We start from the raw sequence: 57,226 nt of genomic DNA, 5'->3' as shown, positions 1-57,226 counted from the left end.
CAAGGATTATTACCAACGTATGGACGGTCTGTCCGAAGATGCGCTTGTCATGCAGCGCACGCTTTGATCGCAGCTACCACAGGAACAGCCTTCCCCAACGCCGCTTCCGCAGAATTCCGTTGACCCTGCCAAGGCTTGCGTCCTTTATTCCCTCCATCGCCTGAGACCTGTCCGCAAGCCGCGGGCCCATGGGCCTCGTTCGCGTGGGCATTCCACGCCAGGCCGGCAGAGCCGCGGGACGCGGGCGTCTTGAACCTTCTGGCTTGGGAGAGCTCGCATGACTGTCTTCAAATCCTTCCTTGGCGCCACCGCCACACTCGCGCTGACCGCCGGCGCCGCGCTGGCCGAACCTGCCATGATCTACGATCTGGGCGGCAAATTCGACAAGAGCTTCAACGAAGCCGCCTTCGGCGGCGCCCAGCGCTGGTCGGAAGAGACCGGCGAAGAGTTCTACGAGATCGAGCTTCAGTCCGAAGCCCAGCGCGAACAGGCGCTCCGCCGCTTCGCCGAACGCGGCGCCAACCCGATCGTCATGGCCGGCTTCGCCTTCGCCGACGCACTGGGGGAAGTCGCGCCCGATTACCCGGACACCAAGTTCGTCATCATCGACATGGTCGTGGAAGAACCCAACGTACGTTCGGTGGTCTTCAACGAACACGAAGGCTCCTACCTCGTCGGCATGCTGGCGGCCGAGGCGTCCGAATCCGGCACCGTCGGTTTCATCGGTGGCATGGACATCCCGCTCATCCGCAAGTTCGCCTGTGGCTACGCGCAGGGCGTCAAGGCCGTGAGCCCGGATGCCGAGATCATCGCCAACATGACCGGCACCACCCCCGCCGCATGGAATGACCCGGTGAAGGGCTCCGAGCTGACCAAGGCGCAGATCAGCCAGGGCGCCGACGTGATCTATGCCGCGGCCGGCGGCACCGGCGTGGGCGTTCTGCAAACCGCCGCCGACGAAGGCATCCTGTCTATCGGCGTCGATTCCAACCAGAACTACATGCACCCTGGCAAGGTCCTCACCTCGATGACCAAGCGCGTCGACAACGCGGTCTACGATGCGTTCAGCGAGGGCGCCGATCTGGAACCGGGCTTCGTGGTGATGGGACTGTCGAACGATGGCGTGGGCTACGCGGTCGACGAACACAACGAGGCACTGATCACCGACGACATGACGGCTGCGGTCGAAAAGGCATCCGACGACATCGCCTCGGGTGCGATCACCGTGCACGACTACACGTCGGATGACAGCTGCCCGGATCTGCAGTTCTGATGCAGGACCGTAACGGTCCGGAAAGTGCGACGCGGCCGGGCGACAGCCCGGCCCCTGCCGTTCAGCCGCCCAAGGCGGCTGAACGGGGCATGTCGTCGGCGCAGCCGGCAATTGAACTGAAGGGTATTTCGAAGGCCTTCGGCCCGGTGCAGGCGAACAAGGATATCTCGATCTCCGTCGCCCCCGGCACGATCCACGGCATCATCGGCGAAAACGGCGCCGGGAAATCGACGCTCATGTCGATCCTCTACGGCTTCTACCGCGCCGACAGGGGGGAGATCTTCATCAACGGCCAAAAGGCCGATATCACCGACAGCCAGGCCGCCATCGCCGCCGGCATCGGCATGGTGTTCCAGCATTTCAAGCTGGTCGAAAACTTCACCGTTCTCGAAAACGTCATCCTCGGCGCTGAAGACGGCCGCCTCCTGCGCCCCTCGCTTGCCAAGGCGCGGCGCGAGCTGAAGGCGCTGGCCTCGGAATACGGGCTCGACGTCGATCCGGACGCCGTGATCCACGACATCGGCGTGGGCTTCCAACAGCGGGTCGAGATCCTGAAGGCGCTCTACCGGCAGGCCGATATCCTGATCCTCGACGAACCCACCGGCGTTCTGACCCCGGCCGAGGCCGACCAGCTGTTCCGCATCCTCCATCGTCTGAAGGACGAAGGCAAAACCATTATCCTGATCACCCACAAGCTGCGCGAGATCATGGAGGCGACCGACACCGTCTCCGTCATGCGCCGGGGCGAGATGGTGGCCACCCGCAAGACATCCGACACCGGCCCCGAAGAACTGGCCGAGCTCATGGTCGGCCGCAAGGTCCTCCTCCGCGTCGACAAGACCCCGGCCAAACCGGGCGCCGACGTGTTGCAGATCGAAGACCTGAAAGTTACCGACGAGTCCGGCGTCCTGCGTCTGAAGGGCATCGACCTGACGCTGAAGGCCGGTGAAATCCTTGGCCTCGCCGGAGTTGCCGGCAATGGACAGTCCGAGCTTCTCGAAGTGCTCGGCGGCATGTTGCCCGCCGTGGGCACCGTCACCGGCAGGGTCCGCATGAAGGGCGAGGTCCTGCCCCTGTCGGGCGCCGCGGGTGACGGCAAGGCCCGCCGCGCGGCCCATATCGGCCATGTGCCCGAAGATCGCCAGCGCGCGGGCCTCGTGATGGATTTCTTCGCCTGGGAGAACATCGCCTTCGGCTACCACGCCGACGCCGGATACCAGCGCTCGGGCCTTTTCATGGACAACCAGGGCCTCCGCCGCGAGGCTGCCGACAAGATGGACCGCTACGACGTCCGCCCCCCCGATCCGTGGCTGAAGGCCAAGAGCTTTTCCGGCGGGAACCAGCAGAAGATCGTCCTCGCGCGCGAGATCGAGCGGAAACCCTCGCTCCTCCTCGTGGGCCAACCGACGCGGGGCGTCGATATCGGCGCGATCGAGTTCATCCACCGCGAAATCGTGGCGCTGCGCGATGCCGGGGCCGCGATCCTTCTGGTGTCGGTCGAGCTGGACGAGATCCTGTCGCTCTCCGACCGTATCGCCGTCATGTTCGACGGCAAGATCATGGGCGAACGGCTGCCAGGCGAGACCGACGAAAAAGAGCTGGGCCTGCTGATGGCCGGCATGAACAACGCCGCCAGCGGGGAGGCCGCATAAAAATGGAAAAGATGCCGGCCTGGGCCGACGTGGTCCTGATTCCGCTGATCAGCCTGATCCTTGCGGCCGCGATTTCGGCCCTTGTCATCCTCTTCATCGGCGAAAGCCCCGCCGAGGCGCTGAATCTCATGGTCACCGGCGCGCTGGGATCGACCTATGGCTGGGGCTACACGCTTTACTACGCCACCAACTTCATCTTCACCGGGCTTGCCGTGACGGTCGCCTTCCACGCCAGGCTGTTCAACATCGGCGGCGAAGGCCAGGCGATGATCGGTGGCCTGGGCGTGGCCGTCGCGTGCCTTTACGTTCCGTGGCCACACTGGTCGCTGGCGCTTGTCGCGGCCTGCATCAGCGGCGCGGTATTCGGGGCCGCCTGGGCCGCGATCCCGGCCTGGCTGCAGGCCAAGCGCGGCAGCCATATCGTGATCACCACGATCATGTTCAACTTCATCGCCGCCGCTGTGCTGAACTACCTTCTGGTCAACGTGATGCGGCCCACGGGCTCGATGGACCCGGCGACCGAGCGCTTTGCCGAAACCATCCACCTGCCCACGCTGCACGAACTTCTGGCCCCCTTCAGCATCGCCTTTTCCAAGGCCCCGCCGGCCAATGTCAGCTTCCTTGTCGCGATCCTCGCCTGCGTCGCCGTCTGGGCGCTGATCTGGCGCACAAGGCTGGGATACGAGATCCGGGCCTTCGGCCATACCGAAACCGGAGCCGTCTATGCCGGGATCTCGCCGGTGAAGATCATCGTCGTCACCATGCTGATCTCGGGCGGCCTCGCGGGCCTCATGGGCATCAACAACGTGATGGGCGAGGCCGAGCGGCTGGTCCTGAACGCCACAGAAGGCGCGGGTTTCATCGGCATCGCCGTGGCGCTGATGGGCCGCGGTCATCCGGCGGGGGTGTTCCTGTCGGCGATCCTCTTCGGGTTCCTCTACCAGGGCGGGGCCGAGCTTGCGCTGTGGACGTCGATCCCGCGCGAGCTGATCGTGGTGATCCAGGCGCTGGTGATCCTCTTTACCGGTGCGCTCGACAACATGGTCCGCATGCCGCTGCAACAGGTCTTCGCCGCGTTGCGCCGGAAGGAAAGCACATGAATTTCACTCTCCCATCCCGCCCGCGCAGCCCGATGCCGGGCGGCTCCGTTTGTCCAGCGGCAAGGTTCCGAGGCTGACCGATGGATCTGGCAAGCATCCTGCAAATCCTTGAATCCACCATCCGGCTGTCAACACCCCTGCTGCTGGCCTGTCTCGCCGGACTGTTTTCCGAGCGCGCGGGGATCTTCGACATCGGGCTTGAGGGCAAGATGCTTGCCGCGGCCTTCTTCTCGGCTGCCGTGGCGTCGATGACCGGGTCCGTCTGGCTGGGGCTTCTGGCCGGGATCGCCGCGTCGCTGGTCCTGTCGGGGCTGCACGGGCTGGCCTCGATCACGTTCCGGGGGGATCAGCTGATCTCGGGCGTCGCGATCAACTTCCTTGCGGCGGGGATGACAGTGCTGATCGCGCAGGACTGGTTCCGGCAGGGCGGGCGCACACCGTCCCTGCCGTCCGACGCGCGCTTCAACCCGATCACCCTGCCCTTTGCCGACAGGGTGGCCGACGTGCCGGTGCTGGGCCCGGTCTATTCGGACCTCATGTCAGGCAATTCCATCCTAGTCTACGTGGCCTTCCTTGCGGTGCCCGCCACGTGGTGGGTGCTCTACCGCACACGTTTCGGCCTGCGCCTGCGCGCCGTGGGCGAAAACCCGGCCGCCGTCGACACCGCCGGCGTGTCCGTCGTGGCCCTTCGCTACGCGGCCGTGGGAATCTGCGGCGTGCTCTGCGGAATCGCGGGGGCCTATCTTGCCACGTCGCTTCAGGCGGGTTTCGTGAAGGACATGACCGCCGGCCGCGGCTACATCGCGCTGGCGGCGCTGATCTTCGCAAAGTGGCGGCCGTGGTACGCGCTCTGGTCCTGTCTCCTGTTCGGCGTGCTGCAGGCGGTGGCGCTGCGCTACCAGAACATCGACCTTGGCAGCTTGGTCATACCGGTCCAGTTCATGGACGCCCTGCCCTATATCCTGACGGTCGTGATCCTCGCCGGGTTCGTCGGCAAGGCGATCCCGCCCCGCGCCGGCGGTCAGCCCTACGTCAAGGAACGCTGACCGCGCCCCCGGACACTGCGCCTTCGCGCCAGCAGCCGATGCCTGTCCGCCTCCGGCGGGAGTATTTGAAGAAGAGAAGAAGATCAGGACGCGCCTTGTCTTCTTTGGTCCCTAAATACCTCGGGGGTCCGGGGGCAGAGCCCCCGGCCGACCGCTGCAAACGCGCCGTCAGGATGTGTCAGACAGCGGGGGCGCGCAGTTCGACGCGGCCGTCTTCGTGCCCGATCACGACCTGCGTACAGATGCCGATGAACAAGCCATTCTCGACCACGCCCGGCACCTGGTTCAGGTCCAGCGCCAGTTGCCGCGGATCGCCGATCCGGCCCAGGTGCAGGTCGAGGATGTAATTGCCCTCGTCCGACCTGAAGGGCTGATCGCCCGCCATGCGCATCGTGATCTCGCGGCCCTGGACGTCCGAGGTTTCCAGCGCCTTGGAGACCAGGGTCTGCGTGCCCTGCCAGCCAAAGGGAATGACCTCGATCGGCAGGGGGAATGCGCCCAGAGCCTCGACGTCCTTCGCGGCGTCGGCGATCACCACCATGCGGTCCGACAAGGTCGCCACGATCTTTTCCTGCAGGTGCGCACCGCCGCCACCCTTGATCAGGTTCAGGTGCGGGTCGAATTCGTCGGCGCCGTCGATGGTGAGGTCGAGCGTGCCGACCTCGTCGAGCGTCACGACGGGAATGCCCAGCTCGCGCGCCAGATCGGCGGTGCGGGTGGAGGTCGGCACGCCGCGGATATTCAGCCCTTCGTCCCGGACCCGTTCGCCCAGCCGGCGGACCATCCACGCGGCGGTGCTGCCGGTGCCAAGGCCGACCCGCATGCCGTCTTCGACCATGTCTGCCGCACTCCGGGCGGCGGCGCGTTTGGCTTTGTCGATGGGCGACATTTCTTCGGACATGGGACGGGCTCCTCCGGCGTTCGCCACGTTATAGACCGTCCCGCCTGCGGGCGCGAGCGCCGGGCCGCGCGGCGGCCACGATGTCGCGCAGCCTTGCATGAAGGGTCGTCTTCAGGCGCAAGGGCGGGCAGGCTCTCTGCTAGGCTCGCCCAGTATACCCGTCCCCGACCCGCCTGCCCGATCTGCCCGAAGGAGGGCTTTGCAACCGATGTTCGTATCCGTGCTCGACATGTTCAAGGTGGGCATCGGCCCGTCCTCCTCCCACACGATGGGGCCAATGGTGGCGGCCGCGCGGTTTCTGGACCTGATGCGTGCGTCTCCGTTTGACTTCGCGGGTGTGCGTGCATCCTTGCATGGATCACTGGCCTTCACCGGCGTCGGGCACGCCACCGACCGGGCGACGATCCTCGGCCTCGCCGGGTTCACGCCGGATGGCTATGACGCCGAAGCCGCCGACTCGGCGCTGGAGGAGATCCGGGCCACCGGCACGATCCATCCCGACGGGTTGGGCCCGCTGACCTTCCGGCCGGCCATCGACCTTGTCTTCGACTACGACCGCAAGTTGCCGGGCCACACCAACGGCATGCTGCTGGCGGCCACAGATGAACAGGGCGATGTCACGCTGAGCCAGGTCTACTACTCCATCGGCGGCGGCTTCGTCATGACCGAGGAAGAACTTGCCGCCGGCAAGGCCACCGAAGAAGAAGGCCCGGCCATCCCCTTCCCGTTCCAGAGCGCCGCCGAGATGCTGGAAATGGCAGCGCAATCGGGCAAGTCCATCGCCGCGATGAAGCGCGAGAACGAGGCGGCGCGCGTCGGGCGCGGAGTGATGACACAGGGCACCGAGCGCGTCTGGCAAGTAATGTCGGACTGCATCGACCGGGGCCTGGATGCAGGTGGCCAACTGCCCGGCGGCCTGAACGTCCGACGACGGGCGCAAGCCATCCATCAGGCGCTGCTGGCCGAACGCGGCCAAAACCTTGCCCCGCCGCACACGATCAACGACTGGATCGCCGTCTATGCCATGGCGGTGAACGAGGAAAACGCCGCTGGCGGGCAGGTCGTCACCGCGCCCACCAATGGGGCCGCAGGCGTGATGCCTGCGGTGATCCGGTATTACCTGGATCATGTCCCCGGCGCCTCCTCGGCCCGGGTAGAGGAGTTCCTGCTGACCGCTGCCGCCATCGGCGGGCTGATCAAGTACAACGCCTCGATCTCGGGGGCCGAAGCCGGGTGCCAGGCCGAGGTCGGCAGCGCGGCCGCCATGGCCGCCGCAGGCCTGTGTGCCGTGCTGGGCGGCAGCCCCGCGCAGATCGAAAACGCGGCCGAGATCGCGCTGGAACATCACCTTGGCATGACCTGCGATCCGGTTCGCGGGCTGGTGCAGGTACCGTGCATCGAACGCAACGGGCTGGGTGCGATCAAGGCCGTGGCGGCCGCCGGACTGGCCCTGCGCGGGGACGGTACGCATCTTGTGCCGCTGGACGCCTGCATCGAAACCATGCGCCAGACCGGCGCCGACATGAGCGAGAAGTACAAGGAGACGGCCCTGGGCGGATTGGCAGTGAACATTCCGAATTGCTGAATGTACGATGTCGTCGTTTTCCTTTAGATGCACGCTATACTCATCATTTGATATCTCGCGCAACCTGCGCTTGCACAAATTCTTAAGCTGTCCTAGCTTGCCGTGCATGGCAACTGACCGCCCCATTCTTGGCCTGTCGCTGATGCTGGCCTTCTGTCTGATCGCTCCGTTCGGCGAGACCTTCGCCAAGCTTCTGGGCGACGCGGTTCCGATTGGTCAGGTCGTTTTTCTGCGCTATGGCATGCAGGCCGCGATGCTGATCCCGCTGGTCTGGGCAACGGGCCGGATCTGGAGGATGCGCGGTCGGATCCTTCGGCTGACGATCATCCGCACGTTGTTCCAGATGGCCGGCATCGCCACCATGTTTGCCGCGCTGCGGTACCTGCCGCTGGCCGACTGCATCGCCATCGCCTTCGTGATGCCGTTTGTCCTTCTTCTGCTGGGAAAACTGCTTCTAAACGAAACCATCGGACCCCAACGTCTGAGCGCCTGCATCGTGGGATTCGGCGGCACGTTGCTGGTGATCCAGCCCAGCTTCGTCAACATCGGTTGGCCGGCGCTCCTGCCGCTTGGGGTTGCATTCACCTTCTCGTTCTTCGTGCTGACCACCCGCCAGATCGCGGCCCATACCGACCCGATCAGCCTGCAGGCGGTCAGCGGCGTGATGGCCGTGGTGCTTGTCCTGCCTGCTCTGGGCCTGGGCGCGGTTACGGATTTCGCGCCGCTGCAGATCGTGACACCCACGGCCATCGACTGGACGTTCCTAATCGGCCTTGCCACCGTCGGCACCGGGGCGCATTTGCTGATGACCTATTCGTTGAAGTTCGCGCCGTCCGCCATGCTGGCCGCACTTCAGTATATCGAAATCCCCGTCGCCGCGCTGATCGGCTGGTTCATCTTCGGCGATTTCCCCAATTTCCAGGCCTGCGTCGGAATCGTGGTCACGATTGGCGCGGGACTTTACGTCATGGTGTACGAGCATTCCAACGCCCGCGCGACCGAAGCCGCCCGCGTCAGCGAGACCCAACCGCCGGAGAACGCACAAGCGCTGTGATCGCAGCGTCGAAGGCGGACCGCGGCAGCATGACCAGCATGCCCGGCCCCGCCATGTCGATCCGCAACGGCCCCAACGCGCGGTTCGACGTGCCCACCCGATCGCCCGGCGCGAAATGCAGCCCATCGATGGGCCATTCCAATCCCGTGGAGCGGCCAGCGACGGGGCGCATCGGGAACAGCGACACCGGATCGCCAGGGCTCAGCGCGATCTCGAAAACCGGCGGCAGGTGGAAGACGACCTCGCTCGGGCCCAGCATCAGGCAGGGCCGGTCCGAATGGCGCACAAGCACGTTAAGCGCCGCCAGTTGGTGGTCCAGTCTTGCGCCCAGAAACCCCACCGCCAGGATCAACGGAGCCGAGATCGACCGCAACGCCTTGTCGAAATCTGTGCTGTCCTGTTCGGCGATCCGGAACTGCCGGTCGGCGGGGATCCGGGCCAGCGCCCCGGGGGGCAGCGAATCGAAGTCGCCGATCACGGCCTGTGGCACATGCCCCGCGGCCAGCGCCGGAATCGCCCCGCCATCGGCGGCGACCAGCACCGGTGCACGTTCCAGCGCCAGTAACAGGTCCGCTTCCGTCACCAATCCGCCGCCAATGAGGGTGACTGGCGACGATACATCGACAATCGGCGCTGCGGGATCAGAAGTCTTGGAATTGTCCACGTCAGATCCCATTCCGGTCACAAAATGATAGGCTATTTGGCACAGATTCGGTCTGCATCGGGGGCGCCGGCCCGTCAAGCCGCGTTTCGGAATGCGTGATGGGGATGGTAACAGCATGGCAGACACGACCAAGGTGCTCACGGTGTCCTATGGTGCGTTTTCCTGCAAGCTGGAAGGGTTCGAAGAACCGCTTGAGGCGATGAAAACGATTGCCGGGCATTTCCGGGCGCTCGCCGCGGAAGACCGAAGCTTCGGCGCGCAACCGATACCGTCCGGAGCGGGCCAGGACCCCGCGACGAACGAACTTGCCGACCGGATGGAACCTGCGCCGGATGCCAAGGTCCGGACGGAAGAAACACCGCCTGCCACCGCCACGGACGCGCCCCCGCCGGACAGCGCGACGCAGGCGGCCTCAATCGCCGCCAAATTGCAGCGCATCCGTGCGGCTGTTGCGCCGGTCCCCCTGGCCGAAGATGCGCAGGCTGATCCGATCGCCGGCGCGGGCACCACGGTCAGTGGCGCCCTGCCGACAGAAGCCGAAAACGAGGAACAGCCGCTCCAAGAGCAAACCGCTGCGGAAGGGCTATCCGCGGACGAAGTGCCGGGCCTCGCGGTCATCCCGTCCCCCTTACTTCTCAAGAAACCTGCCGTTGTCGGGGAGAGAGAGGCCGATGTCGCGCGCCTCATGGCAACCGCGTCGCGGAAACTCGATGATGCGGAGGCCCGATCGAACCACGACACCTACCGCCACCTTCGCGCCGCGGCCGCAGCGGCCGCGGGGGATCGCACGCGGGCCGATCCTGCGCGGGACGGCGACTACCGCAGCGATCTTTCCGATTCCGTCCGTCTTCATACTGCGGCCGGGTCTGGCGCCCGGCCGAAGCCATTGAAACTTGTTGCCGCGCAGCGGGTCGATGAAACCCGCGATCCCCGGCCCGATCTCCCTGTATCCGTCCCCCCGGACCCGCATGACATGCCGCCGCCGGACGCGGGGCCATCGCTCGCGGGTCAGGATTTAAGCGACATCGACACGCTCATCGCCATGTCCGCGGTGACCCTGTCGCAGACCGACGGGGCCGATGGTTTCACCCGGCGCAGGCTTTTTCGAACGGTGCGAGAGGTTCAGGGCAAGGATTTCGTCCGCGACACCGCGCTCCGGGCCCTTCATCGGCTGATCGACAACGGCAGCATCGCCAGGCTGGCGGACGGCCGTCTGATCGCCGGTGACCGGCTGGCCGACCCGGCCCACGCGGCCGGCTGAGATGCCTCAGGCGTCGGGGTCGGGTTTGCCGATTCCCTTGAAGACAAAGCGCAGCGGGAACGTCCACAGCACCCCAAGCACGGCGTAGACGATGAATTCGACCCAGATCGGCGGTCGGTCCAGCAGCGTCACCACCGTCACGACGGCGAAGATGTAGGCCGGCAGCGCCAGCACCAGAATGACAAGAGACCACCGCCGCCGTGCGCGGTAGGACAGCCCCTTGCGTTCCTTCTTTTCGGGTTCCTGTGTCATCAGTCTTGGAACGGATCTGTCACGAGGATCGTATCCTCCCGCTCGGGCGAGGTCGACAGCATCGCCACCGGGCAGCCGATCAGCTCCTCCACGCGGCGGACATACTTGATCGCGTTGGCGGGCAGGTCCGCCCAGCTGCGCGCACCTTCGGTCGATTCGCTCCAGCCCGGGAGTTCCTCGTACACCGGCGTGCAGCGCGCCTGTTCGTCGGCGGCAGTGGGCAGATAGTCCAGCGGCTTGCCGTCCAGTTCGTAGCCCACGCACACTTTCAGCACGTCGAACCCGTCCAGCACGTCGAGCTTCGTCAGCGCGATGCCGTTCACGCCCGAGGTCTGGCAGGTCTGCCGCACGAGGCAGGCATCGAACCAGCCGCAGCGACGCTTGCGGCCCGTGGTTGTGCCGAATTCATGGCCCCTTGTGCCCAGCCGTTCGCCATCGTCGTCCATCAACTCGGTCGGGAACGGGCCTTCGCCGACGCGGGTCGTGTAGGCCTTGACGATCCCCAGCACGAAATCGATCGCATCGGGGCCGACGCCCGTCCCCGTGGCCGCCTGCCCGGCGATCACGTTGGACGAGGTAACATAAGGATACGTGCCGAAATCGATATCCAAGAGCGCACCCTGCGCACCTTCGAACAGGATCCGCTTGCCCGCGCGGCGGTGTTCGTTCAGCACCTTCCACACCGGGGCTGCGTATTGCAGGATCTCGTCCGCGATCGCCTTCAGGTCGGCGATCAGGGCGTCGGCGTCGATCGCCTCCAGCCCCAGCCCGGCCCGCAGAGCGTTGTGGTGGACGAGGGCCCGGCCGACCCGCAGTTCCAGCGTCGCGTCATCGCCCAGATCCGCCACGCGGATCACCCGGCGACCGACCTTGTCCTCGTAGCAAGGCCCGATCCCGCGCCCCGTGGTCCCGATCTTGGCCACGGAATTCTGCGCCTCGCGCGCGCGGTCCAGTTCGCCGTGAAAGGGCAGGATCAGCGGCGTGTTCTCGGCGATCATCAGCGTCTCGGGCGTGATGGTCACGCCCTGCGCGCGGATCGCGGCGATTTCCTTGATCAGGTGCCACGGGTCCAGCACCACGCCATTGCCGATCACCGACAGCTTGCCCTTCCGCACGACGCCCGATGGCAGGGCGTGCAGCTTGTAGACTTCCCCGTCGATCACCAGCGTATGGCCGGCATTGTGCCCGCCCTGGAAGCGCGCGATCACGTCGGCGCGCTCCGAAAGCCAGTCGACGATCTTGCCTTTTCCCTCGTCGCCCCATTGGGCGCCGACAACCACGACGTTGGCCATATGATGTCTCCCCGGCGTCTGTCCGGCGCCCCGTATACGCAAAGGGGCGCCGACCTGAAAGCTGCAATTCGACGCGCTCGGCGGCCCGAGCGCAAACATCGTGTGCGCCGCAGGCGCGCCTTTGGATCAGGCGCGCACGCCGCCCTTCAGAACAACGGGCTCTCCGTGCGGTGTCGTCAGGTACGCCGCCTCCCAATCCGCCCGCACACGCTCCACCTCGTCGGGTGCGGCCTGCCCCAGTTCGGCAAGGAAGCTTTCCAGAACCTCGAGCCAGACCAGGAAGTAATCCTCGCCCCCGTCAAGCTCGCGCTCCAGCCCTCGGGCCTTCAATCCCGCGCCGAACCGCTCTGCCCAATCAGGCCAGGCGAACAGCCCGGATTCGTTCAGATGTACAGTCAGCGCAAAGACCTGCGCGTGCCAGGGCGCTTCGAAAACGGGTTCCGGTGCGTTATCGGTCATGCCGGTTCCAGGTAGCTTTGCCACAGATCCACGATGACCTCGTCCCGCGGATGCTCCGGCGCGGCCCAGATTTCGCCCGCCGCGAAGGCGACGGCATAAAGCGGCTCGGGCGCCTCGCCCAGACCGTGGGCATTGGTGTCGGGCAGGACGAAGGTGCCATGCATCCGCACCACGCGGCCTGTTGCGCCCGCCGCATAGCCCGGCAGACGGGTGTGCCCGCCATCGACGAACCGGTTCGCCGCCGGTCGCAAGGTCCGCACCATATCGCCGGGCCCGAAGCGCGCCGCCACATTGCTGTCCCGATCCGCCGGTGCCCCCTTGGCCAGAGCAGCCGGCACCGCGTCCGCTGCAAGCGGCGAAAAAGCCGGCGCATCCTCTGCTGTGCCCGTTTCCAGTTCGGCGCGGGACAACACCCCGGTCTCGACGGCGATGTCGGCCAGCCCCGCCAGCCATTTCTCGTAATAGGTGAACCGCGCGTAATCCGCGGGCCTGACCGATTCCCGTGCGTGGCGGGACATGTCGATGTTCCACTTGCCGCAGGCCCCGGCCGCCACGGTCAACGCCATGGCGCGTGCCTGCCACGCTTCCGGGTAATGCTCCGCATCCTCCGCCTCGGGCACCACCGGCCCGTCGCCGAAACGCCCGCCCATGTCGTGCACCCGGCTCATGCGGCGTCCGGAGACAGAGCCAGCCCCGTCCCGATCATGCTGTCCCGTGTGACGAGGGCCGACAGCCGGTCCACGTCCCAACCTTCCGTCCCCAAGGGGCGTTCAGGGATCACCAGATACCGGATTTCGGCCGTCGAATCCCAGACGCGCACGGCCTTGTCCCCGGGCAGGGTCACGCCGAAATCGGCCAGCACCTTCCGGGGCTCCCGCACCGCGCGGGCGCGGTAGGCGTCGCTCTTGTACCATGCCGGCGGGATGCCCAGCAGAGGCCACGGGTAGCAACTGCACAAGGTACATACGACCATGTTGTGGGTATCGGCCGTGTTCTCGACCGCCACGACATGTTCGCCCTGCCGCCCGAAGAACCCAAGCTCCGACACCACCGCCGTCGCGTCTTGCATCAACCGCGCACGGAACCCGTCATCGGCCCAGGCGCGGGCGACAACGGCCGCGCCGTTACGGGGGCCGATCTTCGTCTCGTAGGTATCGATGATCGCATCCATCGCGGCGGGGTCGACAACGCCCTTGGCTGTCAGGATGGTTTCCAGCGCCTTGACCCGCAGCGCCGGATCCGGTGGCAGGAGCGCATGCGGGTGGTCGTCATGTCCGGTATCATGTGGCATGGCCGGACAATGCGCCCGCGAGTCCGACCTGTCCAGCCCCGGCTGCGTCCCGCCCGCACCCAGATCTTGCCTTGCGCCCACGGGCGATCTTCCCTACATACCGCGCGATCAAACTCATGCCCGTCCGGGCAGGGATTTCTATTGTCTTCCCGCCGGACCCAGACTGCCGGATCCCCACTATGGAAAACGTCGTCCTTGTCATTCACCTGCTTCTGGCCCTCGGGCTGGTGGGCGTGGTGCTGCTGCAACGCTCCGAAGGGGGCGGGCTCGGCATGGGGTCGAGCGGTGGTGGCGCAGGCGGCGGCGTGATGTCGGGCCGGGCCGCGGCCACGGCCCTTGGCAAGATCACGTGGGGGCTTGCGATAGCTTTCATCTGCACGTCGATCTGGCTGACGATCCTTGCGGCACAGAATTCCGCCGACAGCTCGGTCCTTGACCGGATCGGCCCCGAATTGCCGACCGAGACGACGGGCGACGCCCCGGCCGTGCCCGGCCTTCCCGCCGCGGGGTCCGACCTGCTGCCGCCCAGTGCCGGTGATTCCGGCCCGACGGTTCCGCGCGCCGACTGATCCGGCGCGCCTTTTCTGCATGCGTTTCAGACGGCTGCGCGTACTTGCGCGCTCCGTTCCCGGTATTGTCCCCGTTTGGCACAAGGTCTTGCCGGTCTCCGAAAAAGCACAACATCATCTAGCGGTTTGCTTGCAATAGCCTACCGAATCCGCTACTAGTGAAGTCCCGTGACCAGGTGAAATTTTCGCCGGGATTTCGATCCATTTGCACGCCTTCGGGCGCTCATCACGGGAGGTCTCCGACCGACATGGCGCGTTATATCTTCATCACCGGCGGTGTGGTGTCTTCGCTTGGCAAGGGTCTTGCCTCGGCCGCTCTGGGCGCCCTTCTGCAGGCCCGCGGCTTTTCCGTCCGGCTTCGCAAACTCGACCCTTATCTGAACGTCGATCCCGGCACGATGAGCCCGTTCGAGCATGGCGAGGTCTTCGTGACCGACGATGGCGCGGAAACCGATCTGGACCTTGGCCACTACGAACGTTTCACCGGCGTGGCCGCGCGCAAGACCGACAGCGTGTCCTCCGGCCGGATCTATTCCAACGTGCTGGAGAAGGAACGCCGCGGCGACTACCTGGGCAAGACGATCCAGGTGATCCCCCACGTCACGAACGAGATCAAGGACTTCATCCATATCGGTGAGGACGAGGTCGATTTCATGCTGTGCGAGATCGGCGGCACGGTGGGCGACATCGAGGGCCTGCCCTTTTTCGAAGCCATCCGCCAGTTCAGCCAGGACATGCCGCGCGGCCAGTGCATCTTCATGCACCTGACGCTTCTGCCGTTCATCCGCGCCTCGGGCGAATTGAAGACGAAACCCACCCAGCACTCGGTCAAGGAGCTCCGCTCCATCGGCATCGCGCCTGATGTTCTCGTGTGCCGGTCCGAAGGGCCGATCCCGCAGAAAGAGCGCGAGAAGCTGGCGCTGTTCTGCAACGTGCGCCCCGACAGCGTGATCACGGCCCGCGATCTGGATTCGATCTACGAGGCGCCGCTGGCCTATCACCGCGAAGGGCTGGACCAGGCCGTGCTGGATGCGTTCGGGATCACCCCTGCCCCTGCCCCGCGGCTGGATATCTGGCGTGACGTGGCTTTCCGGATCAATAACCCGGAAGGCGAAATCAACGTTGCGGTCGTGGGCAAGTACACGCAGCTGGAAGACGCCTACAAATCCATTGCCGAGGCGCTGACCCATGGCGGCATCGCCAACCGGGTGAAGGTAAAGACGCAATGGGTGGATGCCGAGCTGTTCGAACGCGAAGACCCGGCGGCGCACCTTTCGGGCTTCCACGCGATCCTGGTCCCCGGTGGCTTCGGCGAACGTGGGACCGAAGGCAAGATCCGCGCGGCCCAGTTCGCGCGGGAGCATGACGTGCCCTACATGGGCATCTGCCTGGGCATGCAGATGGCGGTGATCGAGGCCGCGCGGAACCTCGCTGGGCTGGAGAATGCCGGCTCGGAGGAATTCGACCACGAGGCGGGCGAGAAACGGTTCGAACCGGTCGTCTATCACCTGAAGGAATGGATCCAGGGCAACCACAAGGTCGAACGCAAGGTCGATGACGACAAGGGCGGCACGATGCGCCTTGGGGCCTACGATGCCATCCTGGCCGAAGGCAGCCGCGTGGCGCAGATTTACGGATCGACCAAGATCGAGGAACGCCACCGCCATCGTTACGAGGTCGACAATCGCTACCGCGAGGCGCTGGAAGGCGTAGGGCTGAAGTTCTCGGGCATGAGCCCGGATGGCCGTCTGCCCGAGATCGTGGAATGGTCCGATCACCCGTGGTTCGTGGGCGTGCAGTTCCATCCCGAGCTGAAGTCGAAACCCTTCGCGCCGCATCCGCTGTTTGCCGATTTCGTGCGCGCGGCGAAGGAAACGTCGCGGCTGGTCTGAGGCCGGTCTTACGGGCGGTGCGTGCAGAGCACGCACCCTACGGCAGCCGGAACGGATAAGCCTGGAGCGACGGCAGGTTCGCGCCGGACCCGAGGCGGGTGGGTCGCGCGCGAACGGGATCCCGAGTGATCCAGAAAAGCTGGCATCAACCGTCCTTCCTCCAAGCACGCTTCACCGTCCGGTTGAAATCCGCTATCCATCCCCATGGCCCTGACATACGACACCCTCGCCGATCTGCTGAACCACGGCTACGACACCGTCATCGACGTGCGCAGCCCGGCGGAGTTTGCCGAGGATCACGTGCCCGGCGCCATCAACCTCCCCGCGCTGGATAATGATGAACGCGCGCGGGTCGGGACGATCTACAAGCAGGACAGCCCCTTCAAGGCCCGCAAGCTGGGCGCCGCGCTGGTCTTCCGCAATGTCGCCCGCCATATCGAAGATACGCTCAGCCATCATGATGGCGGCTGGCGGCCGCTGGTCTACTGCTGGCGAGGCGGGCAGCGGTCGGGCACCTTCGCGTGGACGCTGAAGGAGATCGGCTGGCGGTCGGACACCGTCGCGGGCGGCTATCGCAGCTTCCGGCGGCTGGTCCATGCCATGCTGTACGAGACCGAACTGCCCCACCGACTGGTGGCGCTCGATGGCTATACCGGCACCGCCAAGACGGATCTGTTGCACCGGCTGCGCACCCGCGGGGTGCAGGTGCTTGATCTGGAAGGCCTCGCCAATCACCGCGGATCTGTGCTGGGCGGGATGGGGGACCAACCGACCCAGAAATGGTTCGAGACGGGGCTGTCATCCACCCTCTCCGGGTTCGACCCGGCCCGGCCGGTCGTCGTCGAAGCGGAATCGAGCAAGATCGGATCGCGCATCGTCCCGCCCGCCATCTGGGAGGCGATGAAAATCGCCCCACGGATCGAAGTGGAAGCCCCGGTCGATGAACGGGTGACCTACCTGACCCGCGTCTACGACGACATACTGTCGGACACCGACCGTCTGCACGAGGTTCTCCCGCCCCTGATCGCCCATCGCGGGCGCGAGGTTGTCGAAGGCTGGTTGCAACTGATCGATGCGGGCGACAAGCAAGGCTTCACGCGCGCCATCGTGGATCAGCATTACGATCCGTCCTACCAGAAGTCGCGCCGCGCCATCGACGCGCATGTCGCGGCCCGGGTGCAGGCCAGAACGCTTGACGATGCCGGACTGGACAAAGCTGCAGCCGATATCGAGAAGGTGATGGAACAGATCGACCTGTCAGGTCAAACGACAGACACGCCCGGCGGCCCGTCCACCAAACGCCCGATCCGCGCAGCGGAATAGCCTGCCGCTCTCAACTTTTCGACCAACCCATCCGCCGCGCCCGCGTCCATCGCGGCCAGAAGCCCGCCAGAGGTCTGCGGATCGAAGAGCAGCGCCGCCGGCCCCGTGTCCGGCAGATCCGGCACCAGCGCGCGGTTTTCCGGGTAGATGGACGACCGTATGCCTTGGGCGGACAACTCCGCCGCGCCGTCCATCATCGGCACGCTGTCCAGCGTGATCTCTCCCGCGACGCCGCTTGCCTCGCAGATGTTCAACAGGTGGCCGGCCAGCCCGAAACCGGTCACGTCCGTCATCGCATGCGCGCCGGACAGCACCGCAGCCGCGGCCCCCTGCCCCTGGCACATCCAGTCCCACGCGGCGAGCACATGGGCGCCGTCCGCCGCGCCCTCCATCTCGGCCGCCATCAGGGTACCGGAGCCGATTGGCTTGGTCAGGATCAGTGCATCCCCGGCCCGCCCCCCGGCCAGCGTAATCGGCGCAGCATCGCACAGGCCCGTCACCGTGAAACCCACGGTCAGTTCATCGCCGACAGAGGTATGGCCGCCCACGATATCGGCCCCCGCCTCGCCCATCACGGCTCGCGCCGCTGCCATGATCTCGGCCAGTGTGCGGGCTTGCAGGGCGTCCGACAGGCGCGGCAGCACGATGGTGGCCAGCGCCGCCTGCGGGGACGCGCCCATGGCCCAGATGTCGCCCAGCGCGTGATGGGCGGCGATGCGGGCCATCAGGACGGGGTCCTCGGTCAGGGCGCGCAGATGGTCCGCGCTGATGACCTGACGCGCGCCACCCGTCCGCAACAGCGCCGCGTCATCGCCCGGCAGGGGTTCGATGTCCGTTCGTTGCAGCGTACCCGCGGGCCCAAGTGCCGACTGAAGCGCGCGCCGGCCCACCTTGGCGCCGCAGCCGCCGCAAAGCGGGCGTTCGCCCAGTGCGTCGTCCACGCCATCGGCGCGCAGCCGGGGGAGCGCGGGTGCGGGCATCTTCGGCAGGTCGCGGAACTTGTCCATGAACCGCTGGTCGATCCCGTCCTTCCAGCGCCAGATCAGTTTCCCGTGCAGAACATGGCCGAACTTCTCTCCCAGCGCTGCCTTTCGGCCCAGAGAGATCAGTTTCAGGTAATCGCCCTGCGGCTTATAGGGTTTCAACTCCTTTCCCGTCAGCATCGCGCGGATGTTGTGGACTAGCACCGGGGCCTGCCGCACGGCATAGACGCCAGCCTTGGGCCGGGGCGACCATGACAGGTGAGCGCAATCGCCCGTGGCGAAGATGGTCGGGTCAGAGGACTGAAGCGTCGGGCCGACCGAGACGAAACCGTCGTGCAGATCCAGCCCGGTTTCCTTCAGCCAGTCATAGGGTCGTGCCCCGGCAGCGCCGGTGATGAAATCGGCCTCGATGCTCTGTCCATCGGTCAAGTGGATCGCGCCATGTTCGACGCGGTCGATGGGGCTGTCGGCGCGCACCGCGACTCCTGCGTCCTGTAGTTCCCTCATGAGAACGTCGCGTGCCCTTGTGCCCAAGCCATCCAGCGGGCGGGCGGCGTCTATCAGCGTCAGGTCGCCTTCCCGTCCGCGCTGGCGGAGGGCGTGGGACATGGCCAGCGCCAGCTCCGCCCCCGCCACGCCGCCACCGATGATGGCGACGCGGGCCGGGCCGGTGCCGTTCAGGAACGCCGCCCAGCGTTCGGCGAAGGGGCCCAGCGGCTTGGCAGGCATGGCGTGACCGGCGAAACCCGGCAGGTCGGGCATGGCGGAGGTAATGCCGATGTCGATGGAACAGATGTCGTACGCCACCGGTGGCCGTCCGGGAACGAGAACTGTCCGCGCTGCAAGATCCAACCCTTCGGCCGCGCCCACCACCACGCGCGCTCCGGCGAAACGGGCCAGCCGGACAAGGTCGATATCCAGCGCGGACCTATCGTAATGGCCTGCAACGTGACCCGGCAGCATGCCAGAATAGGGCGCGGTGGGGCCGGGGTTGATCACCGTCACCCGCGCGCCGGGGAGCGGGTTCATCCCCCACATGCGCAGGAACAGCGCGTGGGTGTGCCCGCCTCCGATCAGGACGATGTCGCGGGTCTGGGGAAGGGACGCCTGTTTCATCCCGCCGTTCTAACCGGCCCGCCCGTCACGGCAACGCAGGAATCGCCGCGCGGCCCGATCACGCTTCGGCTAGCGGTTCGACCAGATGCGCGCCGTGAGCCCGGTTCGAATTCACTTCCGGATCGACACGGTAGGCATCGAGGATGCCCGTTGCCCCCGGCTGCATCAGCTTGGCCGCGCCATGCCCGGCCTCTCCCAGCCACAATGGCCAGTCGGCGGGCTCCAGGATCAACGGCATCCGCTTGTGGATATGGCCGATGTCATCGTTCGCCCCGGTGGTGACGATGGCGCAGGTGGGGGCCGGATCATCGCGGCCCCAGTCCTGCCAGATCCCGGCAAAGACCATCGGCGCGCCATCCTTGCGGTGAATGTACCACGGCAAGCGCTTGCCCTCCTCCGTCTTGGTCCATTCGTAGAAACCGGTCCCAACGATCAGGCAGCGCCGTTCCCGGCAGGCACTGCGGAAGGCGGGCTTTTCGGCCAGTGTTTCGGCGCGCGCGTTGATCAGCAGCGGACCGTCGGTGGGCGTCTTGTACCAGTGCGGGATGAAGCCCCAGCGCATGGGCAGAAGCTGGCGGTCAGTGTCGCCACTGCGCACGACATGTACGTCGTTGGTCGGGCAGACGTTGTAGTTGGGTACGTCGGGCAGCGCATTGGCGGGACGCGCCTCGAAAAGCTGCGCCATCGCATCGCTGGGCAAGGTGACTGCAAACCGTCCGCACATGGGCGGCAACCTAGCGCGGCGCATGCGCAAGGGCCAGAGCCCGGCGCGAACACCCCGCGCCGATGGACGCAGGGTGCAGGATTTTGAAGGGGCCGTTACTTCTTGACGATCCGTCCGTCGGTGTAGGGCGTATAAGGCGCGTTGGTGGCCAGAAACTCCGCCGTCACATCGGCCAGGTCGGGGCCGTAATCGTAGGCGTTCTCGGCATCGACGAACATCTTGTAGCCATCGCCGCCGCCCCGGACATAGTTGTTCGAGACCACGCCATAGAGCTTGTCCATCTCGATGGGCGCACCGCCGACCGTCACGTCGCTGATGCGGCTGCCGACCTCGGCCGTGGGATCGAAGGCAAAGCTCATCCCCGCCACCTGCGGGAAGCGGCCCGCGCCGTCTTCATACTGGCTGACACCGTTTTCCAGCGCGGCCACGACGGTTTCCCCGGTCACCTGGAAGGTCGACAACGTGTTCTGGAAGGGCAGTACCGTCAGCACCTCGCCCATCGTTACCGGCCCCGCGTCGATCGAGGCGCGCAGCCCGCCGCCGTTTGTAATCGCGATCTCGATGCCCTGGTCCTTCACCCGGTCCAGCATCGCATCAGTCACGAGGTTGCCCATCGCGCATTCCTCGGCCCGGCACGAGCCGCGCTCACCGTCGATGGGTTCGGCCGTTTCGGCCACGACTTTCGACCGGATCTCCTCAAGCGGCTTCGCAGCCTCGGCGATGCGGTCGACGGTCGGCGTGTCCTCGGTCACGGCGGCGTCCATCAGCAGCGGCTGGCCTGCGGCCTCGCTGATCTTGCCGTCATCGTCGAAGGTCACGTTCAGCTCGCCCAGGTACTTGCCATAGGCATAGGCCTGCACGATGGCGGTATCGCCCACCATCGTCGGGTACGGGCCCTTGGCGCCCTCCATGTCGCCCAGCAGCGAGTTGTCGTGCCCGCCGACGATCACGTCCACCCCGATGGTTCCCGCGGCGACGGCCTTGTCGACGTTATAGCCGGAATGGGAGAGCACGACGATCTTGTTCACGCCTTCAGCGGTCAGCTTGTCGACCTCGCCCTGCACGGCGGCGACGGGATCGGAGAAGGTGATGTTCGGGCCGGGGCTGGCCAGTTCATCGGTGTCCTGCGGTGTCAGACCGATCAGGCCGATCTTCTCGCCATTCTTCTCGATCACCGTCGATTTCATCAACTTGCCCGCCAGCGCCGGCTCGGCGCTGACATCGGCGTTCGACATCAGGACAGGGAAATCCACCGCCTCCATGAAACCGGCCAGCACTTCGGGGCCGTCATCGAATTCGTGGTTGCCCACGGTCATCCCGTCATAGCCCAGCGTGTTCATCATCTCGGCGGCAAGCTTGCCCTTGTAGTAGGTGTAGAACAGCGTGCCCTGGAACTGGTCGCCCCCGTCGACAAGGATGGAATTGCCGGCCCGTTCGCGCGCGTCGTTGATTGCCGAGACCAGCCGGGCCGATCCGCCGAAGCATTCGCCCGCGGTGTTGTCCTCGGCCGAACAGCCGCTGTCGTACTTGCTGATCGGTTCGAACCGGGAATGGAAATCGTTGGTATGCAGAATCGTCAGTTCGTAGTCGGCGGCGGCGGCCCCGGCGGTCAGGGCAAGTGCCGCGGTGGACAGGAAAAATCGGGCAAACATGGAAGCGCTCCCTAATGGATGATCGCGCAATGCTGTGCCGGACCCGGCGCTTTGTCAAAGCTTCTCGCACGGACACGCCGCCGCTTTCGGCTTGCGCCGCGTGGCGGGACGCGGCATCGAAGCATCATGCTGATCTACAAGATTTTCCGTGCCGACGAATGGGCGGCCTTCGATGCCTCCGGCGAGACGCTGGGCGCACCGATCGATCTGGCCGACGGGTTCGTGCATTTCTCGACCGCCGAACAGTCGGCCGAGACCGCCGCGAAGCATTTCGCGGGCGAAGACGGGCTGATGCTGCTGGCCTGCGATACCGACCGTTTCGGCGATGCTCTGAAATGGGAAGTCTCGCGCGGCGGGGCCGAGTTCCCGCATCTCTACGCGCCCTTGCGGCGCGAAGATGTCCTTTGGGCAAAGCCCCTGCCGCTGGACACCAACGGGCACCGCTTCCCCGACGGGGTGGAATAGGCACGTGGCCGGGCTGTTCGAAAAACTGGGCATGGCCGCGCTTCAGCGGATGGACCCGGAACAGGCCCATGGCATGGCCCTGGCCGCGCTGCGGATGGGCATGGCGCCGTTGCCCGGCGTGGTGACGACCGACAGGTTGCGCACGCAAGTGGCCGGGCTCGACCTGCCCAATCCGGTCGGTCTTGCCGCCGGGTTCGACAAGCACGCAACCGCGCTGGTGCCGCTGTCGCGCGCGGGCTTCGGCTTTGTCGAGGTGGGCGCCGTCACGCCCCGGCCGCAACCGGGCAACCCCCGACCGCGCCTCTTCCGCCTGACCGACGACGAGGCCGTGATCAACCGCTTCGGCTTCAACAGCGAAGGCATGGCCGCGGTCGCCCCGCGCCTGAAGGCGCGGAAGCGGTCCGCCGGGATCGTCGGCCTGAACCTTGGCGCGAACAAGGACAGCGCAGACCGGTCGGGCGATTTCGCGCAGGTGCTGACAGCCTGCGGGCCATATGTCGATTTCGTTACCGTCAACGTGTCGTCCCCCAACACCGAAAAGCTGCGCGATCTGCAGGGCAAGGACGCGCTCGACGCGCTGATGGCGCGGGTCATGTTTGCCCGCGAGGAACTGGGCCGGCCCCTGCCAGTCTTCCTGAAGATCGCCCCGGACCTGAACGACGAGGACATCGCCGACATTGCAGAGGTCGCCACGACCCGCGGTGTCGATGCGATTGTCGCGACCAACACGACGCTTTCCCGCGAGGGTTTGAAATGCCCTCAGGCGCAAGAGGCGGGCGGCCTGTCGGGCGCGCCGCTGTTCGAACTGTCGACGCAGGTCCTGGCCCGGCTTCATCTGGCGACCAAGGGGCAGATCCCCCTGATCGGCGTCGGCGGCATCGGCTCGGCCGCGGATGCCTATGCCAAGATCTGCGCCGGGGCGAGCGCCGTGCAGCTGTACTCCGCGCTGGTCTACAAGGGCCTGTCGCTGGTGACCGACATCGTTCGCGGGCTGGATACCTATCTGGAGCGCGACGGCTTCAAATCCGTGGCCGAGGCAACGGGTGTCGACCGGGACAAGTGGCTGTAGGCTCAGGCCGCCTTTCGGGCCGCCAAAGGCTCGTCCGCCTCCGCCTCCAATGCCGGGTACCGGGCGCCAAGGGTGGCGCCACGCGCAACGAGCGAAATCAGCAACGCGATCCACGGTCCATGCGCACCGAAGATCGGCACAAGGATCGCCGCCGCCACGGCGTAGATCGCGACGCTGATGATCATCATGTTGCGCAGATCCTTCGTGCGGGTCGCGCCGATGAAGATCCCGTCGAGCATCCACGCCGCCGTGCCCAGAACCGGCGCCATCATCATGTAGATCAGGAAGGTCCGCGCGCTTTCCCGCACCGGCTCCGACGTGGTCAGCAGGTCGATCAGGTGCCCCCCGCCCAGCGCAAAGGCCAGCGTCAGGGCCAGCCCGATCATCAACCCCCAGAAGCTGGTGATCAGGGCCGCACGGCGCAGCGTGGCCCGTTGCCGTGCGCCCAGGGCCTGGCCCACCAGCGCCTCGGCCGAGAAGGCGAAGCCGTCCATCGCGTAGGCGGTGATCATCAGGAATTGCAGCAGCACCTGGTTGGCGGCCAGCACGACATCGCCCATCCCCGCGGTGATGAACAGGAACGACACGAAGACTGCCTCCAGCAGCAGCGACCGGATCAGGATATCGGCGTTGATCAGCATCATGTGCTTCAGCCGCTGGGCATGGAACACGACGGGCCAGTTGTGCCAGTCGGGCATCCGGAACGCATCGCGGCAGAACCACAGGGCCAGCGCCACGCCCGTCCATTCCGACAGGAAGGTGGCAAATGCCACGCCTTCCACGCCCCAGCCCAGCCCCAGCACGAACCAGACGTCGAGCACCATGTTCAGCCCGTTCATCCAGACCTGGATCACAAGGATCGCCCGCGTCCGCTCCTGCGCGATCAGCCAACCGCTGATGCCGTACAGGGCAATGGCGGCAGGCGAGGACCAGATGCGGATGCTCATGTAGGACAGTGCAAGGCCTTCGACCTCGTCCGACGAGGGCGAGACCTGAAGTGCGGCCCAGAAGATCGGCACCTGCAGCGCGATCATCACCACGCCGGCGGCGGCCCCGATCAGGACGACCCGGGTCAGAAGCGCCGCGACCTCGGCCCGGTCATCGGCGCCCAGCGCCTGCCCCGTCAGCCCGACGGTGCCCATGCGCAGGAAGCCGAAGATCCAGTAGATCGTGGTCAGGATGATGGATCCGATGCCCACCGCCCCGATAGGTGCGGCCAGCCCCATCTGACCGATGACCCCGGTATCGACAAGGCCAAGGATCGGCACCGTCGCGTTCGACAACACAATCGGCAGCGCGATCTTCATCACGCGGGCATGGGTGATGTCGCCGGGCCCCCTGACCTTGGCGACCTCGTCCGGCGCGCCTGCCGGGGGCTGCGCGGACGGCACGTCCCGCGGCGCGGCGCCGTCGCTTCCGGGGTCAGTCATCCGTGCCGGACCCGCCCTGGCTTTTCGACGCTTCTTCCAGCTTGGCGAACAGGTTCGGCCGGTCGGCATCCGGCACGGACACGCTGGCCTGCGGCGGCATCAGGAAATGCCCCGTCGCCTGCGCGAACAGCCGCGCGCGATTGTCCTGCCACGCTTCGACATGCACCGACGCATAGCGTCGCCCCTGCCGGTTGATCCGCGCCCGCGCATAGGCATCGCGCGGCAGGCCGGACCGCAGGTAATCCACCGTGATGTCGATGGTCTTGGGCATCCGCGGCATGTCATCCGCGTTCAGGTTTTCCGGGTCGATGGCCCCGCTTTCGATATCGGCCCACAGATGCGACCAGCAGAGCGATATCGCCGCCGTCACCTCCAGAAACGCGGCCGTCGCACCTCCATGGAGTGCCGGCAGCCACGGGTTGCCGATCAGCCCGTCGCGGAAATGCAGAACGCCCGTCAACTCATCACCCCGGCGGTCGAAACTGATGCCAAGAAACTTGGTGTAAGGCACACTCTCCACAAGCGCCGCCAGCGCCGCGTCACGCCGTTGCTTGACCACCTGCACGGGTTCGGGGCGTTTCGCGCTCATGTCTTGGCCTCGATCGTGAAGGTGCCGGCCGCGGTGGCCACGGGGGTTTCGGTGTCGTCGTCATGGGCCGTTGCCCGCACGAAGGCCACCGACCGCGTGGCGTGATAGCAAGTCGCGCGGACCGTGATCTCCTGCCCCGGGGTGGCCGCGCGCAGATGGTCGATGCGCAGCCCGATCGTGGCCGTCCCGCCATGTCCGGCCGGATGGTTCAGCACCGCGGCGCCGCAGCAACTGTCCATCAGCGCCGAAAGCGCGCCGCCATGGATCACACCGGTTTTCGGATCGCCCACGAAGCGCGTGTCATAGGGCAGGCCCATCTCGGCCCAGCCCTCTCCGACGTCGATGAACCGCATGTTCATGTCGCTGCAATGGGCGATGGCGCCGATGTAGGTTTTGAAGAACTGTTCTTTGTCCACGGCGAAATCCTCCGCAATGCGGCCGGTTTGCGGTCTTTATGCGCGTCCGGCCCGCTGCCGGCAAGGCCGCCCGCCCGGCCGCGACGCCGCGTGAACCGGACCGATGTCAGGACCCTTGCTAATGTTGCAAGCCGCTTGTTGCACACCGGCGCATGAGGGCATAGGTTCCCGGCGAGACGGGAGGGATACGCATGTCGGACACGCGCCTGACGTTCAAGGAAATGTGCGCAGAGTTCGATGTGACCCCGCGCACGTTGCGCTATTACGAGTACATTGAGCTTCTGAGCCCGGACCGGGAGGGTCGGTCGCGCTACTACGGCGCGCGCGAACGGGTCCGGATGAAGCTCATCCTGCGGGGTCGCAAGTTCGGCTTCCAGCTTGAAGAGATCCGGCAATGGCTGGAGCTCTATGAAAAACAGGACAACCACGTCCAGGCGCAGGCCTTCCTTGAAATGGCCGACCGCCAGCTTGTGGCGCTGAACGAGCAGCGGGCCCAGATCGATGAAGCGATCGACGAACTGACTGCCACACGCGCCGAAATCGCCAAATCCGTGGCCTCCACCGACGCCTGACAAGTTTACGCGACGTAGGGGTTACGTAAACGTCAAGGATGTGGTTGAGTGCGCCGCAGTAGGAAGAAAGATTCGCGAGCTCTATGACTGAACGAACATTCACCTCACATGACTCTCACGACGCGGCCCTTCGTGACAGCGGCAGCGACGAGTCCGACATCGCCTCGATCCCGGGTTTCATGTCCCGGTCTTCTGCGCCTGCGCGCGGTGACGAGGACACCGACCGCCACATCCAGCGCGGTCCTCTCGGCAGCTACGACGACAGCCCCGACCTGCCCAGTGACCTGATGACCATCCGCGAAATGAGCGATGCGTTCGAGGTCACCCCCCGGACATTGCGCTTCTACGAGGCCAAGGAACTCCTGTTCCCGATCCGGGAAGGCCAGAAGCGGCTGTTCACCCGGCGCGACCGGGGCCGGCTCAAGCTGATCCTGCGCGGCAAGCGCTTCGGCTTCCGGCTGGAGGAAATCCGCCAGCTTCTGGAACTGTACCACATGGGCGACCAGCAGCTGACGCAGCTGTCGCATACCTGCCGGATCGCGGAAGACCGCCTGGCAGACATGGAACGGCAACGGGACGAGCTGGACCGGACGATCAACGATCTGAAGGAACAGCTGGCCTGGGGTCAGGGCATGGTTGAAACCCTGAAAGCCCAGCAGGCCGACGAACAAGACAGCGCCGCGTAAGCGGAGCCTGCCCTTTTTAGCACCTGAACAGACGTCGGGCCGTTGCGGCCCGGCGAACAGGGAATCATGTCGAGTCGCGGCCGCGAGCCTCTGCCGCCCCTCGCACAGCACATGTCACGGAGGAGTGACCCATGCCACGCTATATTGCCCCCACCAAGGACATCCAGTTCCTGCTGCACGACGTTCTGAACGTCTCTGAAGCCGAGATCCCGGGCTATGCCGATCTCGAGGCCGATTTCACCGGCGCGATCCTGGAAGAAGCCGGCAAGCTTGCCTCCGAAGTGCTTCAGCCTCTGAACACCACCGGCGACGTCGAAGGCTGCACGCTGGAAAACGGGGTCGTCCGCACGCCCACGGGCTTCAAGGACGCGTTCGAACAGATGAAGGCCGGCGGCTGGTCGGGCATCGACTTCCCCGAGGAATATGGCGGGCAGAACCTGCCGCAGGTCGTCTCCTCCGCTGTGGGCGAATTCTTCTCGGCCGCCAACCAGGCCTTCACGATGTACCAGGGCCTGACCCATGGGGCGGCCTCGGCCATCCTGGCACATGGGTCCGAAGACCAGAAGCAGACCTACCTGCCGAAGATGGTCGCCTGCGACTGGACCGGCACCATGAACCTGACCGAACCGCATTGCGGCACCGATCTGGGCATGATGCGCACCAAGGCGGAGCCGCAGGACGATGGCTCCTATTCGGTGACCGGGCAGAAGATCTTCATCTCGGCCGGCGAACACGACCTGGCCGACAACATCATCCATCTCGTGCTGGCCAAGATCCCCGGTGGCCCGGACGGCATCAAGGGCGTGTCGCTCTTCATCGTGCCGAAGTTCCTTGTGAACGAGGACGGCTCCCTGGGCGCGCGCAACGGCGTGAGCTGCGGCAAGCTGGAAGAGAAGATGGGCATTCACGGCAATGCCACCTGCGTGATGAACTACGACGGCGCCAAGGGCTGGCTCTTGGGCGAAGAGCACAAGGGCATGCGCGCGATGTTCACGATGATGAACGAAGCGCGTCTGGGCGTGGGCATGCAGGGCCTGGCACAGGCCGATGCGGCCTACCAGAACGCTGTCGATTACGCCAAGGACCGGCTGCAGGGCCGCGACGTGACGGGCGCGAAGAACCCGGACGGCCCGGCCGATCCGATCATCGTGCACCCCGACGTGCGCCGCGCGCTGATGGACCAGAAGAGCTTCGCCGAAGGCGCGCGGGCCTTCATTCTGTGGGGCGCCACGCTGATCGACAAGGCCCACCGCGCGGGCGACAAGGATGCCGACGGGCTGGTCTCGCTGATGACTCCGGTAATCAAGGGCTTCCTGACGGATCAGGGATACGACATGACCGTGAAGGCCCAGCAGATCTATGGCGGGCACGGCTACATCGAGGAATGGGGCATGTCGCAGTACACGCGCGACGCCCGTATCGCGATGATCTACGAAGGCGCGAACGGCGTTCAGGCGCTCGACCTCGTGGGCCGGAAACTGGCGCAGGACGGCGGCAAGCACGTGATGGCCTTCTTCGACCTGGTGAAGAATTTCATCAAGGAGAACGGCGGGTCGGACGACGCCTATGACAAGGAGTTCCTCGAACCCCTAAAAGCGGCCTCGAAGGATCTTCAGGCCGCGGGCATGTATTTCATGCAGAACGGCATGTCGAACCCGAACAACGCGCTCTCTGGCTCGAACGACTTCATGCACATGTTCGGCCATGTCTGCCTGGGCCTGATGTGGGCGCAGATCGGCAAGGCGGCGAAGGCCGCGCTGGCGGAAGGCACCGGCGATACCGAGTTTTTCGAGACGAAGCTGGCCACCGGGCGCTATTACATGGCCCGCCAGTTGCCCGCCACCGCGCTGCACCTGACGCGCATCCAGTCGGGCGCGGACACGGTGATGGCGCTGGACGCCGCCAACTTCTGATAGCGCGATATCCTTGCCGGCCGCAGGTCGCGGCCGGCGGGTGCCTCCGGCGGGAGTATTTGGAGAAAGAAGAAAGCCCTTGGGTCCACCCTGCTGCCGAAGCACGATCTCGCTTGGCGGCACTCGGCCAGGCAGCAGGGTTTCTCCTTTCACGGTCATCGGCGCTCCCGCCTGTACCGTAGTAAAATTAAGGCGCAGGTAACGTTAATGTTGGGTTATCAGAAGGGCACCTACGGGTTTTCTTCTTTCTGAAAATGCTCAAATCCAACGATTGCGACAGGTGCCTGGGAGGGCCAATTTCATGACCATCAAACTCTACTGTTTCGGCGAAAGCGGCCATTCCTACAAGGTCGCCCTAGGCCTGACGCTGGCCGGTGTCGAATGGGAGCCCGTGTTCGTCGATTTCTTCAACGGCGAGACCCGCAGCCCGGAGTACCGGTCGACCGTCAACGAGATGGGCGAAGTGCCGGTGATGGTCGATGGCGACGTGACGCTGACCCAGTCGGGTGTGATCCTGGATTACCTGGCCGAGAAGACCGGCAAGTTCGGCGGCAAGGACAAGGCAGAAGAGCGCGAGATCCTGCGCTGGGTCCTGTGGGACAACAACAAGTTCTCCGCCATGATCGGCCCTGCCCGCTTCGTCCAGAATTTCATTCCCGAGGACAAGCGATCACCCGACGTGATCGGATTCCTGAAGGGCCGCAATGCCGGCGCGTACCAGATCCTCGACAAGCACCTCGAAGGCCGCGACTGGATCGTGGGCGACGGGCTGACCGCGTCCGACCTGTCGTGCTGCTGCTACCTCTATTACCCCGAGCCCTTCGGGTTCGAGCGGGCCGATTACCCGAACATCGATGCCTGGCTGACGCGGATCTCGGATCTGCCCGGCTGGAAATCCCCTTATGACCTGATGCCCGGCAACCCTTCGGACCGGGTCTGACAGTGATCTGAATCGGGCCGCGTTTCCTCGCGGCGAACATTCGAAGAAAGGACGGACATCATGACCGACGCCTATATCTACGACGCCATCCGCTCGCCGCGGGGCAAGGGCCGCAAGGACGGTGCGCTGCACGAAGTGACTTCGCTGCGCCTGTCGGCCGAGATCCTGAACGCGCTGAAAGAGCGCAACAACCTCGACGGTCATGCCGTCGAAGACGTGATCTGGGGCAATGTCACCCAGGTCATGGAACAGGGCGGCTGCCTTGCGCGGTCGGCCGTGCTGGCATCAGATCTGGATGAATCCATCCCCGGGCTGGCCATCAACCGTTTCTGCGCCTCCGGCATGGAAGCCGTGAACCTGGCCGCGAACCAGGTGAAGGGCGGCGCCGGCAAGGCCTATATCGCCGGGGGCGTCGAGATGATGGGCCGCGTCGCCATGGGCTCGGACGGGGCGGCGATTGCCGTCGATCCGACCGTGGCCATGAAGACCTATTTCGTGCCGCAGGGCATTTCGGCCGATATCATCGCCACCGAATACGACATTACCCGCGATCAGGCCGATGCCTTCGCCGTGGAAAGCCAGCGCCGTGCCAAGAAGGCGTGGGACGAAGGCCGGTTCGCCAAGTCCGTCGTCACCATCCGCGACCAGAACGGCATCCCGATCCTGGACCATGACGAATACATGCGCCCCTCGACCGACATGCAAAGCCTTGGTTCGCTCAACCCGTCGTTCCAGATGATGGGCGAGCAGATGCCGGGCTTCGACAAGGTGGCGCTGCTGAAGTACCCGCATCTTGAGAAGATCAACCACATCCACCATGCCGGGAACTCGTCGGGCATCGTCGATGGCTCGGCCGCCGTGCTGATCGGCAACAAGGAATTCGGCGAGGAATACGGGCTGAAGCCCCGCGCGCGGATCCGGGCCACCGCCAAGATTGGCACCGATCCCACGATCATGCTGACGGGCCCCGTGCCCACGACCCAGAAGATCCTGGCGGAGTCGGGCATGAACTTCTCGGACATCGACCTGTTCGAGGTGAACGAGGCGTTCTCCTCGGTCGTGCTGCGGTTCCAGCAGGCGTTCGATGCCGACATGGACAAGGTCAACGTCAACGGCGGCGCCATCGCGATGGGCCACCCGCTGGGCGCGACCGGCGCCATGATCATCGGCACGCTGCTGGATGAGCTGGAGCGATCGGACAAGGAAACCGGGCTGGCGACGCTCTGCGTCGCGTCCGGCATGGGGGCCGCCACGATCATCGAGCGGGTCTGATGGGCAAGGTGGACCTTGGCGAAATCGAGGCCCGGACAGGCTCCCGCTACCCGGCGCGCTATGCGGCGGCGGTGGCGGAACGGTCTGTTCTGGGCGTCGGCGCGGCCGGGGGCATCACCCAGTTCGGGGCCAATATCGTCACGGTTCCGGCGGGAACCCAGTCTTCGCTGCGCCACTGGCACATGCGGCAGGACGAGTTCCTGATCGTGCTGACGGGCCAGATGGTTCTGATCATGGACGATGGCGAAACGCCGATGGGTCCGGGCGATTGCGCGGCCTTCCCCGCCGGGGTCGAGGACGGACATTGCCTGATCAACCGGTCGGACAGTGAGGCCACGTTCTTCGTCGTCGGCACCAACACCGCGACCGAGACTGTCCAATACTCCGACATCGACATGATGGTGGCGGACGTCGACGGCAAAGGCCGTTTCACGCGGAAGGACGGCAGCCCGATCGAGGATCCGGCCTGACGGCAGAATTTTCGCCGGGGCCAGTCCGGTCCCGGTTTCAGATTGAATTTCCCATGGAAGGGAGAGAGCACATGACCGATTTCACCATGCAGAAGGGCGACGACGGCGTCGCCGTGATCACCTGGGACGTCCCCGAAAAGTCGATGAACGTGATGAGCTTCGACGGCATGGCCGAGCTTGATGGCTGTGTCGACGACGCTCTGGCCGACGAGGCCGTGAAAGGCATCGTCATCACGTCCGGCAAGGATGGCAGCTTTGCCGGGGGGATGGACCTGAACCAGCTGGGCCGCGCAAGCGAACTGGCCGGCGACAACCCGGCGCAGGGCCTGTTCGACGCGATCATGGGCATGCACAAGGTGCTGCGGAAAATCGAACTGGCGGGGATGGATCCGAAATCCAAGAAGGGCGGTAAGCCGGTTGCGGCCGTCCTGCCCGGCACGGCGGCGGGCATCGGGTTCGAACTACCGCTGGCCTGTCACCGGATCTTCGTGGCCGACAATCCCAAGGCCCGTATCGGGCTGCCGGAAGTGCTGGTGGGGCTTTTCCCCGGCGCGGGCGGCACGACGCGGCTGGTGCGGAAGCTGGGGGCGATGGGCGCCTCTGAATACCTGCTGCAAGGCAAGATGCTTGCGCCCGAGAAGGCGAAGAAGGCCGGTCTGATCGACGAGGTGTCGGACGATCCGATGGCGGCGGCCAAGGCGTGGGTCTTGGAGGCGAAGGACGCCGATCTGGTCAAACCGTGGGACGCGAAGGGCTACAAGATGCCCGGCGGCGCGCCCTATCACCCGGCAGGTTTCATGACCTTCGTCGGCGCGGGCGCCATGGTGCACGGTCAGACGCAGGGCGCCTACCCGGCCCCCAAGGCACTGCTGTCGGCCGTCTATGAAGGCGCGCTCGTCGATTTCGACACCGCACTGCGGATCGAGGCACGCTGGTTCACCAACGTGCTGATGAACCCGTCCTCGGGCGCGATGGTGCGGTCCCTTTTCGTCAACAAGGAAGCGCTGGAGAAGGGCGCGGTGCGGCCTGAAGGCGTGGCCGACCAGCGCGTGAAGAAGCTGGGCGTTCTGGGCGCGGGCATGATGGGCGCGGGCATCGCGCTGGTGTCGGCCCAGGCGGGCATGGACGTCGTGCTGGTCGACCGGGATCAGGACGCGGCGGACCGCGGCAAGGCCTATTCCGAGACCTACATGGACAAGGGCATCAAGCGCGGGAAAGCCACGGAAGAGAAGAAGGCGGCGCTTCTGTCGAAGATCAACGCCACGCCCGATCTGGACGCGCTGAAGGACTGCGACCTGATCATCGAGGCTGTGTTCGAAGACACGTCCGTCAAGGCCGAGATGACCAAGAAGGTCGAGGCGATCATCCCCGAGGACTGCATCTTCGCCTCCAACACCTCGACCCTGCCGATCACCGGTCTGGCCAAGGCATCGGTGCGGCCCGAGCAGTTCATCGGCATCCACTTCTTCTCGCCCGTCGAGAAGATGGCGCTGGTCGAGATCATCAAGGGCAAGGAAACCGGGGACCGGGCCGTGGCCAAGGCGCTGGATTACGTGCGCCAGATCCGCAAGACGCCCATCGTGGTCAACGACGAACGCTTCTTCTACGCCAACCGCTGCATCATTCCCTACGTGAACGAAGGCGCACGGATGGTGACGGAAGGGGTCGCGCCGCAGATGATCGACCACGCGGCCGCCCAGCTGGGCTTCCCCGTGGGGCCGCTGCAACTGACGGACGAGACCTCGATCGAGCTGGGTGCCAAGATCGCGCGGGCGACGAAAGAGGCGATGGGCAACGCGTACCCTGCATCGCCCGTCGATGACCTGCTGTTCTGGATGGAAGACCTGGGCCGTCTGGGCCGCAAGTCGAACGCCGGGTTTTTCAACTACGACGAAAAGGGCAAGCGGCTGGATTACTGGAAGGGCATCCAGGACAAGTTCCCGGAAGCCGAGGACCAGCCCGAGCTGATCGACGTGCAGCACCGGCTGATGTTCTCCCAGGTGCTGGAAGCGGTGCGGGCGCTGGAAGAAGGCGTGCTGATGGACATCCGCGAAGGCGATGTGGGCGCGATCCTGGGCTGGGGCTTCGCGCCGTGGTCGGGCGGACCCTTCGCCTGGCTCGACATCCTTGGCGCGGCTTACGCGGCCGAGCGCTGCGATCAGCTGACCGAAGCCTATGGCGAGCGCTTCGCCTGTCCCGCGCTCCTGCGCGAAATGGCCGAGAAAGGCCAGACCTTCTACGGCCGGTTCGGCGGAATGGCCGAGGCGGCGTAAGACCGGCGGCGGTGCGTGCACAGCACGCACCCTACCGTTTGAGACTATCGGGTTGGGCGGGGGTTTCCCCGCCCTTCTTGCGTCCGGAGGGAACGTGTTGGCCGGATCATGGGGCGCTGCCCCCGCCCGGCCCTGCGGGGCGGCCTCCCCCGAGGTATTTGGAGACCAAGAAATCAGGGCGTTTCGCACATACTGCCGTAGGGTGCGTGGTTTCCACGCACCATCACCCGAAGCCGTAGCCGAACCGGGCGATATCGACCGCGCAGGCCTCGGAGACAGCCGCCGCCGACCGATCCGAATGATATTGCCGGAAATCCGGCGCGCGGTCAGACGCGTTTTCGCGCGGCAGGCCCAGCCGGAACCCGAGATGCGCCCAGAGCGGGGCGGCGTCTTCCTCGAGATGTTCGATCCGGATGCAGGCCGTGCATTGCTCCGTCCCGTCCGCGCGCGTCATATAGCGGGCCGCGGGCGTGTGCCGGAGCGATGCGAGCGTAGCCGGGTGGCAGACGAAGTCCTCGAATGTGAGCTCCTTGGCGAGAGCCACGGCAGCATGATCGAAGCTCTGAACCCGCAGCCAGTGATAGTAGCTCACCACCCGGTCCCAAGGGTTACGCACCAGCGTGAACGCGAACAGTTGCTCCAGCTCCCCCTCTGCCAGCAGCCCGTCGATATCCGCCAGCGTGGAATGCTTCCACAGCCGCCCGGACGTCTGCACTCCCTTCAGCCGCCCCTTCCGACGCTTCGCCTTGGGTGTGTCGCCGATCAGGATGTCGTCCTTCATGGCGCGGCTTTCCAGCGCCAGCGCAAGCGACGTGCCGCCGGTTTTCGGAATATGGACGAAGACGTAGCCGCGACCGGGAGAGATGATCATGACCGGGACACTAGCCGTGCGCCCTGCCCGCCACCAGACGAGAGCCGCTTTTCATTGCCCTGCCCCCGTCGCATAGTTGCGCCGGTATTTCACGTCCAAGTCATGAGGAGAGGTCCCGATGGGGTGGTTGGCCGACGAAACCGGACTGGAGCGCAACAAGGCGAACTACGTGCCGCTGACACCGCTTTCGGCACTGCAGCGCGCGGCGCATGTCTTTGCCGGGGAAACCGCCGTCGTCTACGGCAAACACCGCAAGACCTATGCCGAATACTATGACCGCTGCACCCGCGCCGCCTCGGCCCTCGCCGCGATGGGGGTGACGCCGGGCGATGTCGTGGCCACGATCCTGCCCAACATCCCCGCCCAGGCAGAGGCGCATTTCGCCGTCCCGGCGGCCGGCGCGGTGCTGAACACGATCAACACGCGGCTCGATGTGGGGACCGTGGCCTATATCCTCGACCATGGCGGCGCGAAGGTCCTGCTGGTCGACAGCCAGTTCCTGACCCTGGCCGAGGCCGCCATCGACGCGATGGAAGGCGACGCGCCGCTGATCATCGAAGTGGCGGACATGCAGGCCGGTTTCCCCGCCAGCGGGCGTTATCCGGAGTACGAAACCGTGATCGGCAATGCCGCGCATGATTTCGACTGGATCCTGCCGGAAGACGAATGGGAATCGATCGCGCTCAACTATACCTCGGGCACGACGGGGCGGCCCAAGGGGGTCGTCTACCACCACCGCGGCGCGTATCTGAACGCGATGGGCCAGGTGATCTCGTGGCGGATGCAGCTCAGGCCCACCTACCTGACCATCGTGCCGCTGTTCCACTGCAACGGCTGGTGCCACACATGGCTGATGCCCATGGTCGGCGGCACGCTGGTCTGCTGCCGCGACATCACCGCACCCGCGATCTTCGACGCCATCGCGGACGAGGGCGTGACCCATTTCGGCGGCGCGCCCATCGTGCTGAACATGCTGGTCAACGCGCCGGAAGAGGAACGCCGCGCCTTCGACCACGTGGTCGAGGTCTTCACTGCCGGTGCACCGCCCGCGCCCGCGACGCTGGCCAAGATCGAACCGATGGGCTTTCACATCACCCAGGTCTACGGGCTGACCGAAACCTACGGGCCCGCGACCGAATGCATGTGGGGCCATCAATGGGCGCATCTGGAAGGCGACGACCGGGCGAAGATCAAGTCGCGCCAGGGCGTGGCCATGCCCCAGTTCGAACATGTCACCGTCACGGACGCCGAACTGACCCAGACACCGATGGACGGCCGCGTGCAGGGCGAAATCATGATCCGCGGCAACGCGGTGATGAAGGGCTACCTGAAGAACCCCGACGCCACGGCCGAAGCCTTCGCCGGTGGGTACTTCCATTCCGGCGACATCGCCGTCCAGCATCCCGACGGCTACATCCAGATCGCCGACCGCGCCAAGGACATCATCATCTCGGGGGGCGAGAACATCTCTTCGGTCGAGATCGAGGGCGTGCTGATGAACCACCCCGACGTGCTGCTCGCCGCGGTGGTTGCCAAGCCAGACGACAGATGGGGCGAGGTGCCCTGCGCCTTCGTCGAACTGAAAGCCGGAGCGGAAACCGACGAAGCCGCGCTCATCGCCTTCGCGCGGACGACGCTGGCCGGGTTCAAGACCCCCAAAGCCGTGGTCTTCCAGGAGCTTCCCAAGACATCCACCGGCAAGATCCAGAAGTTCGAGCTCAGGAAAACCGCGGCAAAGCTCTGACCGCCGTCCGCGCCTGCGGATCGTCCGTGCCCGGTGCCGGTGCGTCGGATCCTGAAAGGATCCGGCGCGGGTGGGTGGGCGGGCCGGCCCGGGCGCGGACGATCCGCAGGCGCGGAACGCATTCCCGCACGCTGGGGATTTGCCGCCCCCCGCTTCCCCTGCTAACTAGAAAGAAAACTCAAGAGAGCAGCACCACCCCATGACGGCGCTGAAGCGTTACGACCGGCTCGAGGCCAGCGGCCTCTGGCGTCCCGATGCCTCATCGCAGCGGCGCGAGGTCGTGGTGTCGCTGGGCGATGCCACGCTCACCATCACCGACATGCGCGACCGGGTCCTGTCGCACTGGTCGCTGGCCGCGATCGAACGGCGCAATCCCGGCACCCTGCCCGCGCTTTTCGGCCCGGACGGAGATCCGGGCGAAACGCTCGAACTCGACGGCGGCGAGGTCCAGATGATCGAGGCGCTGGAGCGCATCCGCAACTCCATTCGCCGCACCCGCCCGCGGCAGGGGCGCGTGCGGGTACTGATCGCCGGTGGCACGACGCTGCTGATCGTCTCGCTGCTTCTGTTCTGGGCACCCGGCGCGCTGCGGCGCTATGCGCTTGAAGTCGTACCGCCCGTTACCCGCGTCGAAATCGGCGAGGCGTTGCTGGGCCAGGTCACCCGGCTGTCGGGGCCGGTCTGCGCCTCGGCCAAGCCGAAGGGCAGCCCCCTGCAGCGCACAATTCGCGCGCTCAACCAGCTTGCCCAGCGTACCTCCACCCCTCAGCTCGTGGTCCTGACGGACCTGCCACGGCCCAGCATGCACCTGCCCGGCGGGCTCGTGGCGCTCGACAGCCGCCTGACCGCCCCCAGCGAGGATCCCGCCGTGGCCGCGGGCTATGTCCTGCAGGAGCGTGTTCTGGCCGCCCAGACCGACCCGCTGGACCGTCTGCTGCGGCAGGCCGGGCCCTATGCCTCGTTCACGCTGGTCACACGCGGTACGGTGCCGGCCCGCGCGCTGGCGCGCCATGCCGAACGTCTGCTGAAATCGCCCTCGGCCAATCCCGACCCGGAGCTATTGGCCGCGGCCTTCGCCGATGCAGATGTGCCGACCGCGCCCTTCATCGCCGCCGCCGCGCCCGATCAGGCACCGAACCTGCCCCGGACCGATAACGGCAGCGCAGTGATTGCCGATCAGGATTGGGTGCAGCTTCAGACTCATTGCCCGGTGTCGTGACGCCCCGCACCGCGGGACGCCTCAACGGCGGGCGTTGATCTCGGGGAAAGGCTGTCCGGCGTCGTCGCGGGGCGTCCGGACGCCGGGTGGTTCCGCCTCCACCCTGACAACGGGCGGCGTTTGCGTCGGCGTCACGAGCTTGCGCGGAACCGTATCCGTCCAGACCTGATCGGTGGCCGCGTTCTGCGCGTCGGACCGTCCGCCGCGGTACCGGTTCAGACGGTCGTCGTCCCATGTCGCCTCGTACCCTCTTGGCGGCGCGGTCACGGGCTGGATCCGCGCGGTCGCAAGGGATTTCTCGGCCCGGCGCGGGTTCAGGCGGTCATCGGTCCAGACACGTTCATAGCCCCGGGGCACCGGCACGTTGACCGATTTCTGTCGCTCCTGCCAGACATGCAGGGGCAACACGCGGGTGTTGGGTGGAAACGACGACCTGTCCCGTACCACGTCCCCGCCTTGCGTTCCGGAAAGGGTCAATGGGCGCATCGGGGCGGCAGGCGCGGGTGTCCGGGATGGGACGGCTGCAACAGGTGCCACGGTGCGCGGCACAGGCGCGGCAACCGGCGCTGGGACGGGCGCGGGCGGCGTCGAGGGCGGAACCGCGGTGGGCGAAATCACGATCTGGCGGCCGCGTGGGCGTGGCGGCGGCGTCGCGGTGGCGCCCGCGACACGGGTCGGCTGGTAGCCGCAAAGCTGCCTGCGCTCCCGCGTGACCCTTGGAACCCACGTCACGTAGTCCGACATCCCGGCACGGATGAAGACGCAGCCCTTGCTGTCGACATACTGGGTTCCACGATAGGAGGCCGGAGGGTACTCGGCCGGGGTCGGCGCGTCGCGCAGGACCTGCGCCGGCAGCTCGGGCGCCAAGGCTATCACCCCGGCCATTGCCAGACCCAGACCGGCGACGAAAGATCTTGCCAAACGCATCCCGTACCCCGCAAATTCCGGCCCCATCCTGCCCGATGGCCCGGCGCACGTAAAGAAATCCGGCCTCTCGGCCCCGTTTCCTGCGGCGGACGTGCCTATTTCGTCCCGAACATCCGGTCGCCGGCATCGCCCAGACCGGGCAGGATATAGCCCGCCTCGTTCAGTCCACGATCCACGGATGCGGTCACGATCCGGACGTCGGGATGCGCCTCCTGCATCCGCGCGATGCCTTCGGGGGCGGCCAGCAGGCACAGGAACCGCAGATCGGTGGCCCCGGCTTCCTTCAGCTTGTCGATGGCGGCAGCCGATGAATTGCCCGTGGCCAGCATCGGATCGACGACGATGACCAGCCGGTCTTCCAGTTCGTCCGGAACCTTGAAGTAGTATTCGACCGGTTGCAGCGTTTCTTCGTCACGATACAGGCCAACGAACCCGACGCGCGCCGACGGCACCAGTTCCAGCACGCCGTCCAGCATCCCGTTCCCGGCCCGCAGGATCGACACCAGCGCCAGCTTCTTGCCCGCCAGTGTCGGCGCGTCCATGTCCATCATCGGTGTCTCGACCAGGGTCGAGGTCATCGGCAGTTCGCGCGTGATCTCGTAGGCCATCAGCAGCGTGATCTCCCGCAAGAGCCGCCGGAATTCCGACGTCGGCGTATGCTTGTCGCGCATCAGCGAAAGCTTGTGCTGGACAAGGGGATGATCGACGACAGTCACCATTTCGGACATGGGGCAGCTCCGGTTTACGATTGACGGTCAGTATTCTGTTACCCGGCACGATCCTGCAAGGCGCGACGGGCCGGATTCAGGGCAAAAAGCTGCGTCCCGGTCCGATCAGGGGCAGGTTCAGATGTTCGGCGACGCTCTGCGCGACATCGGCAAAGGCAATCTGCCCGGCATTGCCCCGCCCCAGCCCGGCACACAGGACAGGCACGCGTTCGCGTGTGTGATCGGTGCCGGCCCATGTCGGGTCGTTGCCGTGATCGGCCGTCAGGATCATCAGGTCCCCCGGTTTCAGCCGTTTCAGGATCGGCGCCAGCCCCGCATCGAACCATTCCAGCGCGCTTGCATAGCCTGACACGTCGCGGCGGTGGCCATAAAGCGAATCGAACTCGACGAAATTGGCGAAGGTCAGGCTGCCGTCTTCGGCCTCGTCCACCAGATCTCCCAGATGGCCCATCAGGTCGGCGTCCGGGCCCTTCCGGACCTCATCGATGCCTTCCATAGCCAGGATGTCGCCAATCTTTCCAATGCCATGGACGCGCCGCCCGGCCTCGTGCGCGACATTGGTCAACAGCGGCCCGGGCGGTTTCAGGGAGTAGTCTCGGCGGTTTCCGGTGCGCGTGAAGCCGGTATCGGGCGAGCCTGTGAACGGCCGGGCGATTACACGGCCTACCCTCATCTTGTGGAGCATCGGCGCGACCGTCCGGCAAAGTTCCAGCAGGCGCTCCAGCCCGAAGCTCTCCTCGTGCGCGGCGATCTGGAAGACGCTGTCGGCTGAGGTGTAGCAGATGGGCCAGCCGGTCCGCATGTGCTCGGCGCCCAGTCGTGCGATGATCTCGGTTCCCGAGGCGTGGCAATCGCCCAGTATCCCGTCTGTCCCGGCGGCTTGCGCGACCGCCGCACTCAGGTCCGGCGGGAAGGCGGGCTTGGTGTGGGGGAAATAGTGCCAGTCCCACGTGACGGGCAATCCGGCCAGTTCCCAGTGGCCCGATGGCGTGTCCTTGCCCGCGCCCTGTTCGGTTGCCGCGGCCCAGAAGCCCGAGGGGCTGGCCGTCAGACCGGGCGTCTCGATGCCCGAGGCCGTCCGCAACGCGGCGCCCAGGCCAAGCGCATCCAGTGTGGGCACCTTCAAAAGACCGCTGCGCCCGTCTTCGGCCAGCCCGTCGGCGCAGGCCTTGGCGATGTGGCCCACGGTATTGGCCCCGGTGTCCGGGGCGTCCCCGTTGAAGAACGACGCCGCATCGGGCGCCCCGCCGATACCGACGGAGTCCATCACCACAAGGAAAGCCCGGGTCATGGGTTGACCGTGGCGTGGATCAGCGGCGGGAGTTTCCGGGGCTTGGCCCCGATGGAGAACGCTGCCCGCACCGCAGCTTCGGCGCGGCCGGCGGCGTCGGAGCGGCTGGCATGGATCGTGGCCAGCGGCGTGCCCTTGTCGACCTTCGTGCCCAGCCGGACGATGCCCGTCAGGCCCACGGCGGGGTCGATCGGGTCGGTCTCGATCTGGCGACCGCCGCCAAGGGCCACGACGGCAAAGCCCAGCGCCTCGCCATCGATGGCGGTGACATGGCCCGCTTCGGGCGCCTCGACCTCGCGGATGTGATCCGCTTCGGGCAGGCCGTGGCGCCAGCTTTCGGCGAAATCCGATGGCCCGCCCATTGCGGCGACCATCTTGGCGAACCGTTCCGCCGCGCTGCCATCGGCCAAGGTTGCGGCGATCTTCGCCTGTCCCTCTTCAACCGTGTCGGCCAGCCCGACCTGTGCCAGAAGCGACCCGCCCAGTACGGCCGATATCGTGGCCAGCGGGCTGTCGGCGCCTTCGCCGGTCAGGACTTCCATCGCGGCGACGATCTCCAGCGCGTTGCCCATGACGGGCGCAAGCGGCTGGTTCATGTCCGAGATGATCGCGCGGCACGGGCACCCGGCGGCGTTTGCGGTTTCGACCAACGCGATGGCCAGCGCCTTCGCGTCCGCCTCGGATTTCATCAGCGCCCCGGCCCCGGTCTTGACGTCAAGCATCAGCGCCTGCGGTGCGGCGGCCAGCTTCTTCGACAGGATCGACGCCGTGATCAGATCGAGGCTGTCAACCGTCGCCGTCACGTCGCGCACCGCGTAAAGGCGGCGGTCGGCGGGGGCAATGTCTCCGGTCGCGCCGACGATGGCGCAGCCCACCTGCCCCACGATCTGCTGCAAACGGTCCGGCGCGATCTGCGTGCGGACGCCCGGGATCGCCTCCAGCTTGTCGAGCGTCCCACCCGTATGGCCCAGCCCCCGGCCCGAGATCAGGGGCGCGTAGGCACCGCAGGCGGCAAGCGCCGGGGCCAGCACGAAGGACACGCAATCCCCCACGCCTCCGGTCGAATGCTTGTCGACGACCGGACCGTCGAGATCCCATTTCAGGACCTGCCCCGTGTCGCGCATGGCGATGGTCAGTTCCGCCCGGGCCGCGGCATCCAGATGCTGCAGGCACACGGCCATCGCGAAGGCGCCGGCCTGCGCGTCGCTGACGGTGCCGTCGGCAAGGCTGCGGGCCATCCAGGCCATGGCGCCCTTGGGCGGTTGTTCCCCCTTGCGAAGGAAGGCGATGATCGAGCGTGCGTCCATGGGTCAGGTATCTGCCATGTGATCGGCGCCGAACGCCCCGGGAAGGAGTTCGGCCACGGTCATCTTCAGTTCCTGTCCCGTCGTGGTGGCCATGGTCACGGCCACGTCCTTGCCCGCGAACTCGGCGATCTTCTGGCGGCATCCACCGCAGGGCGGCACCGGCAGGGGTGCTTCGGCCACCACGTACACTTCCGTGATCTTGCGCGCGCCGCTGGCGGCCATTGCGGCGATGGCCCCGGCCTCGGCGCAGGTGCCTTCGGGATAGGCGATGTTTTCCACGTTGCAGCCCTGGAAGACGGTGCCGTCGTCCGTGCGGATCGCGGCGCCGACCTTGAAGTTGGAATAGGGCGCGTAGGCGTTTGCGAACACGGCCAGCGCGGGCGCGCGAAGGGGGTTTTCGGTCATGCCAATTCAGGCTCCGTCACGAGTTCGGTTGCAAAGGCGCCCGGCAAGGCGACCTCCAGAAGCTCAAGATCCGCGGTGGCGTCGGCCAGCCGCGTGGCCATGCCCGGCGGGATGACGAAGGCATCGCCCTTTTCCAACCGGTAGGGATCGCGGCCTTCGCCATGAAGCGTCACGCCGCCTGCCATCACGAAGGTGAACAGGATGTCGGCATCGTGGCGAGCCCATGCGGGTGCGCCGTTTCCGGGACGGACGACCTGCACACCCGCCACGTTGCCGGTATTGGCGGCAATGGTCGTGTCGCGGCACTGGAAGCCCGGCAGGCGGAAAGGCTGCCAATCGGCCCCTTGGGCCAAGTTGTGGACGAATTTCTGCCCCTGCCATTCCCGGTCAGGGCGCAACTGGGCCGTGGGCAGGTCCATGTCATGATCGATCTCGGTCACGTGTTCGGCCGGGACGCCGATCTCGATCACCTCGACATTGTCCGAGGCCTCGACCACGCGGTGGCGGATCTCGGGCGGCTGGATGAAGCAATCGCCCGGCGTCAGGCGGCGCAGGCCGCCTTGATCTTCATACAGGACATCGACCCAGCCGCGGACGCAGAAGATCAACTGGAAGCCGACCTTGTGGAAATGAACCATGTCGGGCACCGGGCCGCCGTCCGGGATGCGGATATGGCTGGCGATGATCGACCCGCCCAACCGGTCGGGGATCAGATCGCGGTAGTGCATGCCCGCGCGGCCCACGATCCACGGGGCCTGATCGGCCAGCCGGCGCACGACGAAGGAATGCAGCGTCGTGGGCAGGATCAGCGGCGGATTGCGGTCCTCGATTTCGATCCTCGTGCCATTGGGCGCGGTCAGGGTCCGGGCGCCCTCGGCGAACCCGTCGGGATCGTCGGTCAGGATGCGAATCGTACCGGCGCTTTCCTTTGCGTCGCGGTCGATGCGCAGCCGCAGGCCATGGCCCGAAAACACAGCGACGCCGGGATCGTCGGCGGGATAGATCATGTCCATCCGCATCCCCAGCACCTTGGTAAAGAACGGGATATCGTCGCGCAACTCGGTCGTGGGCAGGCGGATTTCGGCGATTGTGTCGGGCATTGGCTGCGCTCTCCTGTTGCGCAGACAGTGGCGCGGGGCGCGCGGGTTTTCAACCCGCGGCGCGGCGGCGCAGATCAGCACTAGGGGTAGGCGCCGACGCGGAAGGCCGATAGCATCCGGGCCGAGGAGATTTCCCCGCCACGTGCCGATCGCCTCCCTTGTCGATTGGCTATCGGGGCCGTTCGTTTGCCAGTCCCGCGACGGGTCCCACGGGCACCCGCGCATGAATGAAGGAGGCTGCCCCATGTCGGACAGCGACAATCTGCGCCAGGCTTCACTGTACTACCACGAGTTCCCGCGTCCCGGGAAACTGGAGATCCGTGCCACCAAGCCACTGGCCAACGGTCGCGACCTGTCGCGCGCCTATTCGCCCGGCGTGGCCGAGGCCTGCCTGGAAATCCAGGCCAATCCGCAGGATGCCGCGCGGTACACGTCGCGGGCGAACCTTGTCGCCGTGATCTCGAACGGGACGGCGGTGCTGGGGTTGGGCGATATCGGGGCCATGGCCGGCAAGCCGGTGATGGAAGGCAAGGCGGTTCTGTTCAAGAAGTTCGCCAATATCGATTGCTTCGACATCGAGGTCGACGAACACGACCCCGAAACGCTGGCCAAGATCGTCTGCGCGTTGGAGCCGACCTTCGGCGCGATAAACCTTGAAGACATCAAGGCGCCCGATTGCTTCATCGTCGAAAAGCTGTGCCGCGAGAAGATGAACATTCCCGTCTTCCACGACGACCAGCACGGCACCGCCATCGTCGTGGGGGCCGCGGCGACCAACGCGCTGCACGTGGCCGGAAAGACATTCGAGGACATAAAGATCGTGTCCTCCGGCGGTGGTGCTGCCGGGATCGCCTGCCTGAACATGCTTCTGAAGCTGGGCGCGAAACGCGAAAACATCTGGCTGACCGACATCGCCGGGCTGGTCTACGACGGCCGGACTGAGGAGATGAACCCCCACAAGGCGGAGTTCGCCCAGAAATCCGATCTGCGAACGCTCGACGACGTGATCGAAGGGGCCGACATGTTCATCGGCCTGTCCGTCGGCGGCATCCTGACGCCTGATATGGTCACACGCATGGCCGACCGGCCAATCATCTTCGGGCTGGCCAATCCCACGCCCGAAATCATGCCCGATCTGGCGCGTGCCGTGGCGCCGGACGCGATCATCGCCACGGGGCGCAGCGATTTCCCGAACCAGGTGAACAACGTCCTGTGCTTCCCGTTCATCTTCCGCGGTGCGCTGGACGTGGGCGCGACCGAGATCAACGACGCGATGGAGCTTGCCTGCATCCACGGCATCGCCAAGCTGGCCCGTGAAACCACCAGCGCCGAGGCCGCGGCGGCCTATAGCGGCGAAAAGCTGACCTTCGGCCCCGATTACCTGATCCCGAAACCCTTCGATCCGCGGCTGATCGCCGTGGTCTCCGCCTCGGTGGCGAAGGCCGCGATGGACAGCGGTGTCGCGTCCCGGCCCATCGCGGATTTCGACGGCTATGTCAAAAAACTGGAACAATCGGTCTTCAAGTCGGCCCTGCTGATGCGGCCCGTCTTCGATGCCGCCGCGACCTCGAACCGCCGGATCGTCTTTGCAGAAGGCGAAGACGAACGCGTGTTGCGCACCGCGCAGGCCGTGCTGGAGGAGATGAGCGAAACCCCGATCCTGATCGGTCGGCCCGACGTGATCACCGCACGGTGCGAACGCATGGGGCTGACGGTGCGCCCGGGCAAGGATTTCGCCATCGTGAACCCCGAACACGACGACCGCTACCGGGACTACTGGACCAGCTATCACGACCTGATGGCCCGCCGCGGGGTCACCCCCGATACGGCCCGCGCGATCATGCGCACCAACACGACGGCCATCGCGGCCATCATGGTCGAACGGGGCGAGGCAGACAGCATGATCTGCGGTGTCTTCGGCGAATACCGCTGGCACCTGAACTACATCACGCAGGTGCTGGCCACCGACAAGCTCCGCCCCGTGGGTGCCCTGTCTCTGATGATCCTTGAAGACGGCCCGCTTTTCATCGCCGACACCCAAGTGCATCAGCGCCCCTCCCCCGAGGACATTGCCGAGATCGCCATCGGCGCCGCCCGGCATGCCCGGCGCTTCGGGATAGAACCGAAGATCGCACTGTGTTCGCAATCGCAGTTCGGCAACTTGTCCAGTGGCTCGGGCAAGCGGCTGCGCAAGGCGCTGAAGATCCTCGATTCCGCGCCCCGCGATTTCGCCTACGAGGGCGAGATGAACGTGGACACCGCGCTGGACGGAGACCTGCGCGCCCGGATCATGCCCAAGACCCGCTTCGACGGGCCGGCCAATATCCTCGTCTTCGGCAGCCCGGACGCGGCCAGCGCCACGCGCAATATCCTGAAGGCGAAATCCGAGGGGCTGGAAGTGGGGCCGATCCTGATGGGCATGGGCAACCGCGCGCACATCGTGTCGCATTCGATCACCTCGCGCGGGCTGCTGAACGTGACCGCCATCGCCGGCACGCCGGTGAAGGCCTACGAATAGGCGCCGGGTCTGAAACATTTGTAACAGATTTGAGCTATATCAACGCGGCGCGCGGGAGAGGCGCTCAGGACATCCGGGAGGATCCGGTCGGGGCGTCGGCGCTCTGGCTGGGACATCGGGAGAGGGAGGGACACCCATGAGCTACACGTCACTGATGCATCGTTGGTCGTCGGATCCGGAGGCCTTCTGGATGGACGCCGCCCAGTCGATCGACTGGGTCCAACCTCCCACCAAGGCGCTCGATGACACCAACGCACCGCTTTACGAATGGTTTTCCGACGGGCTGGTGAACACCTGCTACAATGCGGTCGACCGGCATGTCGAAGCCGGCCATGGCGAGCGCGTGGCGATCATCCACGACAGCCCGATCACCCATACCAAGCATGAAATCACCTATGCCGAATTGCAGGCCCGCGTCGCCTCGCTGGCGGGTGCGCTGCGGGCGAAAGGGGTCGAGAAGGGCGACCGGGTGATCATCTACATGCCGATGGTGCCCGAGGCACTGGAGGCGATGCTGGCCTGCGCGCGGCTGGGCGCGATCCATTCCGTGGTCTTCGGTGGCTTCGCCGCGAACGAGCTTGCCGTGCGGATCGACGACTGCACGCCGAAGGCGATCATCGCCGCGTCCTGTGGCTTGGAGCCTGGGCGCGTGGTGCACTACAAGCCGCTGCTCGACGGCGCGCTGGAGATGGCCACGCACCAGCCTGATTTCTGCGTGATCTTCCAGCGCGAACAGGAAGTGGCGAAACTGGAAGCGGGCCGCGATCACGACTGGCATTCCTTCCAGTACGGTGTACCCGACGCCGAATGCGTCCCCGTGGAAGGCAATCACCCGGTCTACATCCTTTATACCTCGGGCACGACGGGCGCGCCCAAAGGCGTGGTGCGGGCCACCGGCGGGCACCTCGTGGCGCTGAACTGGTCGATGCGCCATGTCTACGGGGTACAGCCTGGAGAGGTGTTTTGGGCCGCGTCCGATGTCGGCTGGGTCGTGGGGCATTCCTATATCTGCTACGCGCCGCTGATCCACGGCAACACGACCATCGTCTTCGAAGGCAAGCCCGTAGGCACGCCCGATGCGGGCACGTTCTGGCGCGTGATCGCGGAACATAAGGTCGCTGCGTTCTTCACCGCGCCCACCGCGATCCGGGCTGTGAAGCGCGAGGATTCGAATGGGGCTCTGATCGACAATTACGATCTGAGCAGCCTGCGCACCCTGTTCCTGGCCGGAGAACGGGCCGATCCGGCGACCATCGAATGGGCCCAGCGGAACCTGAAGATCCCGGTGATCGACCACTGGTGGCAGACCGAGCTGGGCTATCCCGCCGTGTCGATCCCGATGGGGGTCGAGGAACTGCCGGTGAAGCTGGGCTCTCCCGGGGTGCCGATGCCGGGCTACGACATGAAGATCCTGGGCGAAAACGGCGAGGAGCTGCCCACCGGAGAACTGGGCGCCATCGTGACGCCCCTGCCCCTGCCACCCGGCACGCTCCCGACACTCTGGAACGCCGAGGACCGCTTCCGGAAGAGCTACCTTGCGAACTATCCCGGCTACTACGAGACCGGGGATGCGGGATACGTCGACGAGGACGGATACCTCTATATCATGGCGCGCACGGACGACGTGATCAACGTTGCAGGCCACCGCCTGTCGACCGGCGCGATGGAGGAAGTGCTGGCCGGGCACCCGGATGTCGCGGAATGCGCGGTGATCGGGGTGTCGGATGCGCTGAAGGGGCAGATGCCGGTGGGCTTCTTGTGCCTGACGTCCGGCGTGACCCGCGATGCGGCGGAAATCCAGGCGGAAGTGGTGAAGCTGGTGCGCGACAGGATCGGGCCCGTCGCCGCGTTCAAGCTGGCGGTTGTCGTCGACCGGCTGCCCAAGACGCGATCGGGCAAGATCCTGCGGGCCACGATGGTCAAGATTGCCGATGGCGAGACCTTCAAGATGCCCGCCACGATCGACGACCCGGCGATCCTGGACGAGATCCGGGCGGCCTTGCAGTCCGTGGGCTACGCTGGCGACTGATCGTTTCCGGGGTGCTTGTTTCGAAAAGTGGTTGGGGGCTCTGCCCCCCGTCCGCTGCGCGGACTCCCCCGAGATATTTCTGGACCAAAGAAGTCTGGGGCCGTGGACCTTTCATGGGCAGCGCCGTCGCGGCAGGCTTGCCAGCGCGGGCGCGGTGGATAGTCTGGCCCGGCCGCGTGTCAGCAGGAGATCGCAATGACCGACACCCCCCTTTGGAAACTGAGCGCCACCGGATTGTCGGCCCTGACACGGACAGGCGATGTGTCGGCCGTAGCCGCGGTGGAAGACGCCATCGAACGGATGGACGCGGTCAATCCCGCGCTGAACGCCGTCGTGGCCGATCTGCGGACCGAGGCGATGGAGCGGGCCGATGCGCTGGACAGTGCGCGTCAGGCCGGGGCAGAACCCGGGCCACTGCACGGGGTGCCGGTGACGATCAAGGTCAACGTCGATCAGAAGGGCCATGCCACGACCAATGGTGTGACCGCACTGAAGGACCTGATCGCGCCGGACGACGCACCACTGGTCAAGAACCTGCTGGATGCGGGCGCGGTGGTCATCGGGCGAACCAATACGCCCGAATTCTCGTTCCGCGCCGATACCGACAACGAACTTTACGGCCGCACCCATAACCCTTGGGGCAAGCACGTGTCCCCCGGCGGATCGTCGGGCGGCGCCGGATCGGCGGTGATGGCCGGGATCGGCGCGCTGGCACATGGCAACGATATCGGCGGCTCGCTGCGCTTTCCGGCCGCCGCCAACGGCGCCGTGACGGTGAAGCCGGGACTGGGCCGCGTGCCCGCCTGGAACCCGTCGCAGACGGCCGAACGGGGGATGCTGGCGCAGTCCATGTCGGTGCAGGGACTTCTGGTGCGGTCGGCCGAGGATCTGCACACCGCGATGCCCACGATGATCGCGTCGCGGGCCACCGATCCGTTCCACGTCCCCCTGCCCTGGCGCGGTGCGCCGCTGGACGGGCCGATCAAGGTGGGCTTCACCAAGGAGACCTGCGGCTTCGATCTGCATCCGGAGGTGGACGCCGCGCTCGACACCGCGCGGGAAGCGCTGGTCGATGCGGGCTACGACGTGGTCGAGGTAGATCCGCCCTTGGTCCAGGAATGCGGCGAGGTCGGCTATCGCGCGCTGATGGGCGAGACACGGTCGATGCTGGAGACGGCGATCCGGGCCACGGGCTCGAAAACCGTGAACGCGATCTTCGACGTCTATTTCGAGATGTTCGAACCCTACGCGGGCGTCGAGCTTCTGGAGATGATGGCCAAGCGCACGCACTACGCCCGGGTCTGGTCGCAGTTCCAGCAGGACTATCCGCTGGTGCTGAGCCCGTTCCTGCCGCAACCCTTCTTCGCGCCCAACCGCGACGCGGAAGGCGAAGAGGGCGTGCGCGAGGTGCTGGGCGCGGCGATATGGTCCTACGCGATGAATTTCATGGGGCTGCCCGCCGGATCGGTGCCAGCACGTCTGGCGGATCTGCCGAAGGGCCGGCAGCCGATCAGCGTGCAGATCACCGGCCGGCGATGGCGCGAGGATCTCGTTGTCGATTCCATGCAGGCGGTCGAGGCGCGGGTGGGCCGGATGTGCCTGCCGCTTTGGGAACAGATGCGCTGACGCCATAACGTCGCTTGCGCTGCAGGGCAGAATAATGCTGCAGCGCAACAAGTTGCGCCGAGTGTTGACAGGAATTGCCCTGCCGCGGATGGTCTCGCCAACCCGTGAACCATCTTTACGACAGGTCCCGTTTCATGCAGATCACCGCCGTCCTTCGCCGTGCCGCCCAGATCAATCCCAAGGGTCTTGCCACCCGCTATGAAGGCCGTGACCGGACCTGGGCGGACTTCCAGACCAGGGTCGAAAAACTGGCCGGGGCACTGCAGGCAGCCGGCATGGGCCCGGGCGACAGGGTGGCGATGCTGTCGCTGAACTCGGACCGGTTCCTGGAGTACTTTTTCGCCGCGACATGGGGCGGCGGCGCGGTTATGCCGTTGAACATCCGCTGGGCGCCGCCCGAATGCGCCTATGCGCTGAACGATGGCGGGGCCGAGATCCTGATGGTCGACGATGCCTTCAAGGCCGCGATCCCTGCGATCCGGGCCGAGGTGCCAGGTCTGAAGACCGTGATCTATTGCGGCGAGGGCGAGACGCCCGAGGGCATGCTGAACTATGACGAGATCGTGGAGGCCGCGGCCCCCGTTCCCGATGCGGGCCGCTCGGGCGACGACCTGGCGGGGATTTTCTATACCGGCGGCACGACGGGCTTTCCCAAGGGCGTGATGCTGTCGCACACCAACTTCTTCACGGGCGGCATTTCCAACTGCGAGGCGATCCACATCGCAGACGGCACCACCTACCTGCACGCCGCGCCAATGTTCCATATCGCCGACTTCCTGTTCTTCATGGCCGTCACCTTTGCCGGTGGCACCCATGCCGTGATCCCGGCCTTCTCTCCCGATGCGACGCTGGCCGCCATCGAACGCTACAAGCCCAGCCACGTGCTGCTGGTCCCGGTCATGCTGCAGATGATGCTGGCCTGTCCCAAGCTTGCGGAAACCGATACCTCGTCGCTGGAGCTGATCGCCTATGGCGCCTCGCCCATCACCGAGGCGACGCTTGTCGATGCGTTCGGGAAGTTCCCCGGCGTGGGCTTCCTGCAGGCCTTCGGGCAGACAGAGCTGAGCCCCGTAGCCACGATCCTTGGCGCCGACTACCATGTCACCGACGGCCCGAAGGCCGGCAAGCTGCGGTCGGCCGGCCGCGCCACGAAGATCGTCGAGGTCCAGATCCGTGGCCAGGACGATACCGAACTGCCCCGCGGCGAGGTCGGAGAGATCGCCGTGAAGGGGCCGATCACGATGCTGGGCTACTGGAACAAGCCCGACGTGACCGCCGCGACGATCAAGGACGGCTGGGTCTATACCGGTGACGCGGGCTACATGGACGACGAAGGCTTCGTCTTCCTGATGGACCGGGTGAAGGACATGATCGTGTCGGGCGGGGAGAACGTCTATTCCGCCGAGGTCGAGAACGCCTTGGCGCAGCATCCCGCCGTGGCCACCTGCGCCGTGATCGGCATTCCGTCGGAGCAATGGGGCGAAGAGGTGCACGCCATCGTGATCCTGAAACCCGACGCAACCGCGACCGAGGACGAGCTGAAGGCGCATTGCCACACGCTGATCGCCGGCTTCAAATGCCCGCGTTCGGTGACATTCCGAACCGAGCCGCTGCCACTATCGGGGGCCAACAAGGTGCTGAAGACGGAATTGCGCAAGCCGTTCTGGGAAGGCCGGGACCGACAGATTTCGTAAGCGAACGGTGCCGGTGCACACGCCCGGCCCCACAAAGGGCCGGGCACTGGCAGACGCGGTGAAACACCGCGTCCGCACGGGGCCCAAAATGCCTACTCTGCAAGAAAAACCATAAGAAACGGACGGAATACGAATCCGGATACAACAACTTCGTAATTACCCTATTTCGTGACACCAATATTACAATACAGAGCCAAACAACCGGGTTCTGCGAAGTTTTGGGGGATGTCCACGAACCGTGTTGGGATGAGCCGTTGTATGTCTGCTCCGAGCCCTTATTGTTTGAAGTCTCGGTTTTTGAGAACCTCAAACTCGGCCCAACAACATTTCGCTGTGACAACAAGGCACCAAACTGCGATCACGGCCATCGAAAGCAAGTAAACAGGTGATACCAGATTAGCGATGTATACCGGGATCAGAGAGCATTGATTATAACCCTTCAATGCACTGCCTGCGCAAAGTGTTTCCGCTGAGCCAATAAAGAGAAACAATGAGATCACCACCGATGCGACAAGTACCGCGGTAAGCTTCATGACGCTCTTCACGCGAGGAACAATGGAAAAACGCGGCCAAGCCAATGCGACTATCGCTGGCGAAATATGAACCAGAAATGACATGCTTGCTGGCAGCAAATCTTCCAATTCAATACCGCGCTCACCAAGTTTCGATACACGCGACAGTCGTGCCAATGATCTGGTTGGTCAAGGTCCGCTCCGTCCCGCACTGCGGACCAACACGGTTTGCGGACACCCCCGTTTTCAACAGGGTAACCTTTTCAGGTGAACTGCTCTGCGATCAACCGCTCTTCCAGCCCGTGCCCGGGATCGAACAGGATCCGGTGGGTGATGTCGGGGTTCGATTGCACCTCGACCCAGTGCACGTTCGAGATCGAGATCGAATCGGCATCTGCATGCACCGGTCGCTTTTCCGGCTCCAGCACGTCGAAGCGGACCTTGGCCGTCTTGGGCAGCAATGCTCCGCGCCAGCGGCGGGGGCGGAAGGCGGCGATGGCCGTCAGGGCGAGCACGTCGGCGCCGATGGGCAGGATCGGCCCGTGGGCGGAATAATTGTAGGCGGTCGATCCCGCCGGGGTCGATACCAGCGCGCCGTCGCAGACCAGTTCGGCAAGGCGCACGCGCTCGTCCACGGAAATGCAGAGCCGCGCCGCCTGCGGGCCCGCGCGCAGGATCGACACCTCGTTGATCGCCAGCGCCCGGTGGCTCTTGCCCGCACGGTCCATCGCCAGCATGGCAAGCGGGTTCACCACTTCCTGCTCGGCGGCGGCAAGGCGCGCGGGCAGATCCGTTTCGCTGTATTCGTTCATCAGGAAGCCGATGGTCCCGCGGTTCATGCCGTAGACCGGCGCCGGCAACGCTTCAGTCGCGTGCAGCGTGCGCAGCATGAAGCCATCGCCCCCCAGCGCCACGATCACGTCGGCCTGCTCGGGCGCAGTATTGCCGTAGCGGCCGACCAGTGCTGCGCGCGCGGTCTGGGCCACCGGCGTGCGGCTGGCCAGAAACGCGATCTTTTCAGCCATGTCGGTGTGTCCCATCCCCTTGACCGAAATCGAAAGAAGCACAGCTTGCGGGACTTGGCCAGCCGTCTGCGGAAAAAGACAGCCACGTCGCGGGCATGATGCGGCTGCGGCATCATCGGGCTTTCACGATCCGGCCCGCTCCGCTAGGTAGGCGCCATATACGCGCAAAAGGGGAACAGCCCATGAACGCCTCTCACCGCGACAGCGGTTTCTTCAGCGAAACCCTGTCCTCCCGCGATCCCGAGATCTTCGGCGCCATCACGTCCGAACTTGGCCGTCAGCGCGAAGAGATCGAACTGATCGCCTCGGAAAACATCGTCAGCGCCGCCGTGCTTGAAGCACAGGGCTCGGTCATGACGAACAAGTATGCCGAAGGATATCCCGGCAAACGCTATTACGGCGGCTGCCAGTTCGTCGACATCGCCGAAACGCTGGCGATCGACCGCGCGAAGGAGCTCTTTGGCGCGAATTTCGCGAACGTGCAGCCCAATTCCGGCAGCCAGATGAACCAGGCCGTGTTCCTGGCGCTGCTGCAGCCGGGCGATACCTTCCTGGGTCTCGACCTGAATTCCGGCGGTCACCTGACCCACGGCTCGCCCGTCAACATGTCGGGCAAGTGGTTCAACCCCGTCTCCTACGGCGTGCGCCAGCAGGACCAGATGCTGGATCTCGACGAGGTCCGCGCCAAGGCTCTGGAGCACAAGCCCAAGCTGATCCTCGCCGGCGGCACCGCCTACAGCCGGGTCTGGGACTGGGCCAGGTTCCGCGAGATCGCGGACGAGGTCGGCGCCTACCTGATGGTCGACATGGCCCATATCGCGGGCCTCGTGGCCGGTGGCGTCCACCCCTCGCCCGTGCCGCATGCGCACGTGGTCACATCGACGACGCACAAGTCGCTCCGCGGTCCCCGCGGTGGGCTGATCCTGTCGAATGACGAAGCGATCGCCAAGAAGATCAACTCCGCCGTCTTCCCGGGCCTCCAAGGCGGTCCGCTGATGCACGTGATCGCTGCCAAGGCCGTGGCCTTCGGCGAGGCGCTCCGGCCCGAGTTCAAGGCCTATGCCGCGCAGGTCGTGGCCAATGCACAGGCGATGTCGGACCAGCTTATGAAGGGCGGGATCGATGTCGTGTCCGGCGGCACGGACAACCACCTGTGCCTTGCGGACCTGCGTCCCAAGGGCGTGACCGGCAAGGCGGCCGAGGCCGCACTGGGACGTGCGCACATCACCTGCAACAAGAACGGAGTGCCCTTCGATCCGGAAAAACCCTTCGTGACCTCGGGCATCCGCCTTGGCGCACCAGCAGGCACGACACGGGGATTTGCCGAGCCCGAGTTCCGCCAGATCTCGGACTGGATCGTTCAGGTTGTCGACGGTCTCGCCGCCAACGGTGAAGATGGCAACGCAGACGTCGAAGCCACCGTTCGGGCCGAGGTGGCCACGCTCTGCAAGCGCTTCCCGATCTACTGATCAGCGGCCCGAGCCAGACATGAAGACGGGGCGCGAAAGCGCCCCATCGCGCCCGAGGCGGGTCGGCGGATCCGGCATGGATCCGCCGAGGGCTGGGCGGGCGGGCCCGTGGAGGGCGCGATCCCGCCACGACGGCGTCAACTGTCCAGGAAAACCCGTACCGCAGCCTCGAAATCCCGCGGTTTCTCCGCGTGCAGCCAGTGCTGCGTGCCCGGAATCTTCGCAAACCGCGCATTCGGAAACAGCCGCTTGATCACCGGCCTATGCTCCGGCCGCACGTAATCCGACAAGGCACCCGACAGGAACAGCGCCGGCCCGTCCCAGGCGGCCTCCACCTCCGGAAATCCGACCACCGGTCCCATTCCGGCCGCCAGCGCATCCAGGTTCATCTGCCAGCCCTTGCCGCCCAGATCCAGCGACTGGGTGAAGAAGCTCTGCAGCGCGGGCTCCACGCCCAGGTCGGCCAGCTGCTCCCGTACGTCCGACCGGCGGGTGGCCTTGGACAGGTCCACCGCCTGCATCGCCTCGATGTACTGCATCTGGCTGTGCCCGTACGTGACCGGGGCAATATCCGCCACGATCAGCTTCCGCACGGTGTCGGGCGCCGTCAGCGCCAGCATCATCGCGGCCTTGCCGCCCATCGAATGCCCCAGCACGTCGGCGGGCCCGCCGATCTCGCCGATCACCTCCGCCAGATCCCCGGCCAGGGCCTCGTAGGAATGATCGTCGCTCCAGAACGATTCGCCGTGATTGCGCATATCGACCGCGACCACCTGCCGTGTATCCGACAGGCGCGTGGCGATGACGTTCCAGTTCCGCGCCGAGCCGAACAGCCCGTGCGCGATCAACAGCGGGGGACGGTCCGTCGCGCTGCCATATGAGTTCCAATGCAACATGCCCCCTGATATCGCCCGCCGCACGTCACCGCCAGTGGGCGCACGGGCGCACGTCAATGCTCGATTAAGCATGCTCGCCTAACCTGCATCCGACGCGAGAACCGCTCCGAATGCAGGCACCATGAACCAGGTACGAAAAATCCCGGGCCGCTCCGACACGGCCGCACAAGCCGCGCCCGACCCGGTCGCACGCCTGATCGCCGCCGGCGAATACGAAGCGGCGCTGAACATCCTCCTGCCGCTCATCGCCCACGACCCGCAGGACAGGGCGCTGATCGACCATACCGCCACCTGCTACTGGAACATCGGCGCCCCCGACGCCGCGATCCAGCTCATGCAGATCCTCGCCGACATGGCGCCCGACGATACTCAGGTGCTTGGCAAACTGGGCGCAATGGCCCTGTCTGTCGGGGATCGCGACGGTGCGACCGATGCCTTCACGCGCCTTCTGGGCAAAAAACCGCGCAACGCCGCGGCGCTGGCCACGCTGAACCGGCTGACCCCCTTCGCTCGCGACAGCCGACAGGCCAAAGCCTTGCGCGATCTGACCCGCGCCCGCCGCGTGCCAGATGCGGACCGGGCGCTTGCCTTCAACGCGCTCGGCCGGATCGACGCCGCCCATGGCGACACGGCCCGCGCCTTCCGTAATTTCGCCCGGGCGAAAGCCGTAGCCAAACCGCCCTACCCGGCCGAAGCCATCGACACGCTCGTCGCCCGCCAGCGCGCGGTCTACGACCCCGGCCAATGGCCACTGCCCGACCAGTCCGGCACGACGCCGCGCCTCGTCTTCATCGTGGGCCTCCCCCGGTCCGGCACTACCCTGGCGGAGGCCATCCTGTCCCGTCATCAGAAGACGCGAAGCATCGGCGAAAGCCCCGCCCTGCAGCAGGTCCTGACCGACGTCCGCCGCGCCGCCCTGCGCAAATCGGGCGCCGCCACGGCCGGGGCCGAGGATGCATGGAACTGGTTCACCACGCTCGCGCCCGAAGATCTTGATACCCATCGGAAGGCCTTCTTCCGCAACGCCCGCATCCCGGACAGCGCGGGCGACCTGACCGTCATCAACAAGCTGCCGCTCAACGCGTTCGATCTCGGCTTCGCCCGGTGTCTCCTGCCCGATGCGCGCTTCGTCTTCATGCTGCGCCATCCTCTGGATACCGGCCTTTCCTGCTTCTCGACGCTCTTCAGCGACAGACAGGGCTTCTCTCATTCCCTGACACGAATCGGCCATCTTACCCGGGCCGCCTACGCCTCGCTCGACGATTACCGCGCAAAGCTCGGGGCAGAACTCAGGCTTCAATCCTATCGCGCCCTTGTCGAAAAGCCCGACTCCCAGGTTCGCGCGCTCGTCGCCCATGCCGGGCTTGACTGGGACCCGGCCTGTCTCAGCCCCGAAGCGGCGGCGGGGGCGGTCCGCACGGCATCCGTCCTGCAAGTCCGCGAAAGCATCAATCGCAAGGGACTGGACACATGGCGCGGGTACGAGGCCGAACTCGGCCCCCTGATCGAAAGCCTGGGCGGGCAAAGCTGGCTGGACGAATGGGAGGAGCTGGATCGTGCAGCCGCGGCCGGACCGTCTCTCCCGGACGTACCCTGCTAGACGTCCCGCCCGGCCCCACGCGCGCCCACTTCCCATCGGCTGATCGATGCCGGAACAACGCCAGCACCCGAAGGGGCGCGA

General features: G+C 65.8%; 50 protein-coding genes and 1 pseudogene (1 of these 51 running past the window's edge). 28 read left to right on the top strand and 23 right to left on the bottom strand.

What is annotated here, in order from left to right; all coding sequences use genetic code 11:
• The 5 genes from D4754_RS10365 to D4754_RS10345 all read left to right on the top strand — a co-directional run.
• A protein-coding gene (locus D4754_RS10365; RefSeq protein WP_163025869.1) for a GNAT family N-acetyltransferase crosses the window boundary here: on the top strand, positions 1-67 show its end. It extends 344 nt beyond the left edge of the window; only the last 67 of its 411 coding nucleotides appear in the window; its start codon lies off the left edge, out of view; the stop codon is at positions 65-67.
• Positions 68-277: 210 nt separating this feature from the next.
• A complete protein-coding gene (locus D4754_RS10360; RefSeq protein WP_121063176.1) occupies positions 278-1,273 on the top strand; it encodes a BMP family lipoprotein in 996 nt (331 codons plus the stop codon).
• A gap of 89 nt (positions 1,274-1,362) precedes the next feature.
• A complete protein-coding gene (locus D4754_RS10355) occupies positions 1,363-2,925 on the top strand; it encodes an ABC transporter ATP-binding protein (RefSeq protein WP_121063413.1) in 1,563 nt (520 codons plus the stop codon).
• A 2-nt stretch (positions 2,926-2,927) separates the two neighbouring features.
• The gene (locus D4754_RS10350; protein WP_121063174.1) at positions 2,928-4,025 is read left to right on the top strand and encodes an ABC transporter permease; all 1,098 of its coding nucleotides are present in this window, start codon (positions 2,928-2,930) and stop codon (positions 4,023-4,025) included.
• A gap of 80 nt (positions 4,026-4,105) precedes the next feature.
• Entirely contained in the window at positions 4,106-5,071 is a 966-nt protein-coding gene (locus D4754_RS10345; protein WP_121063173.1) for an ABC transporter permease, read from the top strand.
• 178 nt (positions 5,072-5,249) lie between these two features.
• Here D4754_RS10345 and rpiA read toward each other — a convergent pair whose 3' ends face one another.
• Positions 5,250-5,972 (bottom strand): ribose-5-phosphate isomerase RpiA, encoded by a 723-nt coding sequence (gene rpiA, locus D4754_RS10340; RefSeq protein ID WP_121063171.1) that lies wholly within the window; start codon positions 5,970-5,972, stop codon positions 5,250-5,252.
• 208 nt (positions 5,973-6,180) lie between these two features.
• Here rpiA and D4754_RS10335 point away from each other — a divergent pair, with 208 nt between their 5' ends.
• On the top strand, positions 6,181-7,557 hold the full coding sequence (locus tag D4754_RS10335; protein ID WP_121063169.1) for an L-serine ammonia-lyase: 1,377 nt from the start codon (positions 6,181-6,183) through the stop codon (positions 7,555-7,557).
• A gap of 106 nt (positions 7,558-7,663) precedes the next feature.
• Positions 7,664-8,611, top strand: a complete 948-nt coding sequence (locus tag D4754_RS10330) for a DMT family transporter (protein ID WP_121063167.1) — start codon at positions 7,664-7,666, stop codon at positions 8,609-8,611.
• On the opposite strand, the gene D4754_RS10325 is transcribed toward D4754_RS10330, so the two are convergent.
• Positions 8,571-9,275 (bottom strand): thiamine diphosphokinase, encoded by a 705-nt coding sequence (locus D4754_RS10325; RefSeq protein ID WP_240453830.1) that lies wholly within the window; start codon positions 9,273-9,275, stop codon positions 8,571-8,573. The two genes, D4754_RS10330 and D4754_RS10325, sit on opposite strands and share 41 nt — an antisense overlap.
• Before the next feature lie 115 nt (positions 9,276-9,390).
• Between D4754_RS10325 and D4754_RS10320 the strand changes: the two genes are divergently transcribed.
• On the top strand, positions 9,391-10,536 hold the full coding sequence (locus D4754_RS10320; protein WP_121063164.1) for a hypothetical protein: 1,146 nt from the start codon (positions 9,391-9,393) through the stop codon (positions 10,534-10,536).
• Between the two features lie 6 nt (positions 10,537-10,542).
• Here the strand turns inward: D4754_RS10320 and D4754_RS10315 are convergent, their stop codons facing one another.
• The 5 genes from D4754_RS10315 to nthA form a co-directional block, all read right to left on the bottom strand.
• Complete coding sequence (locus tag D4754_RS10315; RefSeq protein WP_121063162.1) at positions 10,543-10,788, bottom strand: DUF2842 domain-containing protein; 246 nt, start codon at positions 10,786-10,788, stop codon at positions 10,543-10,545.
• Positions 10,788-12,080 (bottom strand): adenylosuccinate synthase, encoded by a 1,293-nt coding sequence (locus D4754_RS10310; RefSeq protein WP_121063160.1) that lies wholly within the window; start codon positions 12,078-12,080, stop codon positions 10,788-10,790. Before D4754_RS10310 ends, D4754_RS10315 begins: the two co-directional genes overlap by 1 nt.
• Before the next feature lie 126 nt (positions 12,081-12,206).
• Positions 12,207-12,539, bottom strand: coding sequence for a nitrile hydratase accessory protein (locus D4754_RS10305; protein WP_121063158.1), 333 nt, complete (start codon positions 12,537-12,539; stop codon positions 12,207-12,209).
• Positions 12,536-13,207, bottom strand: coding sequence for a nitrile hydratase subunit beta (gene nthB / locus D4754_RS10300; RefSeq protein ID WP_121063156.1), 672 nt, complete (start codon positions 13,205-13,207; stop codon positions 12,536-12,538). Before nthB ends, D4754_RS10305 begins: the two co-directional genes overlap by 4 nt.
• Positions 13,204-13,830 (bottom strand): nitrile hydratase subunit alpha, encoded by a 627-nt coding sequence (gene nthA, locus D4754_RS10295; protein ID WP_121063154.1) that lies wholly within the window; start codon positions 13,828-13,830, stop codon positions 13,204-13,206. The genes nthB and nthA overlap by 4 nt, the downstream gene beginning before the upstream one ends.
• 179 nt (positions 13,831-14,009) lie before the next feature.
• Here nthA and secG point away from each other — a divergent pair, with 179 nt between their 5' ends.
• The 3 genes from secG (at position 14,010) to mnmH (ending at position 17,614) form a co-directional block, all read left to right on the top strand.
• Positions 14,010-14,399 carry a preprotein translocase subunit SecG gene (gene secG / locus D4754_RS10290; protein ID WP_121063152.1) on the top strand — a complete coding sequence of 130 codons (390 nt, stop codon included), beginning with the start codon at positions 14,010-14,012 and terminating at the stop codon, positions 14,397-14,399.
• Between the two features lie 248 nt (positions 14,400-14,647).
• Positions 14,648-16,291: a CTP synthase gene (locus tag D4754_RS10285; protein WP_121063150.1), complete on the top strand. Its 1,644-nt coding sequence runs from the start codon at positions 14,648-14,650 to the stop codon at positions 16,289-16,291.
• Positions 16,292-16,495: 204 nt separating this feature from the next.
• A complete protein-coding gene (mnmH, locus tag D4754_RS10280) occupies positions 16,496-17,614 on the top strand; it encodes a tRNA 2-selenouridine(34) synthase MnmH (RefSeq protein ID WP_121063148.1) in 1,119 nt (372 codons plus the stop codon).
• Here the strand turns inward: mnmH and selD are convergent.
• From selD to D4754_RS10265, 3 genes are all read right to left on the bottom strand, one after another.
• Complete coding sequence (selD, locus tag D4754_RS10275; RefSeq protein WP_121063146.1) at positions 17,554-19,713, bottom strand: selenide, water dikinase SelD; 2,160 nt, start codon at positions 19,711-19,713, stop codon at positions 17,554-17,556. The genes mnmH and selD overlap by 61 nt on opposite strands.
• 58 nt (positions 19,714-19,771) lie before the next feature.
• Positions 19,772-20,437, bottom strand: a complete 666-nt coding sequence (locus D4754_RS10270) for an SOS response-associated peptidase (RefSeq protein ID WP_121063144.1) — start codon at positions 20,435-20,437, stop codon at positions 19,772-19,774.
• Between the two features lie 95 nt (positions 20,438-20,532).
• Positions 20,533-22,089: a bifunctional metallophosphatase/5'-nucleotidase gene (locus D4754_RS10265; protein WP_121063142.1), complete on the bottom strand. Its 1,557-nt coding sequence runs from the start codon at positions 22,087-22,089 to the stop codon at positions 20,533-20,535.
• A 126-nt stretch (positions 22,090-22,215) separates the two neighbouring features.
• Here D4754_RS10265 and D4754_RS10260 point away from each other — a divergent pair, with 126 nt between their 5' ends.
• Together D4754_RS10260 and D4754_RS10255 are read left to right on the top strand one after the other, a co-directional pair.
• Positions 22,216-22,554, top strand: a complete 339-nt coding sequence (locus D4754_RS10260) for a DUF952 domain-containing protein (protein ID WP_121063411.1) — start codon at positions 22,216-22,218, stop codon at positions 22,552-22,554.
• Positions 22,555-22,567: 13 nt separating this feature from the next.
• A complete protein-coding gene (locus D4754_RS10255; RefSeq protein WP_420837207.1) occupies positions 22,568-23,623 on the top strand; it encodes a quinone-dependent dihydroorotate dehydrogenase in 1,056 nt (351 codons plus the stop codon).
• A gap of 2 nt (positions 23,624-23,625) precedes the next feature.
• Here D4754_RS10255 and D4754_RS10250 read toward each other — a convergent pair whose 3' ends face one another.
• The 3 genes and pseudogenes from D4754_RS10250 to D4754_RS10240 all read right to left on the bottom strand — a co-directional run bounded on the left by D4754_RS10250 (position 23,626) and on the right by D4754_RS10240 (position 26,001).
• Positions 23,626-25,053: an MATE family efflux transporter gene (locus tag D4754_RS10250; RefSeq protein WP_121063138.1), complete on the bottom strand. Its 1,428-nt coding sequence runs from the start codon at positions 25,051-25,053 to the stop codon at positions 23,626-23,628.
• Positions 25,054-25,147: 94 nt separating this feature from the next.
• Positions 25,148-25,642, bottom strand: a pseudogene (locus tag D4754_RS10245) (PaaI family thioesterase); the annotation flags it as partial.
• Complete coding sequence (locus D4754_RS10240) at positions 25,639-26,001, bottom strand: PaaI family thioesterase (protein ID WP_121063409.1); 363 nt, start codon at positions 25,999-26,001, stop codon at positions 25,639-25,641. The pseudogene D4754_RS10245 and the gene D4754_RS10240, both read right to left, overlap by 4 nt.
• Before the next feature lie 248 nt (positions 26,002-26,249).
• On the opposite strand from D4754_RS10240, the gene D4754_RS10235 reads away from it, so the two are divergent.
• The 7 genes from D4754_RS10235 (at position 26,250) to D4754_RS10205 (ending at position 34,184) form a co-directional block, all read left to right on the top strand.
• Positions 26,250-26,630, top strand: a complete 381-nt coding sequence (locus tag D4754_RS10235) for a MerR family transcriptional regulator (RefSeq protein WP_121063134.1) — start codon at positions 26,250-26,252, stop codon at positions 26,628-26,630.
• A gap of 287 nt (positions 26,631-26,917) precedes the next feature.
• Positions 26,918-27,316 carry a MerR family transcriptional regulator gene (locus D4754_RS10230; RefSeq protein WP_121063407.1) on the top strand — a complete coding sequence of 133 codons (399 nt, stop codon included), beginning with the start codon at positions 26,918-26,920 and terminating at the stop codon, positions 27,314-27,316.
• A 131-nt stretch (positions 27,317-27,447) separates the two neighbouring features.
• Positions 27,448-29,229: an acyl-CoA dehydrogenase C-terminal domain-containing protein gene (locus D4754_RS10225; protein ID WP_121063131.1), complete on the top strand. Its 1,782-nt coding sequence runs from the start codon at positions 27,448-27,450 to the stop codon at positions 29,227-29,229.
• 301 nt (positions 29,230-29,530) lie between these two features.
• The gene (locus D4754_RS10220; protein WP_121063130.1) at positions 29,531-30,169 is read left to right on the top strand and encodes a glutathione S-transferase family protein; all 639 of its coding nucleotides are present in this window, start codon (positions 29,531-29,533) and stop codon (positions 30,167-30,169) included.
• A 60-nt stretch (positions 30,170-30,229) separates the two neighbouring features.
• Positions 30,230-31,441, top strand: coding sequence for an acetyl-CoA C-acetyltransferase (locus tag D4754_RS10215; RefSeq protein ID WP_121063128.1), 1,212 nt, complete (start codon positions 30,230-30,232; stop codon positions 31,439-31,441).
• Positions 31,441-31,911 (top strand): cupin domain-containing protein, encoded by a 471-nt coding sequence (locus D4754_RS10210; protein ID WP_121063126.1) that lies wholly within the window; start codon positions 31,441-31,443, stop codon positions 31,909-31,911. Before D4754_RS10215 ends, D4754_RS10210 begins: the two co-directional genes overlap by 1 nt.
• Positions 31,912-31,982: 71 nt before the next feature.
• Positions 31,983-34,184 (top strand): 3-hydroxyacyl-CoA dehydrogenase NAD-binding domain-containing protein, encoded by a 2,202-nt coding sequence (locus D4754_RS10205; protein ID WP_121063124.1) that lies wholly within the window; start codon positions 31,983-31,985, stop codon positions 34,182-34,184.
• A 223-nt stretch (positions 34,185-34,407) separates the two neighbouring features.
• On the opposite strand, the gene D4754_RS10200 is transcribed toward D4754_RS10205, so the two are convergent.
• The gene (locus tag D4754_RS10200) at positions 34,408-35,055 is read right to left on the bottom strand and encodes a sulfotransferase family 2 domain-containing protein (protein WP_121063122.1); all 648 of its coding nucleotides are present in this window, start codon (positions 35,053-35,055) and stop codon (positions 34,408-34,410) included.
• 118 nt (positions 35,056-35,173) lie between these two features.
• Here D4754_RS10200 and D4754_RS10195 point away from each other — a divergent pair, with 118 nt between their 5' ends.
• Complete coding sequence (locus D4754_RS10195; protein WP_121063120.1) at positions 35,174-36,799, top strand: AMP-binding protein; 1,626 nt, start codon at positions 35,174-35,176, stop codon at positions 36,797-36,799.
• Between the two features lie 199 nt (positions 36,800-36,998).
• The gene (locus D4754_RS10190) at positions 36,999-38,018 is read left to right on the top strand and encodes a hypothetical protein (RefSeq protein WP_121063119.1); all 1,020 of its coding nucleotides are present in this window, start codon (positions 36,999-37,001) and stop codon (positions 38,016-38,018) included.
• Between the two features lie 21 nt (positions 38,019-38,039).
• Here the strand turns inward: D4754_RS10190 and D4754_RS23940 are convergent, their stop codons facing one another.
• The 6 genes from D4754_RS23940 to D4754_RS10155 all read right to left on the bottom strand — a co-directional run bounded on the left by D4754_RS23940 (position 38,040) and on the right by D4754_RS10155 (position 43,776).
• Complete coding sequence (locus D4754_RS23940; protein ID WP_205589614.1) at positions 38,040-38,945, bottom strand: hypothetical protein; 906 nt, start codon at positions 38,943-38,945, stop codon at positions 38,040-38,042.
• Positions 38,946-39,040: 95 nt separating this feature from the next.
• A complete protein-coding gene (upp, locus tag D4754_RS10175; RefSeq protein ID WP_121063113.1) occupies positions 39,041-39,673 on the bottom strand; it encodes a uracil phosphoribosyltransferase in 633 nt (210 codons plus the stop codon).
• A gap of 76 nt (positions 39,674-39,749) precedes the next feature.
• Positions 39,750-40,964, bottom strand: coding sequence for a phosphopentomutase (locus tag D4754_RS10170; RefSeq protein WP_121063111.1), 1,215 nt, complete (start codon positions 40,962-40,964; stop codon positions 39,750-39,752).
• On the bottom strand, positions 40,961-42,271 hold the full coding sequence (locus tag D4754_RS10165; protein WP_121063109.1) for a thymidine phosphorylase: 1,311 nt from the start codon (positions 42,269-42,271) through the stop codon (positions 40,961-40,963). The genes D4754_RS10170 and D4754_RS10165 overlap by 4 nt, the downstream gene beginning before the upstream one ends.
• 3 nt (positions 42,272-42,274) lie before the next feature.
• Positions 42,275-42,676 (bottom strand): cytidine deaminase, encoded by a 402-nt coding sequence (locus D4754_RS10160; RefSeq protein ID WP_121063106.1) that lies wholly within the window; start codon positions 42,674-42,676, stop codon positions 42,275-42,277.
• Positions 42,673-43,776, bottom strand: a complete 1,104-nt coding sequence (locus D4754_RS10155; RefSeq protein ID WP_121063104.1) for a cupin domain-containing protein — start codon at positions 43,774-43,776, stop codon at positions 42,673-42,675. Before D4754_RS10155 ends, D4754_RS10160 begins: the two co-directional genes overlap by 4 nt.
• Before the next feature lie 244 nt (positions 43,777-44,020).
• On the opposite strand from D4754_RS10155, the gene D4754_RS10150 reads away from it, so the two are divergent.
• From D4754_RS10150 to D4754_RS10135, 4 genes are all read left to right on the top strand, one after another.
• The gene (locus D4754_RS10150) at positions 44,021-46,294 is read left to right on the top strand and encodes an NADP-dependent malic enzyme (RefSeq protein ID WP_121063102.1); all 2,274 of its coding nucleotides are present in this window, start codon (positions 44,021-44,023) and stop codon (positions 46,292-46,294) included.
• A 136-nt stretch (positions 46,295-46,430) separates the two neighbouring features.
• Positions 46,431-48,323 (top strand): AMP-binding protein, encoded by a 1,893-nt coding sequence (locus D4754_RS10145; protein WP_121063100.1) that lies wholly within the window; start codon positions 46,431-46,433, stop codon positions 48,321-48,323.
• 195 nt (positions 48,324-48,518) lie between these two features.
• Positions 48,519-49,949 (top strand): amidase family protein, encoded by a 1,431-nt coding sequence (locus D4754_RS10140; protein WP_121063098.1) that lies wholly within the window; start codon positions 48,519-48,521, stop codon positions 49,947-49,949.
• A gap of 134 nt (positions 49,950-50,083) precedes the next feature.
• Positions 50,084-51,643 (top strand): long-chain-fatty-acid--CoA ligase, encoded by a 1,560-nt coding sequence (locus D4754_RS10135; RefSeq protein ID WP_121063405.1) that lies wholly within the window; start codon positions 50,084-50,086, stop codon positions 51,641-51,643.
• 275 nt (positions 51,644-51,918) lie between these two features.
• Here D4754_RS10135 and D4754_RS23935 read toward each other — a convergent pair whose 3' ends face one another.
• Together D4754_RS23935 and D4754_RS10130 are read right to left on the bottom strand one after the other, a co-directional pair.
• Positions 51,919-52,332 carry a hypothetical protein gene (locus tag D4754_RS23935; RefSeq protein WP_163025867.1) on the bottom strand — a complete coding sequence of 138 codons (414 nt, stop codon included), beginning with the start codon at positions 52,330-52,332 and terminating at the stop codon, positions 51,919-51,921.
• Between the two features lie 86 nt (positions 52,333-52,418).
• The gene (locus tag D4754_RS10130) at positions 52,419-53,180 is read right to left on the bottom strand and encodes an NAD kinase (RefSeq protein WP_121063403.1); all 762 of its coding nucleotides are present in this window, start codon (positions 53,178-53,180) and stop codon (positions 52,419-52,421) included.
• Between the two features lie 182 nt (positions 53,181-53,362).
• On the opposite strand from D4754_RS10130, the gene glyA reads away from it, so the two are divergent.
• A complete protein-coding gene (gene glyA / locus D4754_RS10125; RefSeq protein ID WP_121063096.1) occupies positions 53,363-54,649 on the top strand; it encodes a serine hydroxymethyltransferase in 1,287 nt (428 codons plus the stop codon).
• 137 nt (positions 54,650-54,786) lie between these two features.
• Here glyA and D4754_RS10120 read toward each other — a convergent pair whose 3' ends face one another.
• Positions 54,787-55,545, bottom strand: a complete 759-nt coding sequence (locus D4754_RS10120; RefSeq protein ID WP_121063094.1) for an alpha/beta fold hydrolase — start codon at positions 55,543-55,545, stop codon at positions 54,787-54,789.
• Between the two features lie 121 nt (positions 55,546-55,666).
• Between D4754_RS10120 and D4754_RS10115 the strand changes: the two genes are divergently transcribed.
• On the top strand, positions 55,667-57,145 hold the full coding sequence (locus D4754_RS10115; RefSeq protein ID WP_121063092.1) for a tetratricopeptide repeat-containing sulfotransferase family protein: 1,479 nt from the start codon (positions 55,667-55,669) through the stop codon (positions 57,143-57,145).
• Positions 57,146-57,226 lie beyond the last annotated feature (81 nt).

The sequence above is a fragment of the Chachezhania antarctica genome (genome assembly GCF_003646465.1).
GTDB lineage: Bacteria > Pseudomonadota > Alphaproteobacteria > Rhodobacterales > Rhodobacteraceae > Chachezhania > Chachezhania antarctica.
This window is presented reverse-complemented; position numbering and strand designations above follow the sequence as displayed.

Bases quoted from the DNA above. Each gene is read 5' to 3' on its own strand.
- D4754_RS10360 (WP_121063176.1), top strand. From the start codon at position 278: ATGACTGTCTTCAAATCCTTCCTTGGCGCCACCGCCACACTCGCGCTG.
- D4754_RS10355 (WP_121063413.1), top strand. From the start codon at position 1,363: ATGTCGTCGGCGCAGCCGGCAATTGAACTGAAGGGTATTTCGAAGGCC.
- D4754_RS10350 (WP_121063174.1), top strand. From the start codon at position 2,928: ATGGAAAAGATGCCGGCCTGGGCCGACGTGGTCCTGATTCCGCTGATC.
- D4754_RS10345 (WP_121063173.1), top strand. From the start codon at position 4,106: ATGGATCTGGCAAGCATCCTGCAAATCCTTGAATCCACCATCCGGCTG.
- rpiA (WP_121063171.1), bottom strand. From the start codon at position 5,972: ATGTCCGAAGAAATGTCGCCCATCGACAAAGCCAAACGCGCCGCCGCC.
- D4754_RS10335 (WP_121063169.1), top strand. From the start codon at position 6,181: ATGTTCGTATCCGTGCTCGACATGTTCAAGGTGGGCATCGGCCCGTCC.
- D4754_RS10330 (WP_121063167.1), top strand. From the start codon at position 7,664: ATGGCAACTGACCGCCCCATTCTTGGCCTGTCGCTGATGCTGGCCTTC.
- D4754_RS10320 (WP_121063164.1), top strand. From the start codon at position 9,391: ATGGCAGACACGACCAAGGTGCTCACGGTGTCCTATGGTGCGTTTTCC.
- D4754_RS10315 (WP_121063162.1), bottom strand. From the start codon at position 10,788: ATGACACAGGAACCCGAAAAGAAGGAACGCAAGGGGCTGTCCTACCGC.
- D4754_RS10310 (WP_121063160.1), bottom strand. From the start codon at position 12,080: ATGGCCAACGTCGTGGTTGTCGGCGCCCAATGGGGCGACGAGGGAAAA.
- D4754_RS10305 (WP_121063158.1), bottom strand. From the start codon at position 12,539: ATGACCGATAACGCACCGGAACCCGTTTTCGAAGCGCCCTGGCACGCG.
- nthB (WP_121063156.1), bottom strand. From the start codon at position 13,207: ATGAGCCGGGTGCACGACATGGGCGGGCGTTTCGGCGACGGGCCGGTG.
- nthA (WP_121063154.1), bottom strand. From the start codon at position 13,830: ATGCCACATGATACCGGACATGACGACCACCCGCATGCGCTCCTGCCA.
- secG (WP_121063152.1), top strand. From the start codon at position 14,010: ATGGAAAACGTCGTCCTTGTCATTCACCTGCTTCTGGCCCTCGGGCTG.
- D4754_RS10285 (WP_121063150.1), top strand. From the start codon at position 14,648: ATGGCGCGTTATATCTTCATCACCGGCGGTGTGGTGTCTTCGCTTGGC.
- mnmH (WP_121063148.1), top strand. From the start codon at position 16,496: ATGGCCCTGACATACGACACCCTCGCCGATCTGCTGAACCACGGCTAC.
- selD (WP_121063146.1), bottom strand. From the start codon at position 19,713: ATGAAACAGGCGTCCCTTCCCCAGACCCGCGACATCGTCCTGATCGGA.
- D4754_RS10270 (WP_121063144.1), bottom strand. From the start codon at position 20,437: ATGTGCGGACGGTTTGCAGTCACCTTGCCCAGCGATGCGATGGCGCAG.
- D4754_RS10265 (WP_121063142.1), bottom strand. From the start codon at position 22,089: ATGTTTGCCCGATTTTTCCTGTCCACCGCGGCACTTGCCCTGACCGCC.
- D4754_RS10260 (WP_121063411.1), top strand. From the start codon at position 22,216: ATGCTGATCTACAAGATTTTCCGTGCCGACGAATGGGCGGCCTTCGAT.
- D4754_RS10250 (WP_121063138.1), bottom strand. From the start codon at position 25,053: ATGACTGACCCCGGAAGCGACGGCGCCGCGCCGCGGGACGTGCCGTCC.
- D4754_RS10240 (WP_121063409.1), bottom strand. From the start codon at position 26,001: ATGAACATGCGGTTCATCGACGTCGGAGAGGGCTGGGCCGAGATGGGC.
- D4754_RS10235 (WP_121063134.1), top strand. From the start codon at position 26,250: ATGTCGGACACGCGCCTGACGTTCAAGGAAATGTGCGCAGAGTTCGAT.
- D4754_RS10230 (WP_121063407.1), top strand. From the start codon at position 26,918: ATGACCATCCGCGAAATGAGCGATGCGTTCGAGGTCACCCCCCGGACA.
- D4754_RS10225 (WP_121063131.1), top strand. From the start codon at position 27,448: ATGCCACGCTATATTGCCCCCACCAAGGACATCCAGTTCCTGCTGCAC.
- D4754_RS10220 (WP_121063130.1), top strand. From the start codon at position 29,531: ATGACCATCAAACTCTACTGTTTCGGCGAAAGCGGCCATTCCTACAAG.
- D4754_RS10215 (WP_121063128.1), top strand. From the start codon at position 30,230: ATGACCGACGCCTATATCTACGACGCCATCCGCTCGCCGCGGGGCAAG.
- D4754_RS10210 (WP_121063126.1), top strand. From the start codon at position 31,441: ATGGGCAAGGTGGACCTTGGCGAAATCGAGGCCCGGACAGGCTCCCGC.
- D4754_RS10205 (WP_121063124.1), top strand. From the start codon at position 31,983: ATGACCGATTTCACCATGCAGAAGGGCGACGACGGCGTCGCCGTGATC.
- D4754_RS10200 (WP_121063122.1), bottom strand. From the start codon at position 35,055: ATGATCATCTCTCCCGGTCGCGGCTACGTCTTCGTCCATATTCCGAAA.
- D4754_RS10195 (WP_121063120.1), top strand. From the start codon at position 35,174: ATGGGGTGGTTGGCCGACGAAACCGGACTGGAGCGCAACAAGGCGAAC.
- D4754_RS10190 (WP_121063119.1), top strand. From the start codon at position 36,999: ATGACGGCGCTGAAGCGTTACGACCGGCTCGAGGCCAGCGGCCTCTGG.
- D4754_RS23940 (WP_205589614.1), bottom strand. From the start codon at position 38,945: ATGCGTTTGGCAAGATCTTTCGTCGCCGGTCTGGGTCTGGCAATGGCC.
- upp (WP_121063113.1), bottom strand. From the start codon at position 39,673: ATGTCCGAAATGGTGACTGTCGTCGATCATCCCCTTGTCCAGCACAAG.
- D4754_RS10170 (WP_121063111.1), bottom strand. From the start codon at position 40,964: ATGACCCGGGCTTTCCTTGTGGTGATGGACTCCGTCGGTATCGGCGGG.
- D4754_RS10165 (WP_121063109.1), bottom strand. From the start codon at position 42,271: ATGGACGCACGCTCGATCATCGCCTTCCTTCGCAAGGGGGAACAACCG.
- D4754_RS10160 (WP_121063106.1), bottom strand. From the start codon at position 42,676: ATGACCGAAAACCCCCTTCGCGCGCCCGCGCTGGCCGTGTTCGCAAAC.
- D4754_RS10155 (WP_121063104.1), bottom strand. From the start codon at position 43,776: ATGCCCGACACAATCGCCGAAATCCGCCTGCCCACGACCGAGTTGCGC.
- D4754_RS10150 (WP_121063102.1), top strand. From the start codon at position 44,021: ATGTCGGACAGCGACAATCTGCGCCAGGCTTCACTGTACTACCACGAG.
- D4754_RS10145 (WP_121063100.1), top strand. From the start codon at position 46,431: ATGAGCTACACGTCACTGATGCATCGTTGGTCGTCGGATCCGGAGGCC.
- D4754_RS10140 (WP_121063098.1), top strand. From the start codon at position 48,519: ATGACCGACACCCCCCTTTGGAAACTGAGCGCCACCGGATTGTCGGCC.
- D4754_RS10135 (WP_121063405.1), top strand. From the start codon at position 50,084: ATGCAGATCACCGCCGTCCTTCGCCGTGCCGCCCAGATCAATCCCAAG.
- D4754_RS10130 (WP_121063403.1), bottom strand. From the start codon at position 53,180: ATGGCTGAAAAGATCGCGTTTCTGGCCAGCCGCACGCCGGTGGCCCAG.
- glyA (WP_121063096.1), top strand. From the start codon at position 53,363: ATGAACGCCTCTCACCGCGACAGCGGTTTCTTCAGCGAAACCCTGTCC.
- D4754_RS10120 (WP_121063094.1), bottom strand. From the start codon at position 55,545: ATGTTGCATTGGAACTCATATGGCAGCGCGACGGACCGTCCCCCGCTG.
- D4754_RS10115 (WP_121063092.1), top strand. From the start codon at position 55,667: ATGAACCAGGTACGAAAAATCCCGGGCCGCTCCGACACGGCCGCACAA.